The 57,395-nt window shown below is 70.7% G+C and carries 45 protein-coding genes and 6 pseudogenes (1 of these 51 only partly in view); 19 read left to right on the top strand and 32 right to left on the bottom strand.

All coding sequences use genetic code 11. The features are described from left to right. The 5 genes from ACZ404_RS20490 to ACZ404_RS20470 form a co-directional block, all read right to left on the bottom strand. Window positions 1–243: the 5' portion of a spore-associated protein A gene (locus ACZ404_RS20490; RefSeq protein WP_468441827.1), read on the bottom strand. Its footprint begins 171 nt before the window's first position; the window shows 243 of its 414 coding nt (coding positions 1–243); it begins with the start codon at window positions 241–243; the stop codon falls past the left edge of the window. Window positions 244–460: 217 nt separating this feature from the next. Continuing rightward, entirely contained in the window at window positions 461–1,090 is a 630-nt protein-coding gene (locus tag ACZ404_RS20485) for a class I SAM-dependent methyltransferase (protein WP_468441825.1), read from the bottom strand. Between the two features lie 114 nt (window positions 1,091–1,204). Next, window positions 1,205–5,788, bottom strand: a complete 4,584-nt coding sequence (locus ACZ404_RS20480) for a peptidoglycan-binding protein (RefSeq protein ID WP_468441823.1) — start codon at window positions 5,786–5,788, stop codon at window positions 1,205–1,207. A gap of 5 nt (window positions 5,789–5,793) precedes the next feature. Then, complete coding sequence (locus ACZ404_RS20475) at window positions 5,794–8,997, bottom strand: hypothetical protein (RefSeq protein WP_468441821.1); 3,204 nt, start codon at window positions 8,995–8,997, stop codon at window positions 5,794–5,796. A gap of 389 nt (window positions 8,998–9,386) precedes the next feature. Beyond that, window positions 9,387–9,941 carry a PASTA domain-containing protein gene (locus ACZ404_RS20470; protein WP_468441819.1) on the bottom strand — a complete coding sequence of 185 codons (555 nt, stop codon included), beginning with the start codon at window positions 9,939–9,941 and terminating at the stop codon, window positions 9,387–9,389. Between the two features lie 188 nt (window positions 9,942–10,129). Between ACZ404_RS20470 and ACZ404_RS20465 the strand changes: the two genes are divergently transcribed. From ACZ404_RS20465 to ACZ404_RS20450, 4 genes are all read left to right on the top strand, one after another. After that, a complete protein-coding gene (locus tag ACZ404_RS20465; protein WP_468441817.1) occupies window positions 10,130–10,870 on the top strand; it encodes an AfsR/SARP family transcriptional regulator in 741 nt (246 codons plus the stop codon). A 101-nt stretch (window positions 10,871–10,971) separates the two neighbouring features. Then, window positions 10,972–11,682 (top strand): peptidoglycan-binding protein, encoded by a 711-nt coding sequence (locus ACZ404_RS20460; protein WP_468441815.1) that lies wholly within the window; start codon window positions 10,972–10,974, stop codon window positions 11,680–11,682. A gap of 9 nt (window positions 11,683–11,691) precedes the next feature. Further along, on the top strand, window positions 11,692–12,363 hold the full coding sequence (locus ACZ404_RS20455) for a peptidoglycan DD-metalloendopeptidase family protein (protein ID WP_468441813.1): 672 nt from the start codon (window positions 11,692–11,694) through the stop codon (window positions 12,361–12,363). A gap of 13 nt (window positions 12,364–12,376) precedes the next feature. Further along, on the top strand, window positions 12,377–13,180 hold the full coding sequence (locus ACZ404_RS20450) for a peptidoglycan-binding domain-containing protein (RefSeq protein WP_468441811.1): 804 nt from the start codon (window positions 12,377–12,379) through the stop codon (window positions 13,178–13,180). A 40-nt stretch (window positions 13,181–13,220) separates the two neighbouring features. Here the strand turns inward: ACZ404_RS20450 and ACZ404_RS20445 are convergent, their stop codons facing one another. Together ACZ404_RS20445 and ACZ404_RS20440 are read right to left on the bottom strand one after the other, a co-directional pair. Continuing rightward, window positions 13,221–13,502 carry a hypothetical protein gene (locus tag ACZ404_RS20445; protein WP_468441809.1) on the bottom strand — a complete coding sequence of 94 codons (282 nt, stop codon included), beginning with the start codon at window positions 13,500–13,502 and terminating at the stop codon, window positions 13,221–13,223. A 53-nt stretch (window positions 13,503–13,555) separates the two neighbouring features. Further along, window positions 13,556–14,413 carry a leishmanolysin-related zinc metalloendopeptidase gene (locus ACZ404_RS20440; RefSeq protein WP_468441807.1) on the bottom strand — a complete coding sequence of 286 codons (858 nt, stop codon included), beginning with the start codon at window positions 14,411–14,413 and terminating at the stop codon, window positions 13,556–13,558. A gap of 183 nt (window positions 14,414–14,596) precedes the next feature. Between ACZ404_RS20440 and ACZ404_RS20435 the strand changes: the two are divergent. Further along, window positions 14,597–15,348: pseudogene (locus tag ACZ404_RS20435) on the top strand (class I SAM-dependent methyltransferase). Window positions 15,349–15,508: 160 nt separating this feature from the next. On the opposite strand, the gene ACZ404_RS20430 reads toward ACZ404_RS20435, so the two are convergent. Beyond that, entirely contained in the window at window positions 15,509–16,249 is a 741-nt protein-coding gene (locus ACZ404_RS20430; RefSeq protein ID WP_468441805.1) for a 3-oxoacyl-ACP reductase family protein, read from the bottom strand. A 250-nt stretch (window positions 16,250–16,499) separates the two neighbouring features. Here ACZ404_RS20430 and ACZ404_RS20425 point away from each other — a divergent pair, with 250 nt between their 5' ends. The 3 genes from ACZ404_RS20425 to ACZ404_RS20415 all read left to right on the top strand — a co-directional run bounded on the left by ACZ404_RS20425 (window position 16,500) and on the right by ACZ404_RS20415 (window position 18,854). Then, the gene (locus tag ACZ404_RS20425; protein ID WP_468441803.1) at window positions 16,500–17,243 is read left to right on the top strand and encodes a class I SAM-dependent methyltransferase; all 744 of its coding nucleotides are present in this window, start codon (window positions 16,500–16,502) and stop codon (window positions 17,241–17,243) included. 59 nt (window positions 17,244–17,302) lie between these two features. After that, entirely contained in the window at window positions 17,303–17,731 is a 429-nt protein-coding gene (locus tag ACZ404_RS20420; protein WP_468441801.1) for a VOC family protein, read from the top strand. Window positions 17,732–17,867: 136 nt separating this feature from the next. Next, complete coding sequence (locus ACZ404_RS20415; RefSeq protein ID WP_468441799.1) at window positions 17,868–18,854, top strand: L,D-transpeptidase; 987 nt, start codon at window positions 17,868–17,870, stop codon at window positions 18,852–18,854. Between the two features lie 30 nt (window positions 18,855–18,884). Here ACZ404_RS20415 and ACZ404_RS20410 read toward each other — a convergent pair whose 3' ends face one another. From ACZ404_RS20410 to ACZ404_RS20395, 4 genes are all read right to left on the bottom strand, one after another. Continuing rightward, window positions 18,885–20,717 carry a GMC family oxidoreductase gene (locus ACZ404_RS20410; RefSeq protein ID WP_468441797.1) on the bottom strand — a complete coding sequence of 611 codons (1,833 nt, stop codon included), beginning with the start codon at window positions 20,715–20,717 and terminating at the stop codon, window positions 18,885–18,887. Further along, the gene (locus ACZ404_RS20405) at window positions 20,714–22,153 is read right to left on the bottom strand and encodes a hypothetical protein (protein WP_468441795.1); all 1,440 of its coding nucleotides are present in this window, start codon (window positions 22,151–22,153) and stop codon (window positions 20,714–20,716) included. The genes ACZ404_RS20410 and ACZ404_RS20405 overlap by 4 nt, the downstream gene beginning before the upstream one ends. Further along, window positions 22,150–22,836, bottom strand: a complete 687-nt coding sequence (locus tag ACZ404_RS20400) for a FadR/GntR family transcriptional regulator (RefSeq protein ID WP_468441793.1) — start codon at window positions 22,834–22,836, stop codon at window positions 22,150–22,152. Before ACZ404_RS20400 ends, ACZ404_RS20405 begins: the two co-directional genes overlap by 4 nt. Window positions 22,837–22,980: 144 nt before the next feature. Continuing rightward, window positions 22,981–23,490, bottom strand: coding sequence for a DUF4232 domain-containing protein (locus ACZ404_RS20395; protein ID WP_468441791.1), 510 nt, complete (start codon window positions 23,488–23,490; stop codon window positions 22,981–22,983). A gap of 267 nt (window positions 23,491–23,757) precedes the next feature. On the opposite strand from ACZ404_RS20395, the gene ACZ404_RS20390 reads away from it, so the two are divergent. Then, on the top strand, window positions 23,758–24,753 hold the full coding sequence (locus ACZ404_RS20390; RefSeq protein ID WP_468441789.1) for a lipase family alpha/beta hydrolase: 996 nt from the start codon (window positions 23,758–23,760) through the stop codon (window positions 24,751–24,753). A gap of 64 nt (window positions 24,754–24,817) precedes the next feature. Here the strand turns inward: ACZ404_RS20390 and ACZ404_RS20385 are convergent, their stop codons facing one another. The 4 genes and pseudogenes from ACZ404_RS20385 to ACZ404_RS20370 form a co-directional block, all read right to left on the bottom strand. After that, entirely contained in the window at window positions 24,818–25,171 is a 354-nt protein-coding gene (locus tag ACZ404_RS20385) for a hypothetical protein (RefSeq protein WP_468441787.1), read from the bottom strand. Window positions 25,172–25,175: 4 nt separating this feature from the next. Then, the gene (locus ACZ404_RS20380; protein WP_468441785.1) at window positions 25,176–27,599 is read right to left on the bottom strand and encodes a glycoside hydrolase family 65 protein; all 2,424 of its coding nucleotides are present in this window, start codon (window positions 27,597–27,599) and stop codon (window positions 25,176–25,178) included. Continuing rightward, window positions 27,596–28,339: an HAD family hydrolase gene (locus ACZ404_RS20375; protein ID WP_468441783.1), complete on the bottom strand. Its 744-nt coding sequence runs from the start codon at window positions 28,337–28,339 to the stop codon at window positions 27,596–27,598. Before ACZ404_RS20375 ends, ACZ404_RS20380 begins: the two co-directional genes overlap by 4 nt. Before the next feature lie 105 nt (window positions 28,340–28,444). After that, window positions 28,445–29,144: pseudogene (locus tag ACZ404_RS20370) on the bottom strand (PIG-L deacetylase family protein). A gap of 129 nt (window positions 29,145–29,273) precedes the next feature. On the opposite strand from ACZ404_RS20370, the gene ACZ404_RS20365 reads away from it, so the two are divergent. Further along, window positions 29,274–30,017 (top strand): SOS response-associated peptidase, encoded by a 744-nt coding sequence (locus ACZ404_RS20365; RefSeq protein ID WP_468441781.1) that lies wholly within the window; start codon window positions 29,274–29,276, stop codon window positions 30,015–30,017. On the opposite strand, the gene ACZ404_RS20360 is transcribed toward ACZ404_RS20365, so the two are convergent. Both ACZ404_RS20360 and ACZ404_RS20355 read right to left on the bottom strand, forming a co-directional pair. Continuing rightward, complete coding sequence (locus ACZ404_RS20360) at window positions 30,014–31,753, bottom strand: MFS transporter (protein WP_468441779.1); 1,740 nt, start codon at window positions 31,751–31,753, stop codon at window positions 30,014–30,016. The two genes, ACZ404_RS20365 and ACZ404_RS20360, sit on opposite strands and share 4 nt — an antisense overlap. Beyond that, window positions 31,750–32,244, bottom strand: coding sequence for a MarR family winged helix-turn-helix transcriptional regulator (locus ACZ404_RS20355; protein ID WP_468441777.1), 495 nt, complete (start codon window positions 32,242–32,244; stop codon window positions 31,750–31,752). Before ACZ404_RS20355 ends, ACZ404_RS20360 begins: the two co-directional genes overlap by 4 nt. Before the next feature lie 204 nt (window positions 32,245–32,448). On the opposite strand from ACZ404_RS20355, the gene ACZ404_RS20350 reads away from it, so the two are divergent. After that, window positions 32,449–34,818 carry an Orn/Lys/Arg family decarboxylase gene (locus tag ACZ404_RS20350; RefSeq protein ID WP_468441775.1) on the top strand — a complete coding sequence of 790 codons (2,370 nt, stop codon included), beginning with the start codon at window positions 32,449–32,451 and terminating at the stop codon, window positions 34,816–34,818. A 39-nt stretch (window positions 34,819–34,857) separates the two neighbouring features. Here ACZ404_RS20350 and ACZ404_RS20345 read toward each other — a convergent pair whose 3' ends face one another. Beyond that, window positions 34,858–35,490 carry a hypothetical protein gene (locus ACZ404_RS20345; protein ID WP_468441773.1) on the bottom strand — a complete coding sequence of 211 codons (633 nt, stop codon included), beginning with the start codon at window positions 35,488–35,490 and terminating at the stop codon, window positions 34,858–34,860. Between the two features lie 222 nt (window positions 35,491–35,712). On the opposite strand from ACZ404_RS20345, the gene ACZ404_RS20340 reads away from it, so the two are divergent. Further along, complete coding sequence (locus ACZ404_RS20340; protein ID WP_468441771.1) at window positions 35,713–36,789, top strand: fatty acid desaturase family protein; 1,077 nt, start codon at window positions 35,713–35,715, stop codon at window positions 36,787–36,789. A gap of 99 nt (window positions 36,790–36,888) precedes the next feature. Then, window positions 36,889–38,277, top strand: a complete 1,389-nt coding sequence (locus ACZ404_RS20335; RefSeq protein WP_468441769.1) for an MFS transporter — start codon at window positions 36,889–36,891, stop codon at window positions 38,275–38,277. A gap of 140 nt (window positions 38,278–38,417) precedes the next feature. Here ACZ404_RS20335 and ligA read toward each other — a convergent pair whose 3' ends face one another. Both ligA and ACZ404_RS20325 read right to left on the bottom strand, forming a co-directional pair. After that, a complete protein-coding gene (ligA, locus tag ACZ404_RS20330; RefSeq protein ID WP_468441767.1) occupies window positions 38,418–40,505 on the bottom strand; it encodes an NAD-dependent DNA ligase LigA in 2,088 nt (695 codons plus the stop codon). Window positions 40,506–40,850: 345 nt separating this feature from the next. Continuing rightward, the gene (locus ACZ404_RS20325) at window positions 40,851–41,681 is read right to left on the bottom strand and encodes a helix-turn-helix transcriptional regulator (RefSeq protein ID WP_468441765.1); all 831 of its coding nucleotides are present in this window, start codon (window positions 41,679–41,681) and stop codon (window positions 40,851–40,853) included. A gap of 181 nt (window positions 41,682–41,862) precedes the next feature. Here ACZ404_RS20325 and ACZ404_RS20320 point away from each other — a divergent pair, with 181 nt between their 5' ends. Both ACZ404_RS20320 and ACZ404_RS20315 read left to right on the top strand, forming a co-directional pair. After that, entirely contained in the window at window positions 41,863–42,042 is a 180-nt protein-coding gene (locus ACZ404_RS20320) for a hypothetical protein (RefSeq protein WP_468441763.1), read from the top strand. A 193-nt stretch (window positions 42,043–42,235) separates the two neighbouring features. Then, window positions 42,236–43,015 (top strand): SDR family NAD(P)-dependent oxidoreductase, encoded by a 780-nt coding sequence (locus ACZ404_RS20315; RefSeq protein WP_468441761.1) that lies wholly within the window; start codon window positions 42,236–42,238, stop codon window positions 43,013–43,015. A 319-nt stretch (window positions 43,016–43,334) separates the two neighbouring features. On the opposite strand, the pseudogene ACZ404_RS20310 reads toward ACZ404_RS20315, so the two are convergent. From ACZ404_RS20310 to ACZ404_RS20300, 3 genes and pseudogenes are all read right to left on the bottom strand, one after another. Then, window positions 43,335–43,493, bottom strand: a pseudogene (locus tag ACZ404_RS20310) (helix-turn-helix domain-containing protein); the annotation flags it as partial. A 60-nt stretch (window positions 43,494–43,553) separates the two neighbouring features. Continuing rightward, window positions 43,554–45,323: an MFS transporter gene (locus ACZ404_RS20305; protein ID WP_468441759.1), complete on the bottom strand. Its 1,770-nt coding sequence runs from the start codon at window positions 45,321–45,323 to the stop codon at window positions 43,554–43,556. 26 nt (window positions 45,324–45,349) lie between these two features. Further along, window positions 45,350–45,808: a MarR family winged helix-turn-helix transcriptional regulator gene (locus ACZ404_RS20300; RefSeq protein ID WP_468441757.1), complete on the bottom strand. Its 459-nt coding sequence runs from the start codon at window positions 45,806–45,808 to the stop codon at window positions 45,350–45,352. A gap of 164 nt (window positions 45,809–45,972) precedes the next feature. On the opposite strand from ACZ404_RS20300, the pseudogene ACZ404_RS20295 reads away from it, so the two are divergent. Then, a pseudogene (locus tag ACZ404_RS20295) lies at window positions 45,973–46,095 on the top strand (ketoreductase); the annotation flags it as partial. Window positions 46,096–46,135: 40 nt separating this feature from the next. Here ACZ404_RS20295 and ACZ404_RS20290 read toward each other — a convergent pair. The 3 genes from ACZ404_RS20290 to ACZ404_RS20280 form a co-directional block, all read right to left on the bottom strand. Continuing rightward, window positions 46,136–46,738: a DUF6082 family protein gene (locus ACZ404_RS20290; RefSeq protein WP_468441755.1), complete on the bottom strand. Its 603-nt coding sequence runs from the start codon at window positions 46,736–46,738 to the stop codon at window positions 46,136–46,138. 201 nt (window positions 46,739–46,939) lie between these two features. Beyond that, window positions 46,940–47,758 carry a transglutaminase domain-containing protein gene (locus ACZ404_RS20285; RefSeq protein WP_468441753.1) on the bottom strand — a complete coding sequence of 273 codons (819 nt, stop codon included), beginning with the start codon at window positions 47,756–47,758 and terminating at the stop codon, window positions 46,940–46,942. A 251-nt stretch (window positions 47,759–48,009) separates the two neighbouring features. Then, a complete protein-coding gene (locus ACZ404_RS20280) occupies window positions 48,010–49,182 on the bottom strand; it encodes an abortive phage infection protein (protein ID WP_468441751.1) in 1,173 nt (390 codons plus the stop codon). Window positions 49,183–49,554: 372 nt separating this feature from the next. Here ACZ404_RS20280 and ACZ404_RS20275 point away from each other — a divergent pair. After that, window positions 49,555–50,637, top strand: a pseudogene (locus tag ACZ404_RS20275) (arabinofuranosidase catalytic domain-containing protein); the annotation flags it as partial. 140 nt (window positions 50,638–50,777) lie between these two features. Here ACZ404_RS20275 and msrA read toward each other — a convergent pair. The 3 genes from msrA to ACZ404_RS20260 all read right to left on the bottom strand — a co-directional run bounded on the left by msrA (window position 50,778) and on the right by ACZ404_RS20260 (window position 54,466). Further along, window positions 50,778–51,299 (bottom strand): peptide-methionine (S)-S-oxide reductase MsrA, encoded by a 522-nt coding sequence (msrA, locus tag ACZ404_RS20270; protein ID WP_468441749.1) that lies wholly within the window; start codon window positions 51,297–51,299, stop codon window positions 50,778–50,780. A gap of 78 nt (window positions 51,300–51,377) precedes the next feature. Continuing rightward, window positions 51,378–52,160: an LmeA family phospholipid-binding protein gene (locus ACZ404_RS20265; RefSeq protein WP_468441747.1), complete on the bottom strand. Its 783-nt coding sequence runs from the start codon at window positions 52,158–52,160 to the stop codon at window positions 51,378–51,380. A 77-nt stretch (window positions 52,161–52,237) separates the two neighbouring features. Next, entirely contained in the window at window positions 52,238–54,466 is a 2,229-nt protein-coding gene (locus ACZ404_RS20260) for an MMPL family transporter (protein WP_468441745.1), read from the bottom strand. Between the two features lie 157 nt (window positions 54,467–54,623). Here ACZ404_RS20260 and ACZ404_RS20255 point away from each other — a divergent pair, with 157 nt between their 5' ends. After that, complete coding sequence (locus ACZ404_RS20255; RefSeq protein ID WP_468441743.1) at window positions 54,624–55,250, top strand: TetR/AcrR family transcriptional regulator; 627 nt, start codon at window positions 54,624–54,626, stop codon at window positions 55,248–55,250. 204 nt (window positions 55,251–55,454) lie between these two features. Further along, a complete protein-coding gene (locus tag ACZ404_RS20250; protein WP_468441741.1) occupies window positions 55,455–56,549 on the top strand; it encodes a hypothetical protein in 1,095 nt (364 codons plus the stop codon). 72 nt (window positions 56,550–56,621) lie between these two features. Here the strand turns inward: ACZ404_RS20250 and ACZ404_RS20245 are convergent, their stop codons facing one another. Together ACZ404_RS20245 and ACZ404_RS20240 are read right to left on the bottom strand one after the other, a co-directional pair. Next, window positions 56,622–56,864, bottom strand: a complete 243-nt coding sequence (locus ACZ404_RS20245) for an acyl carrier protein (protein ID WP_468441739.1) — start codon at window positions 56,862–56,864, stop codon at window positions 56,622–56,624. Window positions 56,865–57,093: 229 nt separating this feature from the next. Further along, window positions 57,094–57,395, bottom strand: a pseudogene (locus tag ACZ404_RS20240) (chaplin); the annotation flags it as partial.

Below are 57,395 nucleotides of genomic sequence, written 5' to 3'. Positions count from 1 at the left end.
GTTCGCGTACTTCTGCTCCGTCTGGATCGTGACCACGCAGTTCTTGCCGGTGGCGCCGCTGTAGGTCAAATAGACGGTGCCCAGCCCGTACTGCATGTTCTGCCAGTTGACGACGGAGTAACCGGAGCCGCAGGCCCCGTTGTACGCCACGTTCGCCCCGGTGGCCGACGCGGTGCCCGCGAACGCCACCACCGAGGTCAGCGCCGCGGCTCCCGCGACGGCCAGAGTGGCTCGTCTGTTCATGTCCGGCTCCTTCTCCTGGTGAGGATCAACGGCGTCGATCACATCACCGAGGAGCTGTGGGCGACGCGTCACGCCAGCTCAATGACGTGTTCATGGCTAGAACTGGATCATGAATGGCTGATTCCCGGACGCATGGTCGAATCTGTGGACTACCTGATCAGAAAGCGCAGCTGCAGTGACATGAACCGAGCGACGGCGAGCGGGGACGGGCAGGGCCCTAGGGGAGGCGGGCCAGCAAGTGGGCGTCGAGGAAGCCGCGTTCGGAGGCCGGATCGTGGAGCAGCCGGGCGAACGGGACGAGCCCGGCCCCGGCCAGCAGCTCGGCGAAACGGTCCACCGGCCAGCTGTAGGCGGGCGTCACCTTGTGGTCGAAACGGATCGGCTCCGGTCCGTCGGTCGCGAAGAACGAGACCAAGAGCAGGCCGCCCGGTGCCAGGACACGCACCTGCTCGGCGAGTAGCGCAGGCAACTCCCCGGGCGGGGTATGGATCATCGAGTAGTGGGCCAGCACGCCGCCGAGTGCGCCGTCCTCGACCGGCAGGGCCTCCATCCGCCCCTCGTCGAACCGCAGCGCCGGATGGGCCCGCCGGGCGTGGCCGACCATGCCCGGGGAGAGGTCGAGCCCGAAGGCGTCCAGCCCCAGGTCGTGCAGCATCGCCGTCAGATGCCCGGGCCCGCACCCGACGTCGACCGCCCGCGGGTTCCCCGTCGCGCGCACCAGTTCGGCGAAGGTGCCGATCATGTTCCGCGAGAAGGGACGCGTCTCCAGCCCATTGGTGAACAGCGACGCATAGAGCTCGACGACACCGTCGTAGGCCAGCCTGGTCTCGTCCTGATGCTCCCTCACGGGGAAGGAAGCTAGCATCCGCACCCGTTCACCGCTTCCCCGGCCCCGTGCCGCCCCCATGGGGACCGGCTGTCCGGAGCGTGCTGCCCGCCCTGCGCCACCGTCCGGGCTGTCTCAGTGATGGCCGAACCCGCCGTCACCGTGCCCGTGCCCGTGCCCGTCATGGTCGTCCCGGTCGTGGCCTCCTCGGTCGCCGTCCGGACCGTCGCGCCTGTCGGGCCGGTCGTCGTCCTCGCGATGGCCGTCGTGTCCGGGCGGGAGATCGACGGTGTCGCAGTAGATCACGGGCCCTGGGGACGCGGCGGAGGCGGGGACGGGGCCGTCGGGCGGGATGCCCTCCGTCTCCATGACCAGCAGGCGCAGGGGTGCTCCGCGCCGCACAGGCGGCACCGTGATCCGACCCGAGTAGAAGGGCGTGTGGGACGACTCCGCGTCGATCGAGGTGAGCCGGGTGGCGGTCTCCTCGAGGGTCACCCAGCCGAGGTCCTCGTCTTTGACGACGTCGTGACGTCGTTGCAGCGTGGCCGTGATCTGCGGCGCCAGCGAGCCGGTGGGGTCCCAGGAGGGGCCGGTGACGCTGACCGTGAGCGGCTGACCGGGCCTGACCGTGAGTTCCCGGTCGGGCAGGGTACGGACCATGTCGGCGAGCACGACCGGCGAGATCTCGGCGCCGGGGATCGAATCCGGCTGGTACCGGACCAGAGCGAGCCGGATGAAGGGCAGGCAGGTCTCCCCGGTGTCCAGGTCCAGGTCGCAGAACCAGCGGCCGCCCTTCTCGTCCGCGTCGAACTGCGGGGCGAAGCCCACGACGGTCACGGTGAGCGGGCCGGCGGGCGTGGGCAGGGTGAGCTTCTTGGGCTGCCCCACCGCGTTGGTGAACACGTCCGGGGTCGGGGCCACGACGGGAGCGGAACGGTGCACGGGGTCGCGGCCCATCAGGGTGACCCAGGCGTCGCGCAGGGACGTCGGGTCACCGCCGGGCGGCTCGCCGAGGACCACGCCGAGCAGTTCACCGTCTCCGGAGGAGAACCACGGCCGGCCCAGGTACACCCTGATGCCTCCGCCCCGCCGGCGCCGGACGATGCCGTCGGAGGTCGCGTCGTCCTGCTCCAGGGCGAGCGTGGGTACGCAGTACAGGACCCGCGGGGCCGTGGGTGCCGCGCTGCTGGGCACCGAGTGTTCCTGCGCGGCGCCCGGTACGGTCAGCGCGCTCTCGCCGGGCTCGGCGAACCGTGGTGGGAAGTAGTCGCCGAAGCGGCTGCCCGCGAGCGGGTGGTAGCGCACCACGCGGTGTCTGGTGTCGCCGAACTCGTGCTTCTCGATGAGGGGTTGTGCCTTTGCGGCCGTGGCCCCGTCGGCCTTCGCCTTGTCCTCGGCCGCCTTGGTGCTGAAGGTCAGAAGGCCGTCTTGAAGGACGGCGGGGTCCGTGCCGGGGACGCCCGTCGGTGCGGCCCTCGCCGTCAGCAACCCGAACACCGGCACGGTCATCGTCCGGGTGTCGCGCCCGGTGGGGCCCGCGTCCGTCACCTCGGTCCACTCCGCGATCAGATCGACGCGGCCGGTGCTGCCCTCGTCCAGTGCGATGGTGCCGGCGAGATGCTCGGCCGTGGCACCGGCGGGGCGCGGGGCGGCCAGGGGGGTGAGGTTGAGCACGGGCGTTTTCAGCGGCTTCTGGACCGCGTGGACGAGGGTCAGCTCGTGCCAGGGAGTGAACATCCAGTGACGGCTGGCGGCGGCAAGTTTCAGTACCTCGTCGGCCCGCTGCGCTTCCGCCTTCTTCCTCGCCTCGGCCTGCTCCTCCGTCTCCGGGGCGAGTCCGTGTGGTGGCGGCAACGGGTCCTGGCACCACGTGGCCATGCCCATGAGGTTCGCATCGAAGTCGATCGCGGAACACACGCGGACGGTGGCCACGGCGCCCTTGGGCAGCGACACGGTCAGCACCCGGGACGCCTCGTCGAAGTGGGGCGGCGCGGTCCCTTCGGCCAGCCTCAGCCTGAAGGACCTCGGGCGGTGCCAGACATCGCCGTCCCAGGGAACGAGAAACGGCTGGCCGGGAGGCATTCCCGGCAGGTCCAGCAGGGCGGTTCCCCGGGCCAAGGGGTCGGGAAGCCCGCGCATGTCGACCTGTTCCCCCGTGTGCAGGGCGGTCACCGCGGGGTGGTCGGGATCCGCCGCCGGCGAATCGATGGGCTCCAGCCGTACGTCCGGTCCGGGGTCGTCCAGGGAGTCGCTCTCGCGTACGGCGAGCGCGTAGACCCTGTCCTGTACGGCGTGGTCGGTGGAGCCTATGGCGTCGTCCAGCAGCCCGTGCCACTCCACACACTGCAGCGATGTTTTCGGTGCCACCACGTGCCGTTCGTCGACGCCCTGATAGGGGAGGTGTCCTTCGGTGGTGACCAGCCCGGAGTGGTTGAACTCCGCGGCGTACTGCTCGGCCGTCCGGCCGGTCACCGGGGCCGGTGGCGAGCCTGTGCCGCAGTCGACGGTGAAACCGGCCTTGCGGCCCAGCTCGGTCAGGGACGTGCAGCCGGGTGTGCCGTCGGCGTCATGGCCGGAGAAGCCCTGGTCTCGTTGCTCCTCGGCATAGGCCTCTCTCGTCCGGTCGCCGAAGTTGCCGTCCGCGCCACCCGGAAGGTTGTGGCCCAACGCCATCAGTGCTCTTTGGACGACGCTGACGTCGTCGTTGGTCATGTGGGGCTGCACCCTGGAGAGCAAGACCCGCGTCTCGTTCGGCGCAGGGCCGGGACCGGCAGCCGGGGGCGGCCGGTCCCCCGGACTGCTGCGGATCACCATCCGGAAGGCGGAGGCGCCTTCGGCGAGCGGCAGTCTCGGTACCACGGCCGGCGCGGGGACGGCCTCGAAGCGCTGGAAGGGCAGTGGCGGGTCGGGGACGGCCACGCCTGGCAGGTGCATGAGGGCGTCGGCCTGCTGGAGGTCGAGGCCGTTGCCCGCCAGGTCCACGGTGCGCAGCCGCACCCGGTAGGCATGGTGGAACCGCAGGGTGGGCAGCGAACCGCGCCCGGCCCTGACCGCGATCTCCAACGGTACCCCCGCCGGCGCCTGGTTCCTGGGCGGCACCAGCGGATTGGGCGGCCTGTGGGTGGTGGGGTCCCCCTCGTCGGTGTCCAGGACGAGGCCCGGTTGCGGCGCGGACAGGGACCACCCACGCCAGACGGCCAGCGGCTCGGGTACGTGGAGCATCGGTTCGCCAGGTGGTGTGATCAGGTTGGCCTGGAAGAAGCCTTCATCGGTGGCCGTCAGCAGCAGTGGCCCGTTCTGCGGCCGCCGGTACTCCACCTCACGCGCATGCAGCGAGAACCAGCCGTTGCGACTGCCGTCCCAGATGTCCATCCGGTGGCCGCGGACCAGATCCTGGGCGACGAGCACCGGGGGGGTCGGCTCGGCCTGGACGTCCTGTGGGGCCGGCTGCGCCGCATGCGGTCCGCCCGGCTCGGCCGGTGTCTGCGGTTGCGCCTGCGCCCGCTGGTGCGCGACCACCTCGGTGAAGGCCTCGTCGTGCGCGACCGCCCGGCCGAACTCTGCCTGCAGGCTGGTCATGCGGTCTTTGCGGATCAGTGAGATTCCGTGGGTCCGAACCGGGGACAGGCCTTTGGCGTCGTCGGGAATCGACAGCATCTTCAGGGCGGCACCCTCGATGTCCGCCTGCATCAGGTCGAAGTTCGAGGCCAGGTCGACCAGACCGCGGGCCGGTGAGGCCAGCGGGTCGCCGGCGGACGGCGGTTGCGCCGCGGGGACGAAGATGCGGCGGCTGGGCGCGGGCGGACTCGGGGAAAGGGGATCCACGCCGAAGAAGTAGCGTGTGAGGCAGCGGACGTCGTGCGAATCGCTGCCCAGGGCCGACGTCCACCGGGGGATGACGGTCAGCAACCGCTCGCCGGCGGACTCGGGGAGCCCGGCCGGCAGGACGAAGTCCAGGACCAGTCCGAGGCGGCGGAGCAGCACGGGGTGGTCGCCGAGCGAGGTCAGCATCGTATGGAAGTCCGGGGGCGGCGGGGACGGCGGTGAGGGATGCTCCTGACCGTTCGGCGGCTGTCCCTCCGCGGCCGGCTCTTCGGCGGCCAGGGACGCCGGGCCGGCCGACGTTCCGTTGGTCGCGGACGTGGCGGAACCGGAGGGGTGGTGGAACAGGGCCAGCGTCTGCAACTGCGGGGGTCCCACTCCGCCGGCAACGAGCGGTGTGTGTCCCTGTCCGTCCATGGCCGCAACCTGATCATTCACCGGATTTTGCGTCGGGGGCGGCGCCTCGGGCGAGTCCTTGGCCGCCCTGGCGTAGACGCCCTTCGTGAACTCGTGGACTTCCTCGACCGAGTAGCTGCGCATGGTCTGCTTGGGCGCCTCCATGGAGTACGGCTCCAGTGGGGTGCCCTCGTGGAAGAGACTCGTCCACAGGTTCAGGTCCGGCGCCGGGCCCTGCGGCGTGAGCGGGTCGGTGAAGGGAACGGGCACGGGCGGTGTGGCGGTGCCGTCCGCGGTGGCGAACTCGAATCCGACCGCCATGACTGTCTCGGGCCATCTGAGGAAGTCGTGGAAGTTCGCCAGGGTTCCGGTCGTTCCGTCGGGCGTCTGGAGTCGGGGAGCCACGAACACCGACACTTGCGGCTGGGTACCGTCGGCCGAGACCACGGCCGGCCGGGGCAGAGCCGTCCAGCTGATGTGCTGTTCGAAGGGCATGGTCATGGACATCACCCGGGGGGCTGAGGGGCGTACGCCTCGCAGAACTCGCGCCAGTGCGGCTCCAGCAAAACGCACTCGCCGAAGGTCGGGTCCACGGGGGCGCCGGAGAAGCTCCGTTCGAGTTCGAGCGTCACGGACTTGCTGAAGAAGGCGATCCGCACGCTGACCGTCAGCGTGCCCCTGCCGTGGACCACCGACTGGTGCCCGCTCTTCGTGTAGGTGAGTTCGAGGGAGAACTCGACGGACACCGTGATGATGCCAAGGACACACAGGAAGCCGCTGCAGCGCAGATAGCCGGAGAGGGAGACCTGCTCCTTGACCGTGTCTCCGTCCTTCACTTTCACTTGCGAGAAGCGGATACCCGCCATCACCGAGACCCCGCCGCTCGCGACGCCGAGGTTCAGTGCGGCGGCGCCGCCGAACTCGATGGAACCCTCGATCTGTCGTGGACCGTTCGTGTCGACGAGCATGGTGAAGTAACCGCCGCCGCCGAACAGGGAGACGGTGACGTTGAAGGGGTGTTCTCGCTCGGCGACGGAGAAGCGGAACGCCACGGCGGTACCGTCGAAGGGGACGTCCAGCTCGGCGGCCAGCGACACGTTGGACAGGGTGAAGACGCCGATGACGAGGGCAGGGAGGGCGAACTTGTAGCCGGCCCGGACACCCCGGTCGTCGACGTCCACGTACGCGCCGGAGCCGAAGACGTCGGCCGGCAGGGCACTGCGGAGCGTGTTGACGAACTCCAGGTCCTTCTCGAAGGTCAGCGCCACTCCACTGGCCGTGACGTCGGGTTTCCTGCCCGGGCCGGCCTTGAAGGTCAGCTCGGCGATGTCCACCCGAGCGATCTCGAGGAAGTCCAGCGCGAAGTGCGTGAGTTTGCCCTGCACGGTGGCCTTGTCGACGGCGTCCGGCGAGCGGACGGTCCGGGCGTCGAGCGTCAGCGTGGCCTTGTGCACGTCGATGGGGAGCGTCGCCGGATCGCCCGGCTCCATCGTGCCCAGCTTGGTCTTCCACACATAGCGCAGCTCCTTGCCCTGGCCGTCCACCAGGTCACGGACGCGCAGCACGGGCGCGGGCAACAGGCCGTCGTCGGCACGGAGGATGGCTTCGATCTTCTCGTCACTCAGCTGCTGCAGCGCGCCGTGGTGGTCCTGGGGGATGTTCTGCAGGAAGCGTTTCAGGGGAATCACACCGAGCAGCTGTGCCCCGTCGAACGCCTGCTGCATGGACTTCAGGTCGAAGGCCTCGGTGACCGCCCCGGCCGCGTCCGTCTTGAAGAGATTCGGGACGACTCCGGCCTGTGCGGTGATCAACTCGAGTGCGGTCTGCGGGCTGGCCACCCCGCCCGCCTTCTCCGCGCCGAGTGCGAGCTTGATCGGGTCCTGAAGCTGGAGGTACGCGCCCGCCGGGTGCTTCTCCATGGTCTGCTTGAGATAGGTGTCGTTGAACACGACCGCGCGGTCACCGGCGTTCGCGACGAACTGCTCGACCGCGGGGACCCGTACGTCCGCCGCCCGCACGTGCGGCAGGCCGACCACGAAGCGGTCCTCCTCCTGCGGGGTGCGGCCGAGGGTTCCGAGCCCGAAGGTCAGGGTGCCGACCGCGTGGCTGGTGCTGCCGGGTGCCTCGGGCGGTGGCTGCGCCATGGCCATCACCTGGCCGCCCAACTGGACCTTCATGCGGTCGGGATTCTCTGCGTACAGCGCCTTCAACGGCGGCTCGGGCTCGCGGAGTTCGTCGGGCACGAACACCAGCGGCATCTTGAAGCTGACCTTCCGTCCCTCGCAGTCCGTGCCGATCAGCGTGAACTGGAAGTCGACTTGGGGACTCAGCAGTTTCACCCAGAAGGCGTCCGTGTCCCGCAGCGGCTTACCGTCGGGCGGCCGCACCGTAGTACTGGGCGACTGGATCAGCGGGGTGACACGGTCGGTGATGCGCAGACTGGTGAACGGCATTTCCCGCCCCGCGAAGGTGAACCCGGTGCCCTGCCCGTACTGGACCTCCGGCTGCTTGACGACGATGCGGTCCTCCCGCTGCAGGTAGGCGACGATCCCGTCGTTCGGGCGAGCCACGAACACCCTTCGGAACTCCTCCACGTGCGAGGCCAGATGTCCGGTGGCCAGGCGGCCCCGGGTGACGACGCGTATGTACTGGTCGCGTCCCAAACCCGTGATGTGGTCGTACGCCTCCAGTACCGGGAAGCGCCGCCCGGCCTGCGGGTACCGGAGCTTGTCGTCGGGGGACGGCGCGTCCCATGCGCCGTGCAGGTGGGCGGACGCGCCCAATGGGGTGAGGATGAACTGCTCGGAGTGCAAGGGAGCGGTCGGCACGTCGATGGGGCCGCCGCCCGGTACGACGAGTTCGGCCCGGCTGGTGAGGGTGACGAGGTTTTCCAGGTTCTCCGGGGTGAGCGGGCCGTCCGGAAGGATCGCGTCCCGGCCCTGTACCGCCGCGAATGCCCTCAGCAGCACGTCTCCGCCGTCCTGCGTGCGGTGCAGTCGCGCGTGCCACAACGCGGCGCGCCCGTCGGCCTGATGGGGCTCCGGCCGGCTCAGCCAGTCCACCGGCTCGTCGTACGTGAGCAGCAGACGCCTGGGAAACTCGATCACGCTTCTGGGAACTCCCTGGAACACCGGCGAACCGGGGGTGTCCGGGGCCTGCACTCCGACCGGAACCGTCAACGGCACCAGCCGCTCCCAGTCGAGCAGCGCCGCCAGGGACAGCTCCAGACCGGCCAGATCGGCCGGTACCGAGAACGCCAGCGTCGTCGGACCGGCGGTGAAGGCCTTGACCGGAGTGGGCGGGAGCGTGCTCCCCACCGGAAAGGCCTGCTCCTCGACGTGCTGGGGCGGCAGTCCGGCCAGGACGAACGCCGGTGATCCCGGATCGCGCGGCACCAGGCGGTGGCCGTCGAAGCGCAGATTGACCAGGCTGATGTCGACGACGAGCATGTCCGCCGGACGCACCACCCGGAACGGACCCTCGGCGGCGTCCTCCGGTCCCGGTTCCGGGGGTCTGTCCGGGCCGGGATGGTGCGGGCCGGGGTCGTGCGGCCCGTCGTGACCGTCTCCGCCGGGCCCGTGCCCGCCGGGGCCGCCGTGGAAGCCACCACCCCCGTCGTCGCCGTGACCACCGTGGTGGCCCCCGCCGAAATGGTTGCGCAAGTCGTCGAAAAGCATCAGGACGACAGGACGGGCGGTGCGGAAAGCCATGGGAATACGCCTCATTCGAGGTCGTCAGAATCATGCACGACGCACGACGGCGTCGCACACCTTCCCCTCATTTTCCCTCCGGCCTCGGATTCCCGCCACTGGAAACTGGCTCGGGATCACAGACCCACACCCTCAACTCGTGAATGGTTCAATCATATTTGACGGGATGCCAGCTGTCATCGCCGCCCTTACTGCCATTGCACCTGCTCGATCCACTGGCGTTCTTCGGGAACTTGCCATGACGATGCGTCGGCCTGGCCCATCCCAGGTTCTGCCGTGGACTGTTCACGAGCCTGACCGCGGGGTTGGCCGCTGCCGCGCGGCAGGCGCAGACACCGTGCGGATGACACGGCCGCCCGAGGACCTCGTCTTCGACGAGGCGTGACGCGTCAGGAGAACGTCACCTTCACCGCCGTGCCCCGGGCAACGGTCGTTCCCCTGGCCGGGTCCTGGCGGGAGATCTTGGCCGGTTCCGCGGCCGGCCCGGAGCCGGGGGCCAGCTCGAGCTTGAGGGTGGTCGCGCCCAGCTTCGCGGCCGCCTCGTCCCGGGTACAGCTGACCAGGTCGGGAACGACCTCCTGGCCACCGAACGCGGCGCTGAGCACGTCCTTGCGGGCGTCCTCGGCGACCTTGCCCGAGAAGTAGAAGGCCACCGCCGAACCGACGGCTGCGGCCAACGCTCCGATCAGGGTGCTGCGGAGGTTGGTGTCGCGCACCGCGAAGGCCACCACACAGAACGCCATGAGGCCGGTGACGAGCGCCATGGCGATCCAGCTGCGCACGATGCTGTCCGACGACGCCGACCGGTTCGGCACCAGGCGCCGGGCGACGACCAGGACGATCCCGATGGCCACGACGGCGGACAGCAGGATCCACAGGAGCACCTGCACATGCCCCCAGGAGATGGTCGCCGGGTCATTCGCCCGCAAACGGAGAACACCCATTGTTCCGCCTCCGCCACAACTCGTCTCCCGCAATTCGTCGCCCCGCCCGCATGTCCGAGTCTTGTCGCCGGTTCGCGGGTCCGCAAGCGTTCCATGGAGTTGCACGGGCCGCTCGCACCGGCCGAAACTGTGACCAGAGGCTTTCTCGGAGCCTGTGACACGCTCGGCCCGCATCGATGGGCGGCGGTATGCCGTCGAGCGAGGCGATCAAGGTGGTTTCCCGTCCTGCATTGCGGTTGCTCGGCCAATTCCGGCTGGAATACGGTGCCGAGCCCGTCGAACTCTGCCGCAACGGGCAGCGCCTGCTGGCCTTCCTCGCCCTGCGCAGGCGCGTGTCCCGCACGGTCCTCGCGGGGACACTGTGGCCCGAGGTCAGCGAAGATCATGCCCGGGGCAGCCTGCGTACGACCCTCTGGAAGCTTCCGCGAGGTGATCAACCGCTGATCCGGTGCTCCGGCGACTCGCTCGTGACCGCCGAGACCCTGCACGTCGACGTGCACGCCTTCACCGAAACGGCCCTCAGCGTCGTCCAGGACTGCGGCCCACCGCTCACCACCCGGCTCCCGCAGGGCCTGCTGAGGGTCGAGGACCTGCTACCGGGCTGGGACGAGGAATGGGTGCTGCTGGAGCGCGAGCGGCTGCGGCAACTGCGGCTGCACGCCCTCGACGCGCTGGCCGAGACGCTGGTCCGGGAGGGAAAGCCCGGGCTGGCCCTCGAGGCGGCATGGGAGAGCCTGCGCACCGATCCGCTCCGGGAGAGCGCGCACCGGGCCGCCGTATCGGCGCATCTCGCGGAGGGAAATCTCGTCGAAGCGGTCCGTCACTATCGCTCGTTCCAGCGGTTGCTGTGGGAGGAGCTGGGGGTCGAGCCGTCCCCTCGGTTCGCGCGGCTGCTGGCCTGTCACGGATGGCGGCTCCCGGGCCGGTGACGCCGGGTTGACGCTGGGCTGACGGCGCGTCCGTAGTCTCGGTGGCGTGGCCTTCACCGCGGCTCCCTCGGTGCCTGGAAGACGAGAGGAAGCGAGCCGTCATGGTCGCTCTGTCCAACGTCCGCTTCGGCGAGAGCAACGACGACATCCGCATCGTGCAGAAGGCCCTGATCGCCCGGGGCCACCGCATCCCGGACGGCCCCACCGGTTTCTTCGGCGAACAGACCAAGGCCGCCTACCGGGCCGAACAACTCGCCCAGGGCTTCGAGGGAGCCGACGCCGACGGCATCCCCGGCTGCGCCTCCCTCACCGCACTCGGCCACCACGCCGGCTTCACCGTCGACTGCACGCCGGCGCCGGGGAACGGACGGCTCAGCCTCAGCCAGGTCACCTACGGCGACCCGCAGGACGACGTCGGACCGGTGGCCATGCAGCGCTATGCGCAGAAGGCGTGCGAACTGACCGGGATGGACCCGCAGTACGGCGTTCCGGCGTTGGTCACCATCGCCAAGCGTGAGTCCGCCTACAACGACCCCAAGTGGCGGGTGAACCTCACGGACGTCAACGCACGGGGGCGGATCGTCGCCGACGGCCACCCGCAGAACTGCTCGCGGGGTGCCACCCAGTGCATTCCCACCACTTTCGCCACCTACCATCAGGCCGGGACCGCCACCACTCCGTACGACGTGGTCGCGGACATGTGTGCCACGGTCAACTACGTCCGCGACCGCTACCACGTGAACCATTCCGGATCCAATTTCGCCGCGCGGGTGCAGCAGGCGGATCCACACCGTTCTCCGGCGCCTTACTAGGAGCCCGTCATGGTAGCTCTGTCCAATGTCCGCTTCGGCAAGAGCAACGACGACATCCGCATCGTGCAGAAGGCCCTGATCGCCCGGGGCCACCGCATCCCGGACGGCCCCACCGGTTTCTTCGGCGAACAGACCAAGGCCGCCTACCGGGCCGAACAACTCGCCCAGGGCTTCAAGGGAGCCGACGCCGACGGCATCCCCGGCTGCGCCTCCCTCACCGCACTCGGCCACCACGCCGGCTTCACCGTCGACTGCACCGGGGCGGGCACCTCCGGCCGGGGGCATGTGCCGTCTCCCGTGCCGGGGCACCAGGTCACCTTCCCGTTCTTCTCACGCGGGCCCTACGCCTGGAAGCCCGACGGCGTCGGCCGTCACACGGGTGAGGACTTCGCCGCACCGACGGGCGCCCCCGTGGTCGCCGTACGCAACGGCACCATCGCCTGGTCGAACGGCAACGGCGGAGCCTACGGCCAGTGGATCGGGCTGCACGCCGACAACGGGCACATCTACACGTACTGCCACCTCTCGCGGCGGCAGGTGAACGAGGGTCAGAAGGTCACCGCCGGGCAGCAGCTCGGCAAGGTCGGGGCCACGGGCAACGCCACCGGACCTCATCTGCACTTCGAGATGTCGAAGGGCTCCCACTGGTCCTACGGCGATGTCGCAAGGCCCGTCTGGTGAATCGGAGCGAGACATGAGTGTCCGGGAACTGTCGGCCAGTGTCGGCGAAGGCGGCATCAACGACCTCGACGACGTGTTCACCGTGCAGATGCTGCTCGATCAGGTGGACGCGGCTGCGGGCGGACCGAGTCCCCCGCTGGACGTCGACGGTCTGGTCGGTCCCAAGACCACTGGTGCGATTCGCCGTTTCCAGTACGTGCAACTCGGCTTCCAGGACGGGCTCGTCGAGCCCGGTAAGGTCACGTTCAGCCGGCTCAAGGGATTCTTCATATCCCCTGACGCCTTTCCGGACCCCGCCATCGCGGGCGACGGCGCGGTCAAACCGTACCGCCTCGTCTACCGGGACGTACGGCTGGCAGGCAACCGGCCCGCGGGGGACACCGTGATCGAGGTGGACGCCAACACGCCGCTTCAGTGGTTCCTGGACAGCTCGGCCGCCACCGTCGCGCAAACGGCGGAACGGGTACGCCTCAAGCTCATGGCCCATGGCGCGCCCGCCTACGTGCAGTTCTGCAAGGAGAACCTCTTCACCGGCAACCTCTCGCGTCTGTCCGTCCTGAAGGACAAGTTCGCCGCGGGAGTCGACCTGTACTCCTGCTCCGCGGCCTTCATCGGACCGGGCAGCAGTGACGGCAACGTCTTCTGCTACAGCATGGCGAAGATACTCAACACCTGCGTCCGGGCCTCCACGGCCAAGCAGTTCTATACTCTCGGCGCCGCCGGTTCCGGCCTGGACTTCGGCCGCTGGGAGGGGACCGTGCTGACCTACGGACCGACGGGCAGTGTCGTGAACGTCGAGAACTCGCCGGCCTTCTGAGGCCGGCGAGCGGCAATTGAGGCCGGCGAGCGGCAATCCGTCAAGCGTCGGTCAGTGCGCGCAGACTCGCCCGCCGCACGTCGACGCACAGGCCGTTACCGGCGGCAACACGACAGTGGTCGTCACCGACCGCGAGTACCACCACCCGTGTCCCCGCCGGCAGATGACCGTCGGGGACACGACCACGCCGGGGACGGTCGAAGTGGAAGGGCTCGTCGGCCACCAGCTCGTGGGTGAAGCGGGTGGGCGCGGGCCGGACGACGTTGCTCTCAGGGACCAACGCCTCGTTGCCGAGGACGGACATCTCCGGGCGAAGGATCACTCCCGGCTCCGGCGGCGCGTCCCCGTCGTCTCCGGGACGTTGGTCCCTGTCCCTCATGGCACCGGCGTCTCGTCGCTCGAAACCTGCAGGCTCTCGGCAGGCAGAGCGACCGGGATGACCGGCAGCATCATGCCGACGTCGATCGGTGCGGCATGAGCCATGAGCACGCCCCGCGCGGCCAGTGCGTGCAGGTCCGGCAACTGGTACGGCTCAGCAGCGTCGAGGTCCACCTCGTAGCCGAGGTCGCCGAGGCTCGCCACCGTCATGCGGCTCATGGGGTTGCCCGGGCCCGCGATGAAGGGGGACATCAGCTCGTTGCCGAAGACGGTCTCCCGCCAGTGGGAATCCGCGGTTCCGGGACCGCCGGTGTTCTGGACCGGTACGGGTTGCAGCGTGCCGTCGTCGCGCAGCGCACGGTACTCGTCCATGGCGCCGCGGCCGAGGAAGGTCGGATTGGAGGTGCCGGCGTCTGCGAGCAGGCCTTTGTCGTTCCAGACGCTGCCGATGCCCAGCACATGCCCCATCTCGTGGGTGATGACGTCGTTCAGCGTGCCCTCCTGCTCCATCTGCTCCAGGTCGGCCGTGTCGAACGACATGATGCCCTTGGCGGGGAGAAAGGCCGCTTTGCCGGCCGACGCGGGCCGGAGGTGGGTGGGGCCCGCCTGTCCCAGGATTCCTCCTGGGCCGTCGATGGGGCGTCCCTGAGCGAGGATCAGGAGGTCGTCGATGACCTCGCCGTCGATCACCACGGGAGGCAGGTCGCCCACGATGACGCGCACCCAGCGGTCGGCGGCTGCGGTGAACGCCTTCTCCTGGCTACTGCTCAGTCCGCCGAGGAAGCGGACGACGATCTTGAACGGCGATGTTGTGGCGGCGAGCGCTTCGGCTCGACGGCTGTCGGCCACTGCCACGTGGGTGTGATTGTTGTTCGTGGCCACAACTAACCCTCCGATTCAGGAGAAGATGGGTTTTATTTACCCTAAGCGGGTGAAAGTCCAGGCGCTCGTCGAAGCCGCGTCCTGCGTGCCAGGTGGTGAGATGGCCGAGGATGTGCTCGGCACCGACGACAAGGCTGAGCGACGAGCGGAGACACCATGGCAAGCGAGCAGACCGAGGCGCCGGACAGCACCGCGGTGCGGACCGCCCTCTGGTGGGCCATGCACCTCCAGGTCGATCCGCCCCCGCACGTGGTCGAGGATGAGATCGGCCTGCGTCTGGCGGACCCCGGCGATGACTGGCGCGACCGCCCGGACATGGACCCGCAGGCCCCCAGGGGGTTCCGGGCGGCCGTGGTGGCCCGCGCTCGTCTCGCCGAGGACCTGATGGCCGAACAGGCCGACCGCGGCGTCTCGCAGTACGTGGTCCTGGGAGCCGGCCTGGACACCTTCGCCCAGCGCAAGCCGGAGCTCGCCTCTCGCCTGCGCATCTTCGAGATCGACCGGCCCGGCCCGCAGTCCTGGAAGCGCCGCCGCCTGGTCGAACTCGGCTACGGCATCCCCGACTGGCTGCATCTCGTGCCGGTCGACTTCGAGGCAGGCGCGTCCTGGTGGGAGCAACTGGCCAGCGCCGGCTTCGATTCCGGCCGCCCCGCGGTCGTCGTCTCCACCGGCGTCACCATGTACCTCACGAGAGACGCCACCTGGGCCACCCTGCGCCGGCTCGAGCATCCGGAACGCCGTTCATCAGCTTCTACACCCCGCAGGACATGCTGACACTGGCCCGAGAAGCCGGCTTCGAAGACGCCCGGCACGTGTCCGGAGCCCTGCTCGCCGACCGCTGCTTCGCCGACCGCACCGACGGCCTCCGCCCGTCCAGCGGCGAGGACCTGCTCCTGGCCACCACCTGACCCTCGTCACCCCCGCGCGTTGCGGTCGGCGGCCGCTCCTCGACCTCCCGCCCGGGCACGTCGCCGCCGTGGTCCGAGCCGGAGCCCGCTTCGAGGGTGTTCTGCCGGCAAGCGCATCGGGCGGAGCCACCCGGGGGGTTCTCGGATGTCACCCTGCCCGTCAGGCCGTGAAGCCGCCGTCGACGTGGATCGAGGTGCCGGTGATGTACCTTCCGTCGACACTTGCCAGGTGGGCGACGGTGGCCGCGATCTCGGCCGCTTCCGCGTAACGGCCCACAGCGGTCAAGCCGGCGATCGTCTCGGCGTCGGGTCCGTCCGCGGGGTTGGCGTCCGTGTCGGTGGGGCCGGGGTGGACCACGTTGACGGTGATGCCGCGTGAGCCGAGTTCCCGGGCCAGGCCCTTGGCCATGCCGACGAGCGCTGTCTTGCTCATCGCGTAAAGGGCCAGGCCCGGGAAGGGCGCGCGTGCGGCGACGTTGCTCCCGATGCTGATGATGCGGCCGCCGTCGCCCATGTGACGCGCCGCCGCCTGTGCCGCCACCAACGGTGCCCGGACGTTCACGGCCAGGGTGCGGTCGATCTCCGCCGGCACCAGACCGGCGAGGGGGCCGACGAGGAACACACCGGCGTTGTTGACCAGGATGTCCAGTCGGCCGAAGGTCGCGGCGGCCTCGTCCACAGCGGCGGTCAGTGCCTCCGGGACAGCGCTGTCGGCCTGGATGGCCAGACCTCGACGCCCCCGGGCCCTGACCTGCTCCACGACCTCGGCGGCGCGCTCCGCGCTGTGCCGATAGGTGACGGCGATGTCGGCGCCTTCGTCCGCCAGCCGGCACGCAATGGCGGCGCCGATGCCCCGGCTTCCGCCCGTGATCAGGGCGACGTTTCCTTCGAGTCGGTTCATGGCGTCGAGCATCGCGGGCCCCACCGGCGGAGACCGGCGGGAAACGGACCTGACGTTCGGCGACATCCACCTCATCGCTGGAACCGCTTGGGCGATACGAGGGTGACCGGCCCACTTCTTCATGTCATCCGCCAGTACGAAGGACCGGACGCGGCGGAGCACACTTCCTGCGACGACCGCGACGGGCCGGCCTCCGATGCAGCAGACCGACCTGGCCGCGTACGGGAAGAAGCACACGAGGGGGCGACGCGTGAGCGTGCAGCAGTACGACGAGATCGGCGAGGCGTTCGAGGGGTTCAAGTCCCTGCCACTGATCCGCTACGGGGAGGTGCCGAGCTTCCTGGGCATGGTCGGGGACGTGAGCGGCAAGTCGATTCTCGACCTAGCGTGCGGCACCGGTTTCTACAGCAGGCGGTTCAAGCGGAGCGGCGCCACGGATGTCCTCGGTGTCGACATCTCCGTGGAGATGATCGCCGCCGCCCGGGAGATCGAACGGCGTGACCCGCTGGGCGTGCACTACGAGGTGGGCGACGTGTCCGAGCTGCGGCCTCTCGGCCGGCGCTTCGACATCGCGTTGGGAGTGCAGTGCCTCAACTACGCCGAGAACCTCGCGGCGATGGAGCGGATGCGCCGCAACGTTCACCGAAGCCTGGTACCGGGTGGGCAGTTCTTCGTGTTCGCGCAGAAGCCCGACTACCGGTTCGACTGTCCGTCCCTGGAGAAGTACGGGTTCCGCTGCGAGCCGACCGGCGAGGAGACCGAGACGGGGCCGCGGGTGCGCGTCACGGCTCTGCTCGACCCGCAGCCGATCAGCATCGTCGGCGCGGCCCCGCGCCGCGAGGTGTACGAGCACTGCCTGCGGGCGGCCGGTTTCACCCAGGTGGAGTGGGTTCCGCTGCAGGTGTCCGAAGCCGGCATCCGTGAGTACGGCGAGGACTTCTGGGCGGACCTCCTGGCGAGCCCACCGCTGGAGATGCTGCGCTGCCGTGCCTGAACGGTCGACCGGCGAAGCTTCGAGGGCGTCAGGTGGAGCCCCGTTGGTACGGTGCGCCGATGTCAGCGATCAAGAAGTTCCAAGTCACCTTTGACTGCGCCGAACCTGAGCGCCTCGCTCGCTTCTGGTGCGAGGTGCTGGGGTACGTCGTACCGCCGCCACCGGAGGGGTTCGCCACGTGGGACGACTTCAAACGTTCGCAGCCACCCGAGCAGCGGGATGCATGGTTCGCCTGCGTAGATCCCTCAGGTGTCGGCCCGCGACTGTACTTCCAGCGCGTCCCCGAAGGGAAGTCGGCCAAGAACCGGGTGCATCTCGATGTGCGGGTCGGCACCGGTCTGGTGGGTGAAGCTCGCCTCGCCGCACTCGAGGCCGAGTGTGCGCGACTGATCCCGCTCGGCGCGGTACACGTACGAACGCTGTACGACGGCAATGACGCGTGCATCCCGATGCTGGACATCGAGGGCAACGAGTTCTGCATCGACTGAGCAAGGGCTGGACTGGACTGCGGCACCAAGTCTTGACACATGTTTTACACGACGCGTGCAACTGACGGCCGCCCCCGTACTGTCTGACAGGGAGTCGGGCCCGTCAGGGCCGAGGAGCGAGAGAGCGGGGCAGGGCGTGGGACGGCGCAAGGGCGGCATAGGGATCGCACTCGTCACAGCCGCGATGCTCGTGGGCGCGAGTGCCTGCGGCGGGGGCAGCAGTGACAAGGCGGGCGGGGACGACGCGAAGGCGTCGGGCAAGCCGAGTGCGAGCGCCTCTCCGTCACCGACGAAGCCCGCGGGCCCGCCGATGCTGCTGGACACGATCACCCCGCAGACGGGCACCACGGTCGGCGTGGCCATGCCGATCTCGGTGATCTTCACGAACCCGGTGGCGGCGAAGGCACGGGCCGCGGTCGAGAAGCACATGAAGGTGAGCGCCTCGCAGCCGGTGGTCGGCGCCTGGCACTGGATGGGCGACCGGCGCGCCGACTGGCGGCCGGAGAAGTACTGGCCCTCCGGTACGAAGGTGAAGATCGACGCCGACCTGAAGGGCGTCAGCAACGGCAACGGGCGCTACGGCGTGCACGGCTACACGCACACCTTCACGATCGGCGACGACGTGCGCGCGGACGTCTCGGTGACCGGCCACACCATGAAGGTGACCCGGAACGGCAAGCCGGTGCGCACCCTGTCGATCAACGCGGGCAGCGCCCAGTACCCGACGTGGAACGGCACGATGGCCGTCATCGACAAGCAGGAGAAGGTCCACATGACCTCCTGCAGCGTCGGCATCAGCTGCGACAAGGGCAGTCCCAACTTCTACGACCTGACGCTGCCCTGGGACGTCCATCTGACCCAGTCCGGCACGTACGTGCACTACTCGACCGGTGACCCCAACCCCGGCAGCGGCAGCGCCCGCGGCTCGCACGGCTGCGTCCATCTGTCCCTGTCGGACGCCAAGTGGTTCTACGGCCAGGTCAAGCAGGGCGACCCGGTCACCATCACCGGCTCCCCCCGCGCCAAGGCGGCCGCCGACAACGGCTACGCCGACTTCAACCTGGGATGGGACCAGTGGCTCGCGGGCAGCGCGTCCGGGCAGGGGACGACCGCAGCGCTGTGACGCGCCGCGTACCTCCCTGCCCGGCCGGCCTCAGGCATGCCGATGTGCCTCGGTGACCGCCAGGGCGGCCGCCATGATGCTCACCTGTGGGTTCACCTGCGGGCAACTGGGCAGCACCGAGGCATCCGCGACCAGCACGCCGTGCACTCCGCGCAGCCGGCCCCACGGGTCGGCCGGGAAGTACTGGGGGTCGGCGCCTGCGGCCACCGTGCCGGTGGGGTGGTAGGCCGACAGGTGCAGGTGCCGCACGCTGGTACCGGCGAGGACCTCATCCAGCTCGGCGAGGCTGCGCACGCGGGGCGTGCGGGGGATGCCGGTGAGCACCTCCTCGGCGCCGGCCGCGAACAGCAGCTCGCCCATGGCCCGCACCGCCCGGATCAGGCGGCGTGCGTCGCGGTCGGCCACGTCGTACCGGAGCAGTGTGCGATCGCGGCCGAGGACACGACCGGAGGGACGGTCGGCGATCATCGCGCCGAGCGTGGCGAGCCGGTCGGTGCTCTCCAGTTCCCGGCGCAGCTCGGTGCCGAGTCCCGGCAGGACGAAGGAGCCCATGCCGGGCGGGGTGGCGGTGGCCTCGATGAGGATGCCGTCCCCGTGGTGCTGCTCCACTCCGACGCTCTGCAGCACGCCCTTCCAGGCGGTGACCGGTTCGGCGAAGCGGCCGGCGACGCTCGTGGCCGGGTGGACACTGAGGTTGCGACCGAGGCGGGGGTGCCCACCGAGGCCGGAGCGGCGCAGCAGCGGTGGTGACTGCAGTGCGCCCGCCGCGACGACCACCAACGGTGCGAGGATCTCGAACCCCGCGCCCTCACGGCGTACGCGCACTCCTGCCGCGCGCGGGCCGCCGGGCCGGTCGCGGTCGACGAGGATGCGCTCCACCCGGGCCCGGGTGACGATGCGGGCCCCCGCGGCGCAGGCGTCGGGCAGGACGGAGAGCTGCACGCTCTGCTTGGCGCCGGTCGGGCAGCCCACCACGCACTGGCAGGAGCCCTGGCAGCCGGGCGCGTTGCGCCGCAGGGGGGCGGCGTGCCAGCCGAGCGCACGGGCACCGGCGAGCGCGATGCGGCCGTTGTCGCCGAGGACGTCGACGGGCTGGTCGGCCACGCGCAGGGTGTGTTCGACCTCGTCCAGATACCGGTCGAAGCCGTCCGCGAGCGCAAATCCGAAGTCGTTGCTCCAGTGGGCCAGGACCGGGCGCGGAGTGCGGTAGCAGGTGCCGGAGTTGACGACCGTGGTGCCTCCGACGGCGCGGCCCACGGGCAGGAGCAGCGGTGGTCTGCCGACGGCGACGCTCGCTCCGCCGTCCCGGTAGAGGTCGGTGAACCGGTCGAGGGGGGTGCGGCTGCCGAACGACTCGGTGGAGTGGTGCTGCCCTTCTTCGAGGACGACGACGTCGAGTCCGGCGCGGGCCAGGGTGCGTGCGGCCATCGCCCCGCCCGCGCCCGAGCCGATGACGACCGCGTCCGCCGTGGAACGAGCGGGCCAGGCGTGTGCGGGTGTCACGTCCAGCGGGGGATCCTGGCGGACGGGTCTGCGGGGCGCGGGAGCCTCCTCGAGCATGCGCTCCGTGCCGGCCGCCAGCAGGACGGGCACCTTCAGCACGTCCAGCAGCGGCAGCAGCGCGGGACGTGCGTTCAGTTCCTCCAGTACGCGCTGTCTCTCGCGGGGAGTGAGGGTGCCCAGGGTGCCTCCCGTGCGGGCCAGGGCGTAGGCGTTCACGCCGTGTGCCGCGGCGCGCAGGCCGGCCCTGGCGGCCGTCGGCATCGTGCCGAGAAGGGTCTGCAGCCTGGCGGGGACGCGCCGGGGCCAGTCGACGGTGGCGTCATCGGCGAGGAGGGCGGCCACCAGCCCGGCCAGGCTCATCGGGTGCCCACTTCGGCGTGCGCCGTACCGTCGAGGGTCCAGGCGGCCTCGGTGCGCCAGCCGCCGAACCACCATCGCTCCAGCAGGACGTGTGCGTCGGCGCGTTCGCTGTTGCGGCAGGTGGCGTGCCGGCCGTCGGGGTCGGTGTAGTCCAGGGCGAGGGTGCGGTCCGCGGGCTGGGTGACCTCCACCCGGATCCGGCGCAGTCCGGCACGGCCGGTGACCCGCCAGGTGGGCAGGGCGATGTCGGCGCGGAAGCGGCCCACGCCGGCCCAGCCGACGGCCGAGCGCTCGGCGCGGCGTGGCCAGTCGCTGCCGTGCCGGCGCAGCCGGAGGAAGACCAGCGGCGGAAGCCTGCGCAGGCCCGGGCGCGTGGAGACGGCGGCGACGATCTCCAGGACGTCGTGGCCGCCGAGATCCGCGTGCAGCCAGGCCCAGCGGTGGGCGTTGCCGTGACCGTAGATCCGGGCCGACGCGCCCGGGGCCGCGGTGAGCGTCAGCGTCGTGTCGTCGTGGGTGAAGGTGCCGTCGTAGCGGGCCCGGGCGGCGGGGAGCATGTGGGCCGCGGGCAGCAGCGCGTGGCGCCAGGACCACCGGGGGAAGGTGAACAGCGCTTGGCCGCTGGGCCGTTCGGTGAGGTCCCAGCGCAGTGCGCCCTCCTCCGCGGATCCGGTCAGCCTTCCCGGCCGGACCCCGACCGCGCCGGCGCTGAAGCCGGCGTCCTGGGAGGTCCACCGGGTGGGGCCGAAGCGGGCGTGGCGCACGGGGCCGTCCTTCGGGAACACGGCGGCCCAGCCGTGCGCGTACGGTTCGGACCCGTCGGCCGGCGCGGTCAGTTCATGGTGCAGCCACAGACCGCTGCCACTGCCGGGGTCGGTGACGGTGGTGTACCAGACCTCGGTTCGGCCGCCCTCACCGCTCCAGCGGGGCGCCAGGAACGCACCGGGATCGTTCCGCCGGGGGAAGCGGAAGCTCGCCAGGAAGGGGAGGAGCCGGGTGGCGAGGGGAAAGCGCAGGGTGCCGGTGCCGACGCGCGCTCCGTCCTCGTACATGACGTACGGCAGCACGGTCATCGAGGTCACGGGCCTGCGCAGGGTGACGGACTTCCAGCCGTCGAGAGTCAGACGGCGGTCACCGGCGGTGAAGGTGATGCGGTAGCGGATACGGCGCCGGGCGAGCGGCGAGATCTCCAGCTCACCCTCGGCGCAGGGGTCGTCGGCCCACCCGGCGATGCGAATCCGGCCGGTGGCGCGGGCCGTGGTCGTACCGTGGGGGCGCAGCAGGCGGTCCGTCGACACCGTCAGATCGAGGCGGAGCCGGCGGGCCCGGTCTTCGCCGTCCAGCCGCAGGGTGCCGAGCATCGTCTCGCTGAAGGTGGTGCCGCGAGCGGGCACGTCACTGCTCCTGGCCGTGCGCGGGGTCGTCCGCACGCTCATGCGAGGCCCTCCAGCATGATGCGCTCGGTCGCCGTCAGGTACTCCTCGGCCGCACGCCGGGCCGCGAACTCGTTTCCGGCGGCCACGGCGTCGACCACGGGCTCCAGGCGGCCGCGGGCCACCTGGGGATCCGTGAACGGTCCCCTGAGCGCGGCGCGTACCGGCAGGTAGGCGTTGAACAGGGTGTTGGTCAGCAGGACGTAGACGCGGTTGCCGGTGGCGCGGGCCAGGGCCCGGTGCACCTCGATGTCCGCGAGCTGGACGGCATCGGCGTCCGTCCCCTCCCCCACGGCCGTCAGCAAGGCGCGCAGTTCGGCCCGCTGCCGCTCGGTCGCCCGGGCGGCGGCGCGCTCGGCGATCAACGCTCCGATACTGCGTCGTACTTCGAACACCTCACCGATCCAGTCGGGACTGTGCCGTACGAGCATGGGCAGCAGGTCGGCGCCGCCCAGGCGGAGATAGTCGCGCACGCGGGTGCCGACGCCGTGGCGGGTCTCCAGCAGGCCGGCCTGCATCAGCCGCCCGAAGGCGTGCTTGAGGGTGGTGCGGGTGACGCCGTAGCCGTCGGCGAGTGTGCGCTCGGGCGGCAGGTAACTGCCCGCCGGGTGGCGGCCGGTGAGGATCTCCTCCCGCAGCCGGCTCTCCAGGACATCGACGATGGTCTCGCGAGGCAGTGGCTCCACGCCGCCCTCCCAGTGACTCAGTGGATGAGCCACTCAACCAATGGACGGCCAAGGAGTCAATGGCTGCGGCGCGGCCGATCGGGCCGAGCCGCGCGGCACGGGCCTTGCTGCCAACTGCCGTGCGGGTCAGGGCCGGTGCGCGGGTCAGGTGATCGGGCTGACGAAGTTGCCGGGGCGGCTGGCTGCCTCCTGCCGCGTGACACTGCCCCACTTCCACTTGAGCGTCTTCACGGTGCCGCCGGGCAGGGTGACGACGGCCAGGTCGGGACGGATGATCTCGTTCCCGTTCTTGCCGCTGTCGCTGAGGAAGGTGATGGTGAACTTCGCGGTCATGCCGGGGGCCAGTTTCACGCTGCTGCCTCCCGGCTGCTGGAACAGCCTCTCCGGGCGGCCGTTCGCGGTGAGCATGACCGAGGGCGCGCCGAGCAGGGAGCATGCGTGGTCACCGGTGTTCCTGATGCGAACGCCGGCCTTCTCCTGCCGGTCGCTGCCACCGGACGCGGTGGTGCCGCCGGTCCAGGCGAGAGTCACGTTCTTGCAGGCAGGGACGCCGGGGGCGGCTTCGGCCGGGACCGTGGCGGCCATGGCCGTGACCACGGTGCCGGCCGCGACGCACAGTGCGATCCTGCCGGTGCGCTTGCGGGTGCGCTGCATGAGTGCCTCCGATGAGCGTGACGGAAGTGACGGGCAGGTACCTGGTACCGCGGTGGGGACGAAGAACCCCTCTTGAACGGTGAACCAATGAAGGGTCAATCACCGGATCCCGCAGCGAGGCCCGGCAGCGCTCGTGGGCCGCACGGCTGACCTGCTGTGCGCCGAACGGGCGCACGCAGCGCGCCGCAGGCGATCGCGGAGCGCCGGCTGTCGAAGCTGGGGCCGCTCCGAGCCCCGCCGACCCCTCACCAGGAGGTGCGCATCAGCATGCGCCGAAGCCTCAAGGCCACCGGTGTTTCCCTCGTCACGGCGGCCTGCCTGGCCACCGCCGTCCCCACCGCTTCCGCCACGGCCCCCGCGCCGAAGCACACCGCCGCCGAAGCCCCGCCCGCGCCGTCCACCAACCCGTTCGGCGACCTCGGGACGGTCAGCGGGACCGAGGCCCTGCTCGCCTCGGTGCCGGATCCGGACCGCTCCCCCGCCGGGACCAACGACTTCACCTGCAAGCCGTCCGCCGCCCATCCGTACCCGGTGGTGCTGATCCACGGCACCTTCGAGAACGCCTTCGCCAACTGGAGCGGTCTCGCGCCAGTACTGAGGAACGCCGGCTACTGCGTCTTCGCCCTGAACTACGGCGAGAGCAGACCCCACGCCCTGCTGAAGGCGACCGGCCCGGTACCCGAGTCGGCCGGACAACTGGCCGCCTACGTCGACAAGGTGCTCACCGCCACGGGCACGGCGAAGGTCGACCTGGTGGGCCACTCACAGGGCGGCGGTCTGATGCCCCAGTGGTACCTGCGCTTCGACGGCGGTGCCGCGAAGGTGCACCAGCTGGTGGGCATCAACCCGAGCAGTCACGGCACCACCGCGAGCGGGACGGCTCACCTCGCGGACGGGCTGCTGGACGTGGTCGGGCGTGCGGGCAAGCCGCTGGGCCTGGACAGCCCCGCGGCCAAGGACCAGACGGTCGGCTCCCCCGTCGTCCAGAAGCTGTACGCCGAGGGTGACACCGAACCCGGTGTCACCTACACCAACATCGTCACCCGTACTGACCTGGTCGTCACCCCGTACACCAACCAGTTCCTCACCGCCGGGCCCGGGGCGACCGTGCACAACATCCTGCTGCAGGACCAGTGCCCACGGGACCTCACCGGCCACGGGGGCGGCCCGTACGACCGGAACGTGTACCAGCTCGTGCTGAACGCCCTCAGCCCCTCGCAGGCCACGCCGGTGCGCTGCGGCCTCTCACCGCTTCCACTGTGACGGTGATCCGGGCGGTGACGGTCGGCGGTGGCTGCGGCGGTGTTGTTCAGTCGGTGAGGCGGGATCAGTCGGCGGGGCGGAACCGGAGCGCCGACCAGGTCTCGTCGACGGCGATCTGCCGCACGGGTCGCACGCCCCGCTCGGAGAGCGCGGCGGCCAGGGTGTCGCGGTTCAGATCCGTTCCGAGCTTCCCGCCCTTCGGATAGGCCACCCAGGACAGGGCGTCGCGTCGCGCGGCGGCGAGCGCCGCCTGTGCGGCCGACCCGAGAAGATCATGGGAGGTGGTCACGAAGGCGAGCACCGCATCGGCCGTGGCCGGGTCACCCGCGCCCTCGACCTCCAGCTGGACGTCGTGGGGCTGGCCCAGGACCACGACACTGTGATCGGGCTTGATCTGCAGCTTGCTGATGACGGACACGGCCTCATCCTGCCACCCCGGGGGGTGGGCGCTGGGCCTGGGTCACCGCCGGGGGCTCCTCCGCGCCGGTCATGCGCTCCGGACGGCGGCCCCGCGGCTGCTGCGGCTCGGGGCGCACGGGCACGGGCGGCACCGGCAGTTCCACCGGCGCGTCGGCGGTCAGGGTCATCGGTTCCCCGTGGTGGAGCACGACCAGCGGCTGCCCTTCCGCCAGCGCATAGCGCGCGCGGGAGTGATCGATGTCGACCTTGAGCCTGCGTCCGCGCACCAGCACCGTGAACGCCACCCTGGACAGCGCCTCGGGCAGGCGGGGTGCGAATCCCAGCCGGTCCGGACCCCCGTCCTCGCCCATGTGGCGGCGCAAGCCCCCGAAGCCGCCGACCAGGGCGATCCACGTCCCGGCGAGGGAGGCGATGTGCAGCCCGTCACGGGTGTTGTGCTCCAGATCGTTCAGATCCATCAGGGCGGCCTCGCCGAGGTAGGCGTAGGCCAGACGCAGGTGCCCGGTCTCGGCGGCGAGTACCGCCTGGCAGCAGGCGGACAGGGAGGAGTCCCGGACGGTGAGCGCGTCGTAGTAGGCGAAATTGCGCGCCTTCTGCTCGGCGGAGAAGGCCTGGGGGCACTCCATCATCGCCAGCACCACGTCGGCCTGCTTCACCACCTGCTTGCGGTACAGGTCGAAGTACGGGTAGTGCAGCAGGAGCGGGTAGTGCTCGGGCGGGGTCGCATCGAAGTCCCAGCGCTGGAGGTGCGTGAAACCCGCCGACGCCTCGTGCACGCCGAGCGTCTCGTTGTACGGCATCGCCATGCGGGCCGCCGCGTCCCGCCAGACGGCGGCCTCCTCGTCGTCGACGCCGAGTTCCGCGGCCCGCTCGGGGTGGCGCGTGGCCGCATCCGCCGCGGCGAGCAGGTTCTGGCGGGCCATCAGGTTGGTGTACAGGTTGTCCCGGGCGATGGCGCTGTACTCGTCGGGTCCGGTGACCCCGTCGATGTGGAAGACGCCGTCCGCGTCGTGGTGGCCGAGGGAGCGCCACAGCCGGGCGGTGTCCACGAGGAGGTCGAGGCCCTCGCCGCGCTCGAACTCCTCGTCCCCGCTCACCATCACGTACCGGACCGCGGCCATGGCGACGTCGGCGTTGACGTGGAAGGCGGCCGTTCCGGCCGGCCAGTAGGCGGAGCACTCGGCGCCGTCGATGGTCCGCCAGGGGAAGACCGCGCCCGACAGCCCCAGTTGGCGGGCGCGTTCCCGTGCCGCGGGCAGCGTCCCGTGCCGCCATCTGAGCGCCGAAACGACGGCTTCGGGCGCGGTGAACGTCAGGACGGGCAGCACGTAGGACTCGGTGTCCCAGAAGGCGTGTCCGTCGTATCCCGTTCCCGTCAGCCCTTTCGCGGGGATCGCCCGGTTCTCGCCCCGGGCCGCCGCCTGGAGCACATGGAAGAGAGCGAACCGCACCGCCTGCTGGATCTGCGCGTCTCCCTCCACCTCGACGTCGGCACCGGCCCAGAATCGGTCGAGATACGTCCGCTGGGCGGCGACCAGCCCGTCCCAGCCGGTGCTGACCGCGGATGCCACCGCCCCGTCCACCTGGTCGTGCACGGCCGGCAGCGAACGCTCCGCGGACCAGCCGTAGGCCACGAATTTGACCAGTCGCAGCCGCTGCCCGGGCATCAGGTCCGCGGTCACCGTCAGACGGCTGACGTCGGGTTCGCTCTGGGCCGACCAGCGGGTGCTCTCGGGCCCTTCGACGAGATGGTCGGCCGCTGCTCCCACCCGGAGCGCGCTGTGCTCGGTGCGGTGCACGAGCCGCAGCCGGGTCTCCTGTGCGAAGTGCTCCTCCGCCATCAGCGGGGACTCGGTCGCCGCGGCGACGCGCGGATCACCCTCGAAGCGGGGCAGCTGTTCGTTGGCGACGAGCTCGGACTGCACGGCCACCGTGACCGGCCCGTCGATCGGCTCGACCTCGTACACCACCGCGGCCACCGCGCGCTGGGTGAAGGACACCAGTCGCCGCGAGGCGATCCGGACCGTGCGTCCGCCGGGGGTGACCCACCGCGCGGTGCGGCTGAGCACACCGGAGCGGAAGTCCAGCACCCGCTCGTGCGCGAGCAGCCGCCCGTAGCGCAGATCGCACGGGTGGTCGTCGACGAGCAGCCGGATGATCTTGCCGTCGGTGACGTTGATCATCGTTTCACCGGACTCGGGATATCCGTAGCCCGCCTCCGCGTAGGGCAGCGGATGCCGCTCGAAGACGCCGTTGAGATAGGCGCCGGGCAGTCCGTGGGGCTCTCCCTCGTCGAGATTCCCGCGCCACCCGATGTGTCCGTTGGACAGGGCGAAGACCGATTCGCTCTGGGCGAGCACTTCCAGGTTCAGTTCGGTCTCGCGCAGGCACCACGGCTCGACCGTGAAGCTGGGATGGGTGATCACCGCGACTCCAGAAGTTCGGCCAGGTCACGGACGACCACATCCGCCCCGTGCGCCCGCAACTGCTCCGCCTGACCCACCCGGTCGACCCCCACAACCAGGCCGAACCGTCCCGACCGCCCGGCCTCGACACCGGCCAGGGCGTCCTCGAACACGGCGGCCTCCTCCGGCTGCGCCGCCAGCGCGCGGGCCGCTTCCAGGTAGGTGTCCGGAGCGGGTTTGCCCCGCAGGCTGCGGTCGCGCGCCACCACACCGTCGATCCGTACCTCGAACAGGTCCTCGATGCCGGCCGCTACGAGAACGTCCCGGCAGTTGGCGCTGGAGGAGACGACCGCACAGCCCAGGCCGGCCTCCCGCGCCGCGTGCACGAAGCGGACCGACCCCTCGTACGGTTCCACGCCCTCCTCGCGGATCCTGCGCAGCACCAGGTCGTTCTTGCGGGTGCCCAGCGCGTTCACGGTCTCGGCGTCCGGCGGGTCGTGCGGCGATCCCTCGGGCAGGTGCACCCCGCGTGCGGCGAGGAACGTGCGCACCCCGTCCTCACGGGGCCGCCCGTCCACGTACTCGTCGTAGTCGTCGACCGCGTCGAACGGCACGAACGCCGTCCCCTCACGGGTCGCGCGCTCGCGGAGATAGCCGTCGAACATCTCCTTCCACGCGGCGGCGTGCACCTTCGCGGTCTGGGTGAGCACCCCGTCCAGATCGAACAGGCAGGCACGGACGTGAGGAGGAAGGCCCAGCATGCCGTCAACGCTAGAAGCCTCCGACGGTGCACGGCCGGGAAGACACCCATGGTCCCCTGCAAGGGCACCCGCTCGGGCCATCCGAAAGCCGCACCGCCCCGCGTGTCAGACGGTCAGGTCGTGCTGGGGCGGTGCGATCGCCGTGGGAACGGGCGTGTGGCGGATGTACCACTCGGTGGAGAACAGCCGCTCCCGGGCCTCCTGCGCGAGGCTGCCGATCAGGCCGGGTGCGGCTCCCCGCTCCACCTCGGAGCGGTGCGCCAGCACGGCGGCGATCTTCTGCTCCGTCCAGGGGCCGACGTCGACGGTTGCGGTGATCCGCTCATCGGGCACGCCGTACACCGCCTTGCCGTCACCGACCAGCTCTCTCAGGGCCGGCAGGGCGGACTCCGGGTGCGTGGCCAGGTAGAGGGCACGCGGCTGCCAGGGGGCGCCGCACTCCGGGTAGAGCTGCTCGAGACCAGCCGCCTGGGCGGCGATCACGGTCACCCGGTGCGTGTGCACATGGTCGGGGTGGCCGGTCAACCCGCCGCGGGCGTCATGCGTGAGCAGGATGTCCGGGCGGAAGTCCCGGATGTGCGCCACCAGCCGCCGTACCGCCTCGTCGAGTGGCGCGTCGCAGAACCGCGCGCTGCCGGGCGCCGACCGAGGTACAGCCGCGTCGGCGCACCGTGTCAGGGGACCAGGTCGCCGTGACGACGCCGGTGCGCGCGCCCTGGTCGGCGTGACGGGCGAGCACCCCACCGGCGAACAGGGACTCGTCGTCGGGATGAGCGAAGATCGCGAGCAGGCTCGGCACGGGCATTCGGGCGGCGCCTTCCGATGAGGGGCAGGTCCGGTCGCAGCACGCCGACGGGTGTGACGCCGGCGCCGCAATCCTGCCCCGGCGCACCGGCTGCGGCTCGGACACCTCCCGGCGTGGCACAGTGAGCGTATGTGCGGTCGCTACGTCTCCACCCGCAGTCCGGAGGATCTGACCCGGCTCTTCGGCGTCGCCGACTGGCGTCCCGAGGAGTCCCTGGCGCCGAACTGGAACGTCGCGCCGACCGACGACGTCTACGCCGTCCTGGAGCGCTCCCCTCGCGGCCGGGGCAGTGGTGCGGCGGTGCGCAGGGAGCTGCGGCCGCTGCGGTGGGGTCTGGTGCCGTCCTGGGCGAGGGATCCGAAGATCGGCTCCCGGATGATCAACGCGCGGGTGGAGAGCGTGCACGAGAAACCCGCCTTCCGGCGTGCGTTCGCCCGGCATCGCTGTCTGCTCCCGGCCGACGGCTTCTACGAGTGGCAGGCGCTCAAGGACGGCAGCACCGGCAGGACCCGCAAGCAGCCGTACTTCATCCATCCGACCGACGGGCAGGTGATGGCCCTCGCCGGCCTGTACGAGTACTGGCGCGATCCGGGTGTCGAGGACGACGACGATCCCGCCGCCTGGCTGATGACCTGCGCGATCATCACGACCGAGGCCACGGACGCGGCCGGTCGTGTCCACCCGCGCATGCCGCTCGCGCTCACCCCGGACCACTACGACGCCTGGCTCGACCCCCGTCGCGACGACGCCGACGACCTGCGCGGCCTCCTCGGCCGGCCGGCCGGCGGCCGTCTGGAGGCCCGGCCCGTCTCGACGGCCGTCAACAACACCGGCAACAACGGCCCGGACCTCCTGGAGGAAGTCACGTCCTAACGTCGGCTTCCCGGCTCGGGGTGGCGGCCTCGGATCAGGGAGGCCGCCGCAGCGGCCAGGGACATGGCGATGGCCAGCGAGAAGACCACGACGAGACCGTGGTGGAACGGCTGCGCGATCAGATGCGGGAAGTACTCGCGGCCCGTGAGATGCGCCGAGGCCGAGGGCGAGAGGTGCCCGAGGATGTCCGGGCCGAGCAGGTGCTGGATCGGGTTGTAGCCGAGGAAGGCGGCGAACAGGACGCCGACCGGGGGCAGTTGGGCGACGGAGTGGGCGGCGCCGGCCGGGACGCCCTGGGCCGTCAGACCGGTGCTGAGGGTGTGCGGCAGGGTTCCGGAGAGTCCCGCCACCATCAGCGAGAAGAACACACCCATGGACAGCACCATTCCGGCGTTCTGGAAGGTGGCGCGCATCCCGGAGGCGGCACCGCGGGCGTCGGCAGGGACGTTCGACATGATGACGGACGTGTTGGGGGCGGCGAACAGGCCTCCGCCCAGGCCGTTGAGGAAGATCAGCGCGGCGAACCCCCAGTAGGAGAAGTCGCTGGGCAGCGCGAGCAGGCCGGCGAACGACACCCCCATCACCAGGAACCCGGAAGCCGCGAACAGGTGCGCTCCGAACCGGTCGGACAGCGCCCCGGAGACAGGCCCGGCGACCAGGAAGCCGATGGTCAGCGGCAGCATGTAGATGCCGGCCCACAGGGGGGTGTCGGCGTAGTCGTAGCCGTGCAGCGGCAGCCAGATGCCCTGCAGCCAGATGATCAGCATGAACTGCAGTCCGCCGCGGGCGATGGCGCCCAGCAGGGTGGCGGCGTTGCCGCCGGCGAAGGCCGCGTTGCGGAACAGCCACAGGGGGAACATCGGCTCGGCGACCTTCGTCTCCACGACGCAGAACGCGGCGAGCATCGCGACCCCGCCGATCAGCCCCGCCAGCACCCAGGGGTTGGTCCAGCCCATGGTGTGGCCACCGTAGGGCTGGATGCCGTAGGTGATGCCCGCGAGCAGCGTGGTCAGCCCGATGGCGAAAGTGATGTTGCCCCACCAGTCCATGCGTCCCGGCCTGCGGATGCCGGTCTCGTGCAGGGACTTGTACGCCCAGACCGTGCCGATCAGGCCGATGGGCACGTTGACCCAGAAGATCGAGCGCCAGTTCCAGGTGACGAGCGCTCCGCCGAGCACCAGGCCGAGGAACGACCCGGCGATGCCCGCGACCATGTTGACGCCCAGTGCCATCCCCCGCTGCCGGGCGGGGAAGGCGTCGGTGAGGATGGCCGCGGAGTTGGCCATCAGCATCGACCCGCCGACGGCCTGGACGATGCGCCAGCCGATCAGCCACAGCGCACCGCTTCCCCCGTGGAAGGGGTCCAGCGAGAGGACGACCGAGGTGAGGGTGAAGATCAGGAAGCCCGCGTTGTAGATGCGGACCCGGCCCATCATGTCGCCGAGCCTGCCGAGGGCGACCACCAGCACCGCGGTGACCAGCATGTAGCCCATCAGCATCCACAGCAGGTAGCTGACGTTGGCGGGCTGCAGCGGGTCGAGGTGGATGCCGGTGAAGATGCCGGGCAGCGAGATCAGCACGATCGAGCTGTTGATGGTGGCCAGGAGCATCCCCACCGTCGTGTTGGTCAGCGCGATCCACTTGTAGCGGGGGTGGTCCGCGCCGATCCACGTCTCTCGGCGAGGGCGCACGGACTCGGCGTCCGAGGGTATGCGGTCGGTCTCTTCGGCAGTCATCGTGTGCTCCCGGTCTCTCGCCGTTCGGGCTGGGTGGCCGGCTCGACCTCGTCCGCGAGCATGCGCCGCACGAGCGGAACGGCGATCCGCAGGGCCTCCCGCAACGCTCGCTGGTCGTCCTCGGGCAAGGTGGCGACCAGCTCGGCCAGGCGGGTGTCGCGTGCCTGGCGCCGGGCCGCGAGGACGTCCCGACCTGCGTCGGTGATCTCCACCAGGGTCACCCGTCCGTCGGCCTCGTCGGGCACGCGCAGGGCCAGGCCCTGACGTTCCAGCCGCTGGACCAGTTGGGTCATCGACGGCTGGGTGACGCCCTCCGCCGCCGCCAGGACCGTCAGCCGCAGCGGTCCCTCGCGTTCGAGCCGGGCGAGGGTGGAGGCGGCGGTGAAGCTCATGCCGCGCCGGTCCGTGACGGCCCTGACCACGGCGGCCGCCGTGTCCGCCAGCGCCCGTGCGGTCTGTTGGGCGTCCGCCCTGCCATGAGGATGATCCACCCTTCTTAAATATCACATGCCTATATAGGCAGCCTATGAAAACTTGGTAAGAGCCGCACTCCCGCCGGACGGCCGGTCAACGCCCCGCGGACGTTTTTCCGTCGTCCCGGTGGTTTGCGCAGGTGGTCCGCGGTCCGGGTGGCGCTCCGGCCGGACACTGTCCGCAGGGGTGGCCGGGGGGCCGCCGGGAGGGGGACGGGGCGGATGACCGACGGGAAGATCCTGATCGCGGTGCCGGAGCAGCCGCGCGCGGAGGGCGCCGGCGCGGAGCAGCTGCGCAGGATCCGGGACGCGGTGGAGGCGGGTGGTTTCGCGGTCCGCTGGTCGGTGACCGCCGAGGACGCGGACGCGGTACTGCGCACCGAGGCGGGGCTGGCCGCGGCGCTGATCGCCTGGAACCTGCCCGCGGCCGGGCGCAGGCGCGGGGACGGTCCGGGCGCCGCGCTCGCCGCGCCGGAACTGCCGGCGGGCACCGTCGACCGGATGCCGGGCGGGGCCGCGGTGCTGCGCCGGATCGGGCGGCGGTTCCGGGATCTGCCGGTGTTCCTGGTGATGGCCGAGGAGGGCTTACCGGATCTGCCGCTGTGGGTGTCGCAGACGGTCGTCGGGTACGTGTGGCCGCTGGAGGACACTCCGGGGTTCATCGCGGGGCGGATCACCGCGGCCGCGCGGGCCTACCGGGAGGAGGTGCTGCCGCCGTTCTTCCGCGCGCTGCGGCGCTTCGACGGCGCCCACGAGTACTCCTGGCACACCCCGGCCCACTCGGGCGGGGTCGCCTTCCTCAAGTCGCCCGCGGGGCGTGCCTTCCACGACTACTTCGGTGAGCGGCTGCTGCGCAGCGACCTGTCCATCTCGGTGGAGGAGCTGGGCTCGCTGTTCGAGCACACCGGTCCCATCGGTGAGGCGGAGCGCAACGCAGCCCAGGTGTTCGGTGCGGAGCTGACGTACTTCGTGCTGCACGGCGACTCCACCTGCAACCGGCTGGTGGGCCACTTCAGCGTGACCCGGGACGAGGTGGCGCTGGTGGACCGCAACTGCCACAAGTCGGTGCTGCACGGGCTGGTGGTCTCCGGCGCCCGGCCGGTCTACCTGGTGCCCACACGCAACGGGTACGGCCTCGCCGGGCCACTGCCCCCGGCCGAGCTGACGGCGGAGTCGATCGCGGCCCGGATCGCCGCGCACCCGCTCGCCGCGGGAGCCGTGTCCCCGCAGGCGCAGTACGCGGTGTTCACCAACTCCACGTACGACGGGCTGAGTTACGCCGCGGTACCGGCGGCGAGGGCGCTCGCGGCGAGCACGCCCCGGGTGCACTTCGACGAGGCGTGGTTCGCGTACGCCCGGTTCCACCCGCTGTACGCGGGACGCTACGGCATGTCGGTGGACGAGGACTCCTTCCCCGGCCCGGACCGGCCGACGGTGTTCGCGACCCAGTCGACCCACAAGCTGCTGGCCGCGCTGTCGCAGTCGGCGATGGTGCATGTCCGGTCCACGCCCCGGGCACCGGTCGAGCACGACCGGTTCAACGAAGCCCTGATGATGCACGGCACCACCTCACCGCTGTACCCGATGATCGCCTCGCTGGACGTGGCGACGGCGATGATGGACGGGCCGCAGGGCGAGTGGCTGGTGGACGAGGCGGTGACGGAGGCGATCCGCTTCCGGCAGGAGATGGTGCGGCTGCGCCGGCGCGTGGAGAGTGCAGGTGACCGGCCGCCGTGGTTCTTCGGGGTGTGGCAGCCGGAGGAGGTCACCGACCCGGCGACCGGCGAAGTCCTGCCGTTCGACCTGGCCCCGCGGGAGCTGCTGTCCACCGAGCAGTCCTGCTGGCTGCTGGAGCCCGGCGCCGCCTGGCACGGCTTCCCGGGACTGTCCGAGGGCCACTGCATGCTGGACCCGATCAAGGTCACGCTGACCTGCCCGGGCATCACCGCGACCGGCGAGATGAGCGAGGAGGGCATCCCGGCCCGGGTGCTCACCGCCTATCTGGCCACGCGGAACATCGTCGTCGAGAAGACCGACAGCTACACGGCCCTCATCCTCTTCTCCATGGGCATCACCAAGGGCAAGTGGGGCACTCTGCTGGACGCCCTGATGGACTTCAAGGACCTCTACGACGCGGACGCCCCGCTGGACCGCGTGCTGCCCGCGGCGGTCTCCGCCCACCCCAGGCGCTACTCCGGACTGACCCTGCGCGAGCTGTGCCGGCAGATGCACGATCAGTTGCGCTCGGCCCGTCTGGTGGAGCTGCTGGACACGGCGTTCCAGCAGCTCCCCGAGCCCGTCCATCCGCCCCAGCACTGCTACCAGCGGCTGGTACGGGGCGGCACCGAACGCGTGCGGATCGCGCGGGCGGCGCACCGGGTGGCTGCCGCGATGGTGACCGTCACCCCGCCGGGCATCCCCGTGCTGATGCCCGGAGAGAGCACGGGCCGTGCCGACGGTCCCCTGCTGCGCTACCTCCTGGCCCTGGAGTCCTTCGACCGGCGTTTCCCGGGCTTTCGCAGCGAGACCCACGGCGTCACCATCGACGAGGACACCGGTGACTACCAGATCGAGTGCCTGCGCGAGGGGTGAGCGCCGCGTGCGGATCCGGCGGCCGAGCCCGCCTCGGGCTCAGTAGCGCTGTGCCTTGGTCAGGCGTGGTGTGAGCTTCGGCTCGGGAGGCTCGTGGCTGAAGACGATGGGTCGCTGCTTCTTGCCGGGTTCGAGGTTCTCCGCACCGGTGTACCGGGTCTCGACCACGTGGCCCTGTGCGTCCTTGAAATCGACCTGCACGGCGTACGACGCCTTGTGAGCGGTCTTGTTGGTGATGGTGACGACGACGGCGAGCACACCACCGGTCTCATCCCTGGGCAGTCCGGTCATGCTGACCTCCGCCCTTGCGTTTCCCGCTCCCTGAACGCCCTTGAGTACCTTTTCGGCCGCTGCCGTCCGGCGGGCGGCCTCGGCCGACACCGACGCCTCGAATTCCGAGGCGCGGGCGGATGCCGAGGAGGCCGCGGCAGAGGCCGAGGCACGGGCCGAGGCGATGGCGGACGACGCGGACGACGCCAGGGCGGAGGGCAGCGTCCCGGAGAACGACGCCGTGTCCGGCGGGAAGGGCGTCCTGCCGCCCGTGGAGCCGGTACCGCCGCTGCCGCCGCATCCCGTCAGCAGACCGGCCGCCAGGACGCATGTCAGGGCAGCGGAGAGCGGGACGGCAGGGCGCACGGTGCGGGGAGGAACAGCGCGGGAGGGGGAAGGCATGGGGGGTCTTCCTTCGGCCGGGGGGCTTGGTCTCATCGTCGGTGCCGGGGGCACGGCGCGCGACTCAGCGGGCACCCGATGAGCGATCCCCTTCACCCCCGGGTGAGCCCATCGGCCGCCTTCCCGGGGGACAACCCGAGGATGTGGCCTGGGGCAGCCCTCGTACCCGTACGGTGGCTGGCAGGCTTCTTCGGGCCGGGTGGCCTTCCCCAGAATTCCGGCATGACCACTTTCCCCCGGACCTCCGCAGGAACGCGACATCCCGGCGCCGGTGCGCGCATGCCTGAGCCCGGTGTCGGCAGCGACTTCGCCCGGCTGTCGCGGCGCATGGCCGAGTCCGGACTGCTGAAGCGGCGCCCCGGCTACTACGCGGTGCGGCTCGGTCTGGTGACCGTGCTGTGCGCTGCCGGCTGGGGAGCCCTCCTCACCCTCGGCGACACCTGGTGGCAACTGGCCGTGGCGGCCTTCCTGGCCGTGATGTTCGGTCAGGTCGCCCTGGTGGCGCACGACCTGGCACACCGGCAGGTCTTCCGGCGACGCCGGCACAGCGAGATCGCGGGCCTGCTGTTCGGCAACCTCGGTGTCGGCATGAGCTACGGCTGGTGGATGAACAAGCACACCCGTCATCACGCGCATCCCAACCACGAGGAACTCGACCCCGATGTCGCCCCGGACATCCTGGTGTGGTCCACCCGGCAGGCCCGGGCCAGCCGCGGCCTGGCCCGCCTCCTCGGCGGTCACCAGGCGCTGCTCTTCTTCCCGTTGCTGACGCTGGAAGGCTTCAACCTGCATGTCGCGAGCCTGCGGGCGCTGCGCTCTCCGTCCATGAGGAAGCGGCTGCTGGAAGCGACGCTGCTCGTGGTGCACATCCTGGGCCTGCTCGCCGCAGTCTTCGTGGTGCTCCCGCCCGGGAAGGCGGTGGCGTTCCTCGCGGTGAACCAGTGCCTGTTCGGCGTCTATCTCGGCTGCACCTTCGCGCCCAATCACAAGGGCATGCCCACGCTCACGGGCGAGCAGCGGCTCGACTTCCTGCGCCGCCAGGTCCTCACCTCCCGCGACGTGCGGGGTGGCTGGTTCACCGACGTGATGCTGGGCGGCCTCAACTACCAGATCGAGCACCACCTGTTCCCGAGCATGCCCACGGTGCACCTGCGCCGGGCCCAGGTGATCGTGCGGGAGTACTGCGCCGAGATCGGGGTGCCGTACCACGAAACCGGCCTGATCCAGTCGTACCGCGAGGCCTTGACGCATATGCATCGGGTGGGCGAACCGATCAGGAGGGACCGCAGGGCCGCCTGACGCGGGCGTGTTTGCCGTCTTGGCAAGAGTGCTGGTCGGTGGCCGTCGGTCTGCCGCAGCCTGGCCGGACACGTACTCCCGGATGCGAGAGGCAGACCGTTGACCGCAACGACGACTCACCCCGCTCAGCCCCTTCTGAGCACGAGCAGACGCTGGACGGTACTGGCCGTCTGCTGCCTGAGCATGTTCCTGGTGGGCATGGACACCACCATCGTCAATGTGGGCCTGCCCGCCATCGGGTACGGCCTGGGCGTCGGGATGCGCAGTCTCGAGTGGACCGTGGACGCGTACACCGTCGTCCTGGCCGGTCTGCTGATCTCCTCGGGCGCGCTGGCCGACCGCTTCGGACGCCGGCGGGTGTTCCGGTCCGGGCTGATCGTGTTCGGTGCGGCCTCGCTGGTCTGCGCGACGGCGCCTTCGGTGGGGGCACTGGTGGCGGCCCGTGCCGTGCAGGGCGTCGGGGCCTCGATGCTCAGCCCGGTGGCTCTCGCGATCGTGGTGAACGCCATGCCCGATCCGAGGGAGCGCGCCCAGGCGATCGGTGTCTGGGCATCGGTCTTCGGGCTCAGCATGGCCGTCGGACCGGTCACGGGCGGCGCTCTGCTCACGGAGTTCGGCTGGCGGTCGCTGTTCTGGATCAACGCTCCCGTCATCGTGATCGCCCTGGTGCTCACCGCCGTGTTCGTACCCGAGTCCCGGGGGCCGCGCGCGCGGCGGCTCGACGTGCCGGGTCAGATCCTGCTGAGCGTGGGCATCGGGGTGTGCGTCGGCGTGCTCATCGAGGGCCCGCGCATCGGCTGGACGTCGCCCGCGGCGCTGGCCGCCTACGGGGTCGCGTCCCTGGCGACGGTCGGATTCGTGTGGGTCGAGTCCCGGCACCCCGAGCCGCTGATGGATCCGCGGCTCTTCCGGAGCCGGCAGTTCAGCAGTGCCGTCGTCGGCGCCGTGGCGGTCTTCATCGCCCTGAACGTGACGCTGCTGCTCAACACCCTCTACTTGCAGCACGGCCGGGGATTCACCTCGCTGGCCGCCGGGGTGGCGACCCTGCCGATGGCTGTCGGGGCGACCGTCTGCGCGCCGTGGTCCGGCCGTCTGGTCGGTCGTGTCGGACCGCGACTGCCGCTCAGCCTGGCCGGCGGCTTGATCATGGCGGGCGGACTCTGTCTGGTCGGCCTCGGCCGGCACACCGCCGTGCCGCTGCTCCTGCTCGCCTACCTGCTCATCGGTATGGGCTTCGGCTTCGCCAACGCGCCGATCACCAACACCGCGGTCAGCGGGCTGCCTCCCGCCCGGGCCGGCGTGGCCGGAGCGATCACGTCCACCGCACGGCAGTTCGGCGCCGCGCTCGGCATAGCCCTCGCCGGCGGCCTGGTCGCCCACGCCGCCCCGACAGACCTCGCGCCCGCCTCCCGCCCGGGCTGGCTCCTGGTCGCAGCCTGCGGGCTCCTGCTGATCCTCATGGCACGGGGGGCACGGCCGAAGGAATGAACCGCGGGTTCCTGAGCGGAGGTTACGACTCCGGTTCCGCCTCGGCGTTCATGCGCTCCACGTGCTCGGCGCAGTCCTGCGCCGAGCACTCCGCCAGTACCGCCAGGACGGCGTCCGGAGACCGACCGAAGCGGCGGTTGCTAGGTGAGGTAGTCGGCGACCAGGGTGGCGAAGTCGTCCGGGGTGGCCAGACGGATACCGAGATCTTCGGCCTTGGCCCGCTTGGATCCCGCGCCGTTCCCGGCGACGACGAGGGTGGTCTTCTTGGAGACGCTGGAGGACGAGCGGCCGCCGGCTTGCTCGATGAGCTCGTTCATCTGGTTGCGGCTGAGCTTCTCCAGAGGGCCGGTCATCGCGCCAGTGACGACCACGGTCATCCCGGCCAGCGGTCCACCCGCACGCTCGGCGTCCTCGTCGTGGTCGACGGCGTCGCCGTCGGACGAGGTGGGTGGGGTGGCGCCGGGTTCTGTCATGTTCAGCCCGGCGGTGGCGAGTTTGTCGATGAGCGGGGCGAGTTCGACGAGTTCGGCGACGATGGAGGGGGCCTTCTCGGTGCCGATGCCATCGACCTGCTGCATCGCTTCTGCGTCCGCGGCGCGGATGTTGTCCATGGTGGCGAAGTGCCGGGCGATGCGGCGGGACATGGAGCGGCCGGTGCCACGGACGCCGAGGGCGCACAGCACCCGCGACAGCGGCCGGCCCTTGGCCGCGGCGAGCGCGGCGAGGAGGTTGTCGGTGCTGGTCTCACCCATCCGCTCCAGGCCGAGGAGCTGCTCGCGGGTGAGGGCGAACAGGTCGGCCAGGTCGGCGACCAGACCCGCCTCCACCAGTTGGACCACGCGCGTGTGCCCGAGGCCCTCGATGTCGAGCTGATCGCGCCCGGCGGCGTAGGAGAGCGAGGCGACGAGGTGGCAGTTGCGTCCGTTCTCACAGCGCCAGCGCTGCTCGCTGCTGTCGATGCCCGCTCCGCAGCGCGGGCACACCTCGGGGAAGGCGATGAGCTGTTCCTCGCCGGTGCGCAGTTGGGCGACGGGGGCCTCGACGCGCGGTATGACGTCGCCGGCCCGGTGCACCATGACGTGGTCTCCCAGACGCAGGTCGCGGCGGGTGATGTCGGCCGGGTTGTGGAGGGTGGCGTACGTGATGGTGGCGCCGTCGATCTCGACCGGTTCCAGAACGGCGCGCGGGGCGATGATGCCGGTACGGCCCACGTTCCACTCCACCTCGAGGAGCCGGGTGATCTTCTCGACGGCCGGCAGCTTGTAGGCGATCGCCCAGCGCGGAGCGCGCGAACCCGATCCTGCTGTCCGCTGGTCGGCGGCCAGGTCGGCCTTGATGACGATGCCGTCGATCCCGAACGGCAGCTCGGCGCGCAGAGCGGCGATCTCCTGCACGCGGGCCAGCACCTGCTCGACGGTGTCGGCGGTGATGCCGGGTACCGCGGTGACGGCGGTGGTGCTGATCCCGTATCCGGCGGCCTGAACCATGAGGTCGCTGTGCGCGAGTTCGCCGAGCCGCGCGGCGAGCGCGGTTTCGGTGTGGGGCAGGGGCAGCAGGCCGTAGCCGAAGAACGTCATCGGCACCGTGTAGGCACGCTCCTTGGCGCGTAGGGTGCCTGCCGCGGCACCGCGCGGGTTGGCGAACGGCTGCCCGCCGTGCGCGGTGCGCACCTCGTTGGCGTGCTCGAACTGAGCGGTCGTCATCAGGACTTCGCCGCGGACTTCCACGGTGACCGGCTCGGCGAGCTGGTCCGGCAGGCCCTCTATGGTGCCGATCGCGTGCGAGACATCCTCCCCGGCCGTCCCGTCCCCGCGTGTGATCAGCTGTCTCAGGCGACCGCCGACGTAACGGGCGGCGACCGCGAGCCCGTCCAGCTTGGGCTCGACGCTGAACCGCTCGACCTCGTGGCCGATGCGCCGGGCGAGGGAGGCGGTCCAGGCGGTGAACTCCTCCGGTGAGAACACGTTGTCCAGACTCAGCATGGCCACCGTGTGCGGGACATCGCCCTCCACGGCCCCGCCGGCGACCTTTCCCGTCGGCGAGTCGGGCAGCACCTGCTCGGGATGCTCGGCCTCCCACGCGGCGATGCCTCGCACCAGCCGGTCGTAGGCGTCGTCGTCCAAGGCCGGCGTCCCACCCGTGTAGTAGGCGGCCGATGCTTTCACCGCGTCCTCGACCGCCTGCGCGTAAGCGGCGGCATCCATGATCACAGCTGCAGGTGTTGTCATGCCCGTCATCCTGCCTGCCACCACTGACACTGCCCGGTACAGCAGGCTCCGCAGCTATCTGCGGCCGAGCGTCCTGGTGGTGGGGCTCGACCATCTGGGCCTCGAACAAGACCGTCGGCGAGCGGGGCCAGGTCTTCGGTGCTGCCTGAGCCGAAGGCTCCTCACCGGACCTCCTCGTCGAGGAACTGATACGCCCCGCTCGGGGCTCCGATCAACACGACGCCGTCGCGAACCTGCCACTCGCTCATGCCATCGGACTCGAGGCCCACAGTGGTCAGGTTCTGTATCGCCAGGCACTCGGCCTGCCTTCAAGGCCCAGCGGGTGATCGGAGGGCTCCTGGGGCGTTACCCGACGAGGGACTGCGTCCCCATGGCGTTCAGGAGCGCCAGGCGGTCGGCGTCCTCGGTGCCGGGCTGGGCGGTGTAGACCATGAGGCGAAGATCGCTGCCCGCGACGCTGAGCACGTCGCAGTCCAGGGTCAGTGCGCCGATCTGGGGGTGGTCGACGGTCTTGCGGGCGGCCTGGTGCTCGCCGACGACGCCTGACTCCCAAAGCGTGTCGAACTCCGCGCTGCGGCAGCGCAGTTCGGAGATCAGGGATTTGAGGTTCGGGTCGTCGGGGTAGCGGCCTGCGGTGCGGCGCAGGTCGGCAACGTGCGCCACCTGCAGGGCGCCCCTGGATTCGGGGGTGTGGCGCACGCGGCTTCGGGGGTTGACGAAGTTGCGCCAGACCGCGTTGAGGTCATCGCCGTGCCATTCACCCATGAGTGCCGTGTAGAGGGGGTTGGCGAGCAGTTGGGTCCAGGCGGCGTCGAAGACGGCGACGGGTGTACCGGCCAGGCGGTCCAGCATGCGGTGGACGCCAGGGGTGATGTGCTGCGGGACCGTGCCGGGGCCGGGCGGGACGAGGCCGGCCAGACGAAAGAGGTGGTCGCGCTCGTCCTGGGTGAGTCGCAGAGCGCGAGCCAGGACCCCGACGACCTGGGGTGAAGGGCTGGCGGCCCGTCCTTGTTCCAGTCGGACGATGTAGTCGGCGGAGATACCGGCCAGCTGGGACAGTTCCTCACGGCGCAGACCGGCAGCGCGCCTGCGCCCACCCGCGGGCAAGCCGACGGCCTGGGGCGAGACCCGGTCCCGCCAGTGACGCAAGGTCGCGCCGAGTTCTGTGGTCGCCATGCCCTTGATTGTGGCAAGAGAGACGGTCGCCTGTCCTGGTACCGCCATTCCCAGGAAAGCGGGTCCACTACCTAACCAGGCATTTCTCGCTGACCGTGGAGACATGACACCAACGCGAACTCCCGCACGACCTGTCGTGGGGTTCATCGAACCGGGTGGAGCAGGGCCTGCCTGCTTGTGCGTGCGCGCCGACGCCGATGTCCCGCAGGTGGCCGACCAGACGGTGCCGGACGCACCGGTCAGTTCCGTCTCCCGCCACGTGGTGCATCTGGGCGAGGCCGGCGCGGGACAGACGGCGGAGCTGCTCAACAACGGGCGGCTGATGATGAACCAGGCCGCGATCGGGAGATCGCCGAACTGACCACCGAGCTGACGCTGGACGCCGGTCGGGCCTGGCCGGCGCCCGCGGGCTCTCCCGGTTCCCGCACCGCATCGACCTCGGTGGCGACCGGCCCGACGCCGTCGCCGGGCAGTACCGCGCCGAGCGCACCTGGCTCCATGAGAGCCCCCTCATCCCGGCCACGTCGGCCGACCCCCGAAAAGGAACAGCACTCATGAGCAAGCTCGCCCTCGTCACCGGCGCCACCTCCGGCATCGGCAAGGCATTCGCCGAACGCCTCGCCGCCGACGGCCACGACCTGATCATCGTCGGCCGCAACAACGACCGCCTCGAGGAGTTCGCCGCCGCCCACCCCGAGGTCACGGTCCGGATCGTCGCCGCCGACCTGTCCACTGACGTCGGCGTCGAGACCGTCGCCGAGATGTGCGCTGCCGAGCCGCTGACCATGCTCGTCAACAACGCCGGCGTCGCCCACTACATGCCGCTGGCCCAACTGCCCGCCGACAAGGCCCGCGAGCTCGTCCACGTCAAGGTCGTCGCCCCCACCATGCTCACTCGCGCCGCCGTCGCCGGGATGCAGGAACGCGGCGACGGAAAGATCATCAACGTGGCCGGGATGATCGCTTTCAGCGGCCCCGCCGACAAGTCCGTCATGCCCCGCCGCGCCGTCTACGCCGGCGCGCTGGCCCACCTCGTGGCCATGTCACAGACCCTCGGCGCCGAACTGGAAGGCACCGGCGTCCAGGTCCAGGCGCTGTGCCCCGGTGTCGTCGCCACCGAGTTCCACACGCGTCAGGGCCTCGACCTGAGTGCCGTGCCGCGCATGAGCGCCGAGGACGTCGTCACCGCCGGGCTGCGCGGCCTCGAACTCGGCGAGGTCGTCTGCGCCCCCGGCGTCGAGGACGCAGGGCTCCTCGACGCGGTCTTCGAGGCCGACCTCGCCGCATTCGGCGGACAGAGCCCCGAACTCGCCTCCCGCTACCGGGCCGACTGACCGCGACTCCCCCGGACGGCCGGGTCCGGGGAAGCCCTCCGCCGGAAATCTGGTTGTCCAGCATGTCCGGGCCGGCCGCGACCGGCTCGGAAAGGGCCCAGGCGGCTGCCTCACCGCGGTCGCCCGCTCCCACCGGTCGCTGGTTCGGCGTCGCTTTCCGGGCTCGGGGGCGGTGGCGCTCCGGCTGGCGCGGCGCATGGCCTCGTACAGCGCAGCGTCTTCCGGCGGATCCGGCAGCGGGCCGCGGGTCCGGGTCGGCCAGGGCCGCGTCCGTCGCCCGCACGTACGCCTTCATGCGGTCGGCGAAGACCGCGGCGAGCAGGTCCTCCTTGCGGGGGAAGTGGCGGAAGAGGGTGGCGATCCCGACTCCGATCTCCCGCGCCACCGAGGCCATGGAGGCGTGTAGGCCGTCCCGCCCGAAGACCGTCCGCGCGGCGGCGATGATCCGCCCTCGGTTGCGCTCCGCGTCGCTGCGCATCGCGGCGCCGCGGCCGTCCCGCAGTCGGCTTCGTCCTCGTCGCCGACGCAGCCTCGAGCGTCAGCCGAGGCCTTCGACGATGCGGAAGTCGCGCTCGACGCCGTCGGCAAGTGCGGCCAGCGCCTCCTGGTAGGCCGCACTCGCATGTGCGGCGACCGCCTGTTCGAAGCTGTCGAACTCGACCAGGACGGTGCGCTCGGCGATTCCGGCGTCGTGTGCGACGACCCGGCCGCCGCGGACGATCGGCCGCCCGCCCGCGGCCTTGACTGCTGGACCAGCCAGCTTGTTGTAGGCAGCCAGCTTCTCGGGGTCCGCAATGGTGCGGTAGACGCTGACCCAATAGCCCTTGGCCACGGTACCTCCTGTGTTCGGAATTGATGTTCCGGTTCGACTCGACCGGCCCAGGCCCGGCACACCGACTGGGGCTGTGATCGGATCGGTCTCGGGTGAGCTTCGGCGGGCGAGGGCCAGGCCGGCCATCGTCGTGATCGCCATCGCAGCGACGCCTACCAGCGCCGCGGTCGTGTAGGCGTCGTCGTTCGGGAAGAGGCGGCCCGTGGCGGTGCCGACGGCCAGGACCAGACCGCCGATGGCGCTGCCCAGGGAGTACCCGACGCTGCGGACGACGTAGTTGAAGCTCATGGCGCTCGACGTCTCGCTCCTGAGGGTGACGGCCAGGATGACGCCGGGCATGGCGGCCGAGAAGCTGCCGACGCCGAAGCCCAGCACGCCCATGGCCGCGAGCAGTTCGGCCAGGTTGGACCGGGCGGTGGCGAACAGGACGAACCCGCCGCCGACGATGACGGCGCTGCCGGCCAGGACCAGGGGGCCGTCGATCCGTTCGCGGACCCGCGGCGTGAGCTTGCCGGCGACGAACCCCAGCACGGAGAACGGGATGAGGACCAGCCCCGCCACGAAGGTGGTCAGTCCGAAGCCGTAGCCGGCGCTGCGCGGCGTCTGCGCGTAGCGGGTGATGAGCGTGAGCAGGAGGTACATGCCGCTCCCGCCGACGAACATGGCGATGTTCGCCCCGGCGACCGCCGGGTGCCGTACCGCCCGGACGTCGACCAGGGGCGTCTCGGTTCGCAGTTCGGAAACGGTCCAGACGCAGAGCAGGAGTACGGCGGCGACGGCAAGGGTCACCGCCACGGCGAGGTGTCGGCTCCACAGGCTCCTCTCGCCGGCCAGGTACAGGACGAGGAGCAGTCCACCCGCCAGGAGGAGCGCACCGGCCACGTTCACGGGAGCGGCGCGGCCTTCGGGAGCCGCGGGCACGGAGCGCCACGCGGTCACGAAGGCCAGGGCGGTGACGAGCAGGCCGAGGCCGTAGGCGGCCCGCAGTCCGCCGAACTCGGCGAGCAGCGCGGCCAGCGGGTAGCCGACGCCGGCTCCGATGATGGAGACCACTGAGATCAGGGCGATCGTGGCCGCGCTGCGCTCCTCGGGAAGATGGTCGCGGGCCACACCCATCATCAGCGCCGTGAGACCGAGTCCGACGCCTTGGGCCGCTCTGCCCACGAGCAGCCAGGCGAACGGAAGCGGCAGCACGGTGAGCGCGCTGCCGACGACGACGACCGCCAGCGTGGCGAGAATCGCGGCCCGCCGGTGCGGACCGGCACCGAGCCGACCGAGGACGGGTGTGGCGACGGCGCCGCTGAACAGGGCGATGGTCAGCGTCCACTGCGCGCTGTCGAGGGAGACGTGGAACGTGGTCGCCACGCTGGTGATGAGCGGCGTCCCGAGACTGGCGACCGCCGCCACGACCAGGGCGATGAACATCAGGGCGGGCACCAGCAGACGACCCTCGGAACGTATCGGGGCAGCGCTCATGGGCTGGTCATGAGCCTGGGCCCCGGTCACCGGTCCGACTCCTCTCGGGCCCGGCTTTCGAGCTCTGCCAGATGCAGCAGCGCCGGAAGGGCTGCTGCCAAGGCCTCGACCTCGTCACCGGTGAGTTCGTCGATCAACCGCGCGTACGCGTCGACGCCCGCCTGGCGTCGCGTCCGGACGTACGACGCGCCGGCCTCGGTCAGGCACACCAGTGTGACCCGCTTGTCGGAGGGGTCGCCCTTCCGCTCGACCAGCCCGGATTCCTCCATCACCCGGACCAGGACGGTCATCGCGGGCTGGGTGACGCCCTCGGCCGCCGCCAGATCGGTGATCCGTCGCGGGCCGGTCTTGTCCAGGGTGGCCAAGGTGGCGGCGGACGTCAGGCTCATGTCGCGGGGAAGGCGTCTCACGGCCCTGGTGGCCAGGCCGTAGAGGGCTGACCCGATGGCAGCGGAAGCGTCGTACGCGGCGTCTCGGCGACTCATGCCTGAAGCATAGCTGATTTATATGAATCCTTTATGCATCTCGCAAAATGAACGGCCTCTTTCACTCGCCCTGTTGGCGGCGTTGGTGACGCCTGGCCGGACAGCCGCGACCCGCCAACTCGGCGTCACTGTGCCCCCGTGGCCACGGGGGTGGCTACCGCCCGGAGACCGCGGCCGGGCACGACCGAATCACGCCGCTGGCCGGCGACATCACCGCCGAGGGCGGGCCGGATCGGATCATCCGGGCCGTGCTGGAGACACACGGCCGATTGGACGTGCTGGTCAACCCGAAGTCCAAGGCTCCGTAGTGCTCCAGCAGCCTCGCTCCTACTGATCGATCTCGAAGTACTCAGCGGCAGCGACGGGCGGGTTCTCGGCGATGGCACGCGCGTAGCGTTCCTCAGCGATCGCCACGAATCGGCGTCGCATCGGGTCGGTGGAGAGCTCAGCCGAGGTGCGCCACCCAGGACCGCCGCTCACCCAGTGCTCGCGTGCGATCTCACCCCGGAAGTGGCCGTCCAGCATGTCTCGGAGCGCGGCCTCGCCGAGGTTGCCCAGTCTGAAGTCGGACTCCCAATGGGTGACGATCAGATTGGTGAACAGGATCTGCTTCCTGCGGGTGGCCGTCATTGCGGTGTACGGCGGCTCCCAGCATGCAAGGAGGGAAGGGTCGCCGAGCGCCAGGACGATCAGCTCTCGATGAGCATCGCGCCGAGCAGCTTCCTGGGCTATGTGCGTCTGCCGAGCCTGATACCACAGCGAGGCAACCACTCCAGCCAGTGCCGCCGCCGAGAAGAACACGGACAGCGCACCGTAAGTCTGACTCACGTTGCTCAGCCGCCCCCAGTCCAGATGATCGGGGGCAAGGGAACTCAGGATGAACGGGGTCCCGAGGATGAGCCCCAGAGTGGACAGGACGCTGAAAACCACAAGTAGCCGATTGTTCTTGGACGACCTACCCCGATGACTCCACACGGTTCCCCCTACTGCGAGTCGGAGCGCAATCTGCACATCGTCGCAAGCCGCAGAGGGCCGATCAATGGGTCAGCGCACCGCTCCGCTGTTGGTGGTGCTCCATGTCCGAGCTGCCCCATGTCGGCCAGTCCCGCAGCAAACTCGGAAGGAAATGGGTCACACACCGTGGGACAGTCCTCGGACGCCCGCCGAGCGGCGACCCAGGACCGGATCGGCCAGCAGTCTCGCCATCGCGCAGAGTGTCTGGCCATGCCGGGCGAAGAGTTCGTCCCGTGAGTCGAAGTGGCCGAGGTCTGCCAGGACGTGCGCCGAGAGGTCGCAGGTGGCGTCCGTGGCCGGGCAGACTGTGGCGCCGTCCCAGTCGATCGCTGTCCTGGCCAAGGCGTCGAACAGGGTCTCCGCACCGGCGTTGGTGAAACCACCGCCCTGATCCTGGCTCAACTGCTGCAGGTCTCCGAAGAGTTCCGAGACGGTCAACCAGGGGGCGGTGGGGTGCTCGGTCGGCGACAGACCCTCGATGCGGAACTCCGGCCAGACGAGCACGACCTGGTGCGGCACCATGCGGTGCAGCCGGGGGAAGCGCGGATACCAGAACCTGCCGTCCACCAGCAGGCCCCGTACCCGCGTGGCCACCCCGGATGCCCGCGCGACGGCCTCCAGTACTGCCAGCCGCTGGCTGCACGAGCCACGGCCACGGCGCAGCACCTCCGACACGGGCCGCTCGTCCCGCACCGAGTACACCGGCCGCACCACCGCCGCGATCCGCTGGTGGGCCCGACGCAGGGCCGCTGTCCGGTGGGCGGCGTCCGAGGTGTCCCCGGAGTCCGCCGTCATGTCGATGCGCCGGAGCAACGAGGCGACACTCGGATGCTGCCAGTCGAGGATCGGTGTCGGCACCGAACTGCCTGCGGCGGTACTGCGTGCGGCCGTGCCCGCACGGACACGGCCGTACGGCATGAGAAGCGAACTCGTCATGACAGTGGTCCTCCCGCCCCGCACCGTGCGGATGACAGGACGTCATCGTGACAGGAAAATTGAACACGTTCAACCTTGGCCTGATGTGCGGCGGCTCACCAAGCTCTGTACAGGCGCAGACGGCGGGGCACAGAGCGGATGAGCAAGCCGCACCGGCGATCCAGCGGTACAGCCGTCCCAGCAGATCGACGCTCCACTGTTCTGGTCCATGGCAGTTGCGCCGTTCAGGACCGTGCGGCTGCCGCCCGGGGTCAGTCATGCCCGGAACGCGGCCGGCCGGCACCTGTCGCAGTCATGGAGTGAGCCGCCCGGCGGTAGGCCCTGGCCAGTGCGTGAAAGGCCGCTTTCGGCTCCCAGTGCCAGCCGTGGGAGCCGCCGCAGCGGTCCTCGATCGGCTTCACCAGGGCGTAGCCGGCCGTGTCCAGGTCGTGGCGGGGATCGTCCGGCCGGTGCGGGGAGTCCGGGGAGACGAAGGTGAAGGCGTGCGCGGCGTACAGGCCCATGGCCTCGAAGGAGGCGAGCACATCGGTGACGTACGCCGCTTGGGTGCGTTCGCTGCGGACCACGCCGTCCTTGAGTTCCGGCGGGTCGGCCCGGTGGTCGACCGCGGTCCAGGCCATCCCTCCCTGCCGGGGCGCCCCCACGAAGGTGCAGCAGCCGAACTCCTGGACGGACAGCGGCTTTCCGGGCCGCAGATGGCGCCTCAAGTCCCGGACGTAGGCCGGCTGGCTCCGGTGGTATCCGTAGTAGTCGATGCCGACGATGTCGAAGAGGCCCCAGTCGACCTCCTCGTCCTCGGCGGCGGCGTACGTGAGCGGGCCGTGGAAGAGGGACCGGGCCACGGCGGCCGCCCGTGCCGTGAAGTCGTGTACGCGCCGGGCCGCACGGTCCGGGTCGTAGTTTCCGGCGATCAGGTTCTCGATCTTCTCGAAGACGTCGTCGCCCGGCACGATGCCGGGCAGGAAGAGCAGGAACTCGCACCCCACGCTGAAGTGCACGTCGGCGCCCTGGCGGCGGAGCCGTTCGGCGAAGCGTGCCGTCTGCGCGAGGTGGTCGAGAATCTCCCGCTCCGGCACGTCGCCGAGGGTCGGCTCCAACCACACGCGGAGCCCGCGTTCCACGGCCTGGGCCGCCGTCCGCGTCAGCCGCTCGACACCGTCACCCGTGACCTTGACCGAGTCGGCGCACAGGTCGTCGCGGATGGCGGCCATGTCGCGCCGGGTACGCTCGGCGCTCCAGCCGGTGGCCGGCGTGTCACCTTCGCCCACCTCGTAGACGACGCTCCGATAGGTCAGCCCGCGGGGCGGTGGTGTCCGGGTGCCGTGTGCGGTCCGGTTCAGCGCCGCCGCGCCGGTCGTCGGCAGCATCAGCGCGCCCGTCGCCGCCGGAGCCATGCGCAGAAAACGCGCCCGCCCGATTGCCATGCCGTCTCCCCCTTCGTCCTCCTGGGTCGCCACCAGTGTGGGAAGGGGGACGGCGGGGCGGTGTCGGCCGAAAGTCCATGGCCGGGCATCGAAGGCAGGAAACACGCTGGACCGGAGTCGAGGGCGACGCGACGAAAGGTGCCCCGCGCGTCGAGCTGCCCGACCGGGTGACCCGGCGACCGTCGACTTCCGGCGAATCACGTGACGGGCATTGACGTTTGCGGCGCCGTTCCTATCATCCTGAGAGTCCGAAGTTCCGAGCATAGTTCGATATATCGAACATTCACGAAGGCCCGGACGTTGCTCACGGAGAGCTGAATGCGGCGCACCGCCACCACGTGAGACACCCCCCACCATCGAAGGAGCTCACCCATGGCCATCGGATTACGGATACGACCCTGGCGGCGCGCACTGCTCGCCACGGGGGCGACCGCCGCGCTGAGCGTCGGCGTCCTCGCCGGCACAGCACCCGCCGCACCGGCCGCCTCCACCGCCCGGGCCGCCGCCTCGCTGCCGTGCGATCTCTACGCCGCCGGCGGCACTCCCTGCGTGGCGGCGCACAGCACGACCCGCGCGCTGTACGCCTCCTACAACGGCCCGCTTTACCAGGTCCGCCGCGCCTCCGACAACGCCACGCGCGACATCGGCGTCCTGAGCACCGGCGGATACGCCGACGCCGCCGCCCAGGACTCCTTCTGCGCCCGTACCACCTGCCTCATCACCGTCATCTACGATCAGTCCGGTCACGGCAACCGCCTCACCCAGGCACCCCCCGGTGGGTTCTCCGGGCCGGCCGCCGGCGGCTACGACAACCTCGCCAACGCCACTGCGGCACCGACCACCGTCGGCGGCCACAAGGCCTACGGTGTCTACGTCGCCCCGGGCACCGGGTACCGCAACAACCACACCAACGGTGTCGCCAAGGGCGACCAGCCGGAGGGCATGTACGCCGTCCTCGACGGCACCCACTACAACGGCGGCTGCTGCTTCGACTACGGCAACGCCGAGACCAACAGCCGGGACAACGGCAACGGCACCATGGAGGCCATCTACTTCGGGAACATCAAGGTCTGGGGATACGGATCGCGCAACGGCCCCTGGATCATGGCCGACCTGGAGAACGGCCTGTTCTCGGGAGTGAACCAGCACTACAACGCGAACGACCCCTCCATAAGCCACCGTTACCTGACCGCCGTCGTCAAGGGCGGCCCCAACCACTGGGCCATCCGCGGCGGCAACGCCCAGTCCGGCGGCCTGTCGACCTTCTACAACGGCACCCGTCCCAACGTCGCGGGCTACAACCCGATGAAGAAGGAAGGCGCCATCATCCTCGGCATCGGCGGCGACAACAGCCACGGCTCCGCCGGCACTTTCTACGAAGGCGTCATGACGTCCGGCTACCCCTCCGACGCCACCGAGAGCGCCGTACAGGCCACCATCACGGCCGCCGGCTACGGCAGGTAGGACCCCGCCGGAGATCCTCCACCGCCGAGCGGGCGTTGCCTTCCCCGCCCGCGAAGGCGTGCACCCTCAACCCGACGCCCCACAAGCCCGCTACGGCTGTCCGCAGGTGCGGACAGCCGTAGCGGGGACGCTCAGTTCGTGGGCGACGACGTACGGCGGGGCAGCTTCCAGTTCGGGCGGGGGAAGTGGCAGGTGTAGCCGTTGGGGTAGCGCTCCAGGTAGTCCTGGTGTTCCGGCTCGGCCTCCCAGAAGTCGCCCACCGGCTCGACCTCCGTGACCACCTTTCCGGGCCACAGACCGCTCGCCTCGACGTCGGCGATCGTGTCGACGGCGGTGCGGTGCTGGTCCTCGTCGGTGTAGTAGATGGCGGACCGGTAGCTCCGGCCGATGTCGTTGCCCTGGCGGTCCCTCGTGGTCGGATCGTGGATCTGGAAGAAGAACTCCAGGATGTCGCGGTAGCTCGTGGCCGTGGGGTCGAAGAGGATCTCGATCGCCTCGGCGTGGTCGCCGTGGTTGCGGTACGTGGCGTTCGGCGTGTCACCGCCGCTGTATCCCACGCGGGTGGACACCACGCCCGGCTGCTTGCGGATCAGGTCCTGCATGCCCCAGAAACAACCGCCCGCGAGTACGGCTCGCTCGGTTCCCACTGTCATCGGTCGCTCCCTCGTGCTCGAACCGCTGTCCGGCGCCGTCGTTGACGTGCCTGCTGCACGTTCATCCAGCTGTCCAGCTTATGGCTCCCTCGAAGCAGCCATCCAGGAGGGCCGGTGCGGCCCCGTGGCCGTCGTGGCCGGTGCGTCGGCCGTACCCGGTGTCGGGCCCGCGGCGATCGTGAAGGTCAGGGCCAAACCCTCGGCGGTGGCCCGCGCCGAGGCCAGGGTGACGCCGTGGGGCAGGCCGGTGACGGGCACGGTGTGGGGCCGCAGTCCGTCCCGGAGGGCGGAGGCGGCCGGCAGGGTGGAGAGGTCGTCGACCGCCACGCTGCGGCCCAGGACGCTCACCGTGGTGGGGGTGAGGGTGAATGCGTGGGCCGTCACGGACGGGTGGCAACGGACGGTGACCGGCAGACCCAGGCGGCCGACGGTTCCGTCCAGGAGCAGGTCGCCGTCCTGGGCGCGGGCCGTCAGGCCGTTGCCGAGGGCGCCCAGGCGCCGGGTCAGCCGGTCGTATCCGACGGTGGCGGTCGCGGTGCCGCCCGCGCTGTCGCCTGCGGTCGTGACGTCCTCGAGGTGGACGGTCACGTCCATCACGGTGTGCCGGCGGCGCACGCCTTTGGCGCTCACCTCGACGTCGCCGACCTGGCCACCGAGGGTGCGCAGGCCGGCGAGCGGCGTGGTGAGAGCGACGTGCACCTGCCCGTGGGGCTTCAGACGGCGCGTCGCCTGGGCGATGATCCGCTGCTCGGTCGTGTGCTCGACCAGGAGGTCGGTCGCACAGGTCAGCGCGGCCAGTGACGCTGCAGCCGCGGCCAGGATGCCGGGCCTGCGGCGGTTCCATGGCACAAGCCGTGTCACGGGCGATGTCGCGGGGGGTCTCACGGGCACTGCTCCGGTTCGGTCGTGTGGCGCTGCGGACAGGAGGTACGGCGGTGTCAGGCGTGCACGCGCGGCAGGAAGCGGTCGAGGCGGCGGGGTATCCACCAGTTGGCCCTGCCCATCAGGAACATGGCGGACGGCACCAGGACCAGGCGGACCACCGTGGCGTCGACGATCACGCTGATCGCCAGTCCCAGGGCCAGCATCTTCACGACGACGGTCGGCGAGGCGGTGAAGGACAGGAACACGGCGGTCATGATGAAGGCAGCGGCGGAGATGACCCGTGCGGTCGCGGACAGCCCCTCCCCCACGGACAGCCGGTTGTCGCCCGTGCGCTGCCAGGCCTCGGCGATCCGGGACAGCAGGAAGATCTCGTAGTCCATGGAGAGGCCGAAGACGATCGCGAACATCATCATCGGGACGTACGACTCGATGGGCACCGGTTCGGACAGCCCCAGCAGTGAGTCGCCCCAGCCCCACTGGAACACCGCGACGAGCACGCCGTAGGACGCGGCCGTGGTGAACAGGTTGAGGACCACGGCCTTGAGCGGGATCACCACGCTGCGGAAGACCGTCATGAGCAGGAGGAAGGCGAGCAGCAGGACGATGCCGATGACGATCGGCAGACGCCGGCCGAGCGTGTCGCGGAAATCGGCCTGACCCGCCACGCTGCCGGTGAGATACGCCTCGGCGCCCGTGCCGTCGAGGGCCTTCGGCAGTGTCCGGCCGGTGAGGGTGTCGAGGAGGGTGCCGGTGGCCGCGTCCTGGGGGCCTGTGGTGGGGGTGACCGTGGTGACGAGGATCTTTCCGTCGGGGCTCGGCCGGAGCGGGGTGAACGACGCCACGCCGTGGGTGTTCTTCAGTGCCGCGGTCACGTCGTCGGAGACCTGGCCGGCGGGCGTGTCCGCTCCGCTCACGTCGACCACCGCGAGGATCGGGCCGTTCGCGCCGGCTCCGAAGCCCTGTCCGTGGACGTGCGCGATCCAGTCGTACGCCGTACGCGTGCTGCTGCCGGGGCGGTCCGCGCCGGCGTCGACGTGGCCCAGGCGCATCGACAGCAGCGGCACGGAACACACGCCGAGGACGGTCAGGCCGATGAGCAGGAACGTCCAGGGGCGGCGGGAGACCAGTCCGGCGTAGCGGTGCCAGCCGTCGTGCGCTCCGGTGCTCTCCGCGACGGGGCGGCGCAGCCGGAGCCGGTCGATGCGCCTGCCCACCAGGCCCAGGGCCGCCGGCACCAGGGTGAGGGCGGCAGCGGCCGTGACGACGACGGCGAGCGTGGCCGCCAGCCCGATCTTGCCGATGAAGGTCAGCCCGCACCCGTAGAGGCTGAGCATGGCGACGGCGACGGTGAGGGCGGCGATGAGGACCGCGCGTCCGCTGGTGTGTGCCGTACGGGCCGCGGCGTCGACCGGATCCCGTCCGTCGAGGAGGTCCTGGCGGAAGCGCGTGGTGAGGAACAGGGCGTAGTCGATGCCCACGCCCAGGCCGATCATGCCGGCGAGGGTGGTGGCGGAGGTCGCGAAGGAGACGGTGGTCGCGACGATGCCCACGACGCCCAGTCCGACACCGACGCTGATCAGGGCGGTGGTCAGCGGCAGCAGAGCGGCGAGGACGCTGCCGAAGGAGAGCAGCAGGATGACCAGGGCGGTGACGACGCCCACGCCCTCGCTCAGTTTGTCGTCGGCGGGTTCCCTGACCACCTGGTCGAGGTCGCCGCCGTAGGCGACGCCGACTCCGGCCGCGCGGGCCGGCTTCGTCGCTGTGTCGAGGCGCGCGGTGTAGTCGTGACCCAGGTTCTTCAGCTGCTCGTCGAAGGAGACGGTGGTGTAGGCGGTGCGTCCGTCGTCGCTGGTGACGAGCGTGGAGGCAGCGGTCACGTGCGGCAGGCCGCGCAGGTCGGCCAGGGTGTCGTCGAGCGCCGACCGGTGGTCCGCGAGGGCGCCGGAGTCGGTGTGGAAGACGACCTTGCCACTCGGCCGGCCGGCCGCGGGCATGGAGGTGGCGAGCAGGTCGGCGCCGGTGTGGGAGGCGGTGCCGGGCAGGCTGACCTGGTCGCTGAAGGTGGGCGCGGCGACGTGCCTGCCGACCAGGGCCGCCAGGAGGATCAGCAGCCATGCGGCGATGACGGCGGCGGGGTGCCTCGCGCTGAAGCCGCCGATGCGGCCGAGCCGGCCCAGTCCGCCGGGCGCCTGGGCCTCAGCCCCTGCCGCAGGGTCGGTGGGGGGTGGGGCGTCCGCGCGCGCGGGGGCCGGCACTGAGGGGTTGTGCGAGGGGCTGGGCACCGTCGTCTCCAAGAGGAAGTGTCACGAGTGACACGCACTCTAGAGAAGAAGTGGCATGGATGACAATTGGCATGCATGACAGATTTACAGGAAGGCGGCTCGGTGGTGGCACGCGTGTCAATTGACAGTCGCGACACGCATGGCGGAGGCTCGGGCCATGCCGAGTGAGAACGCCCCCGCCGGACTGCGCGAACGGAAGAAGGAGGAGACTCGGCGCCTGCTGCTGGAGGGAGCCGCGCGTCTGTTCAAGGAGCGCGGTTTCGAGGCCACCACGGTCGCGGACATCGCCGCGTACGCGAACGTCTCGGTGCGCACGTTCTTCCGGTACTTCGACAGCAAGGAAGCGCTGCTGCTGCCGGACGGGGTGCAGATCTTCGCCTACGTCGAGAACGCCCTGGCCGGGCGTCCGGCGGACGAGGAGCCCCTGGAGGCGGTGTGCAACGCGCTGCTGGCCGCTGCCGAGCCGTTCGCGGCCTCCACTCTGACCGCCCTCGGCCATCCGCTCGAGGACATCGAGAACGTCGTCACGACCCGTCTCGTGCAGGAGTTCGCCGAGTTCGAGGAGCGGCTCACCGCCCTGGTGCGGGGCAGGCTGCCGGCGGACACGCCCGACGCCGACCTCAGGGCGGCCGTGACCGCCGGTGCGGCCCTGTCCGCGGTGCGCGCCGTGCTGCGCACGCGCCGGGCCCGCCGTGCGTCCGGCCTCACCGAGACGGGCCCGGCACCTCTGCTGCGGGCGTTCGAGATCCTGCGCGAGATCGGCACCGGCGAGCGGCGACAGTGACGGCCCGGGCCGACGGCCCTTCAGGGCGGCGGCGTCGACGCGTCTTTACTTCGCTGCGGATCATGTAAGAAAATGGTGTGCCTGTACGGCTGTTCGCTCGCCGCGAGTTCGCCGCATCTCGTGGGGCAGGCGTCGGCTCGTACCCCATCAGGCCTCGAGACGGTGTCCCCCACCCCGGCTCCAACCTCCCGGTGAAGGACGCCCATGCGACGCTCCACGCTGTTCACGCGCGCTTTCGGCGGCGCTGCCCTGGCCTGCGCCGCCGTCGCACTGTCCCTGGTCTTCCTGCGCTACGACGCCCCGGCCCCGCGCTGGGACATACTCGCGGCCCTCGCTGCGGCCGCTGTCACCGCCGGCGCCTGGGCGCTCGCCTGCCGGGCGGCGCCGCCGCTGGGTCCGGCGCCCTCCGCCGCGACGCAGGGGTCCTCGGTGCCTCCGCTCCCCCGCCGCCTTCCGCTCCCCGCACGTGACGTGGGCCGTACGACCGGTGCCGTCCTGCTGCTTCTGACGCCGCTCGTGCTCACCCGGCTGGCCGCCGGCTCGGGCGGAGTGCTCTCCGGGGTGCTGATCGTCGTCGCCTTCGTCCTGACGGTGAAGACACTGCTTTTCGCGCGGCGCCGGGTGAGTGACGCCGGCGTCCGCGGCAAGTTGCGGGTGCTTGCGGAGGATGCCGGGCGGGGCGAGCTGCACGGCGTGCGGGTGCGGGTCGGGGAGCCCGTCCGGATGCGGTACAGCAAGCGCGGTGACAAGCCGGGCGAGCTGAGCGTCACGCAGTTCCACTGGCTCGTTCTGCGGGCCGGGGGCCGGGAGATCAAGTTCGCGGCCTCTCCCAGGGAGGCGGGCAGCGCGGCCGTCCGCCTCGGGGGCCAGGAGGGCTGGCTGTGCTGGCCGGAGCGGTGGAAGCTGATCGACGAGGAGTTGCCGGCGGCGTTCGTCGCCGACACCGGTGAGATGGTCATGGGGCTCACGGATCCGGACGAAGCGCGGCCGTACCTCACCGGCACCGGCCGTCCTGCCGTGTCCGACCGGCCTGTGCGGCGGCTCGCCCGCACCGCCAAGTTCTCCGGGCCCGTGCACATGCGCATACTCGGCGGGGCGCTGCTCGCCGCGCTGATCGCCACGCCCGTCCTCTACGTCGGCCCGGACGGGCTCCACTGGGCGCTCGACTGGCTCCTGTGCGCCCTGGCCGCGGCCTCCGTGGTCGTCTTCTCGCTGCGCGGCCTGGGAGAGGCGAGCGAGGCCCTCCCGGACGGTGTCACCTGGACCGTCCAGGAGGAGTCAGACCCGTCGATCGCGTGATGCGGACGGGCGGCCCCGTCCGCTGCACGCGTGGTACTGCCGTACGGCTGCAGCGCGCGGCCTCGGCCGTCGTCAGTCGACGGCCGGGCCCGCGGCCTCGGTGCCGGACAGGTGGCGCAGGAACTGGTGACAGCGGGCCGCGCGTTCGGAGTCCTGCTCCATGACGCTGCGGAAGAAATCCGCGATCTCCTTCTGGTCCGCGTTCTCCGCGTCGCGCACGTACTGGCCGTAGTCGTGTCCTGCTTTCAGGGAGTGGTACTGCACGGAAATCAGGTCGAAGACGACGTCGCTGAATCCGGTCTCACCTGTGGCCATGGGTCCTCCCGGACTAGTCCTTGACGGGACAGGTGCCGGGTATCACCGTTTCGCCGGCTGAAACGGCCATTGATCGTCGTGGCGGGTGCGACCGGACCCGCTCGTCGCCGGATGGCCGTGCCGTCGAACGCCACGACCATGGTCCGGCCGACCGGGTCCGGTCCCGCCGCCGCCAGGAGAACGCTCCGCGCGCGCGTCGAAACTCGCTCCTTACCCGTGGCTCAGCTGCTCACCACTCCTCCGAGCCGTGCCCGTCCTTGTGCTCGGACTTTTCGTGCTTGTGCTGCGGCTTCGTCGGGTACTGAGGTTTTTCCGGGTAGGAGGGCTTCTCCGGATACGAAGGCTTCTCGGGGTACGACGGCTTCTCGGGGTACGAGGGCTTCTCCGGGTACGAAGGCTTCTCCGGGTACGACGGCTTCTCGGGGTACGAGGGCTTCTCCGGATACGACGGCTTCTCCGGATACGACGGCTTCTCCGGGTACGAGGGCCTCTTCGGGTACGCAGGCTTCTCCGGGTACGACGGCTTCTCCG

This window comes from Streptomyces sp. NPDC030798 (assembly GCF_055572275.1).
This window is presented reverse-complemented; position numbering and strand designations above follow the sequence as displayed.

Coding starts and splice junctions, on each gene's coding strand:
- ACZ404_RS20480 (WP_468441823.1), bottom strand. CDS start 5,788: ATGACCATGCCCTTCGAACAGCACATCAGCTGGACGGCTCTGCCCCGG.
- ACZ404_RS20475 (WP_468441821.1), bottom strand. CDS start 8,997: ATGGCTTTCCGCACCGCCCGTCCTGTCGTCCTGATGCTTTTCGACGAC.
- ACZ404_RS20470 (WP_468441819.1), bottom strand. CDS start 9,941: ATGGGTGTTCTCCGTTTGCGGGCGAATGACCCGGCGACCATCTCCTGG.
- ACZ404_RS20465 (WP_468441817.1), top strand. CDS start 10,130: ATGCCGTCGAGCGAGGCGATCAAGGTGGTTTCCCGTCCTGCATTGCGG.
- ACZ404_RS20460 (WP_468441815.1), top strand. CDS start 10,972: ATGGTCGCTCTGTCCAACGTCCGCTTCGGCGAGAGCAACGACGACATC.
- ACZ404_RS20455 (WP_468441813.1), top strand. CDS start 11,692: ATGGTAGCTCTGTCCAATGTCCGCTTCGGCAAGAGCAACGACGACATC.
- ACZ404_RS20450 (WP_468441811.1), top strand. CDS start 12,377: ATGAGTGTCCGGGAACTGTCGGCCAGTGTCGGCGAAGGCGGCATCAAC.
- ACZ404_RS20430 (WP_468441805.1), bottom strand. CDS start 16,249: ATGAACCGACTCGAAGGAAACGTCGCCCTGATCACGGGCGGAAGCCGG.
- ACZ404_RS20420 (WP_468441801.1), top strand. CDS start 17,303: ATGTCAGCGATCAAGAAGTTCCAAGTCACCTTTGACTGCGCCGAACCT.
- ACZ404_RS20410 (WP_468441797.1), bottom strand. CDS start 20,717: ATGAGCCTGGCCGGGCTGGTGGCCGCCCTCCTCGCCGATGACGCCACC.
- ACZ404_RS20405 (WP_468441795.1), bottom strand. CDS start 22,153: ATGAGCGTGCGGACGACCCCGCGCACGGCCAGGAGCAGTGACGTGCCC.
- ACZ404_RS20395 (WP_468441791.1), bottom strand. CDS start 23,490: ATGCAGCGCACCCGCAAGCGCACCGGCAGGATCGCACTGTGCGTCGCG.
- ACZ404_RS20390 (WP_468441789.1), top strand. CDS start 23,758: ATGCGCCGAAGCCTCAAGGCCACCGGTGTTTCCCTCGTCACGGCGGCC.
- ACZ404_RS20375 (WP_468441783.1), bottom strand. CDS start 28,339: ATGCTGGGCCTTCCTCCTCACGTCCGTGCCTGCCTGTTCGATCTGGAC.
- ACZ404_RS20365 (WP_468441781.1), top strand. CDS start 29,274: ATGTGCGGTCGCTACGTCTCCACCCGCAGTCCGGAGGATCTGACCCGG.
- ACZ404_RS20360 (WP_468441779.1), bottom strand. CDS start 31,753: ATGACTGCCGAAGAGACCGACCGCATACCCTCGGACGCCGAGTCCGTG.
- ACZ404_RS20350 (WP_468441775.1), top strand. CDS start 32,449: ATGACCGACGGGAAGATCCTGATCGCGGTGCCGGAGCAGCCGCGCGCG.
- ACZ404_RS20345 (WP_468441773.1), bottom strand. CDS start 35,490: ATGCCTTCCCCCTCCCGCGCTGTTCCTCCCCGCACCGTGCGCCCTGCC.
- ACZ404_RS20340 (WP_468441771.1), top strand. CDS start 35,713: ATGACCACTTTCCCCCGGACCTCCGCAGGAACGCGACATCCCGGCGCC.
- ligA (WP_468441767.1), bottom strand. CDS start 40,505: ATGACAACACCTGCAGCTGTGATCATGGATGCCGCCGCTTACGCGCAG.
- ACZ404_RS20325 (WP_468441765.1), bottom strand. CDS start 41,681: ATGGCGACCACAGAACTCGGCGCGACCTTGCGTCACTGGCGGGACCGG.
- ACZ404_RS20315 (WP_468441761.1), top strand. CDS start 42,236: ATGAGCAAGCTCGCCCTCGTCACCGGCGCCACCTCCGGCATCGGCAAG.
- ACZ404_RS20305 (WP_468441759.1), bottom strand. CDS start 45,323: ATGAGCGCTGCCCCGATACGTTCCGAGGGTCGTCTGCTGGTGCCCGCC.
- ACZ404_RS20300 (WP_468441757.1), bottom strand. CDS start 45,808: ATGAGTCGCCGAGACGCCGCGTACGACGCTTCCGCTGCCATCGGGTCA.
- ACZ404_RS20285 (WP_468441753.1), bottom strand. CDS start 47,758: ATGACGAGTTCGCTTCTCATGCCGTACGGCCGTGTCCGTGCGGGCACG.
- ACZ404_RS20280 (WP_468441751.1), bottom strand. CDS start 49,182: ATGGCAATCGGGCGGGCGCGTTTTCTGCGCATGGCTCCGGCGGCGACG.
- msrA (WP_468441749.1), bottom strand. CDS start 51,299: ATGACAGTGGGAACCGAGCGAGCCGTACTCGCGGGCGGTTGTTTCTGG.
- ACZ404_RS20255 (WP_468441743.1), top strand. CDS start 54,624: ATGCCGAGTGAGAACGCCCCCGCCGGACTGCGCGAACGGAAGAAGGAG.
- ACZ404_RS20250 (WP_468441741.1), top strand. CDS start 55,455: ATGCGACGCTCCACGCTGTTCACGCGCGCTTTCGGCGGCGCTGCCCTG.
- ACZ404_RS20245 (WP_468441739.1), bottom strand. CDS start 56,864: ATGGCCACAGGTGAGACCGGATTCAGCGACGTCGTCTTCGACCTGATT.